The organism is Streptomyces sp. NPDC023527 (assembly GCF_055560115.1).
The window spans coordinates 1,468-55,940 of record NZ_JBVHJJ010000018.1 but is presented as its reverse complement, the minus strand read 5'-3'; the positions used below and the strand labels follow the sequence as shown (position 1 = coordinate 55,940).

Here is a 54,473-nt window from a genome sequence, read left to right as displayed (position 1 = left end):
GATCTCTCGGCATGGCGGGCCGGTGACCGCCAAGGGCGCGAGCGTCTGGCCATGGTCGTCGACCAGGCGCTCGGGCGGGCGGGCTTCCTGCTCGTGACCGGTCACGGTGTCCGGCCGGGCCTGCCCGCCGCGGTCCGCACCGCGGCCCGCGCCTTCTTCCATCAGCCCACCGACGCCAAGCTGCCGTTCCTGGCGGAGACGGGCCAGTACGGCTGGAGTGGTCCAGGAGCGGTGGCCGCCGGCCGGGCGGAAGGTCTGATGACGCCGCCCGACCTGGTGGAAACGTGGTCGGCGGCCCCTGGCCCGTACGACGCCGCTGCCGGGCACCGCGGGCCCGAACTGCTGCCGGCGGCCTGGCCTTCCCAGCCCCCGGCGCTGCGCCCCCTCCTTGCGCGGTACGTACGTTCCGTGCGGGCGCTCGCCGAGGAATTGCTGGAAATCCTGGCAGCGGCCCTGCGCCAGCCGCTCGATTTCTTCACCCGCCACTCCACCCGTCCCGACTGGACCTTGACCCTCAACTGGTACCCCGCCATCACCGTCACGGGAGTGCCGCGGCCGGGCCAGTTCCGTGTCGGTCCGCACACCGACTTCGGCACCCTCACCGTCCTCGACCGGCAGCCCGGCAAGGGCGGCCTGCAGATCCACACGGAGGAGGACGGCTGGCAGGACGCCCCGTACGATCCCCGGGCGCTCACCGTCAACATCGGGGATCTGATGGCCCGCTGGACCGGCGACCGCTGGCGCTCCGGCCGTCATCGCGTACTGGCCCCGCCCGCCGGCGCCCCGCCGGAGGAGTTGTTGTCCCTGGTCTACTTCTACGACTGCGATCCGCACACCGTCGTCCAGTCGCTCCCCGCCCCGATCGGCCGCGTGTCCTACCCTGCGGTCACGGCCCGCTCCTATGTCCGGTCCAAGGTCGCCGAGATCGCCCTGAGGTGAGGGCATCACCCGGCCGGCGTCCCGCCGGTGTTCCACCGTGGGCCGGCCCCACGGGGAGCGCACGAGGGGCGGGACTGCGCCAGGTCCCGGCGCCTCACCAGCGTAGGGCTGTGAAGTCGATCGGCTGGGGCCGGAGCAGTCGCGTGCGTTCCGCCAGTGCTGTCAGCCGCCGGGTCATCTCGTCGGCGGGCATGCGGTGGCGATCGCCGTGGCCCGGCAGGACCCATTCGCATCGCAGCTGTGGGGCCACCCGGGTCAGAGAGTTGGCCAGTTCCTCGATGGAGTACCAGATCACGCTCTGCGCGACTTCGAGGTCGCTGGTGGTGCGTGACCAGTAGAAGCTGTCCCCGCTGAAGCAGTACCGGTCATCGGCGAGGTAGAGCACACTGCCTTGGGTGTGGCCGGGCAGGGGGTGGGCGGTGACCCCCTCACCGATCCGCAGGGGTTCGAGTCCCCGGATCACCTGGTCCGCGTCCGGTGCCGCGTCGAGGTCGTCCTCGTGGATCCACAGCTGGGCGCCGAAGTGGTCCGCGTAGCGGCGGCCGTGTGCGGCGTGGTCGCGGTGGGTGAGCAGGACGTCGGTGACCGGGCCCGATGCCGCGTAACGTTCGGCGAGTTCACGGCTCCAGCGCGGTGTGTCGATCATCATGGCGGTGCCGGAGGGTCGCCGAAGCAGGTAGGAACTGGCGCCGGCGGTGTGCTGTGAGTTGTGCCCGCACATCAGTACGCGGTGGTCCAGGGCCATCGGAAACGGGTCGAGCCCTGGGTCCGGCTTCTTCCCTGATATCGGGCGGATGGAGCGTGTGGGGCAGGCGAAGACGGCCGCGTGTAAGCGCCGTGTCTCCGTCTCGTCGCGCGGCGGACGCAAAATCTGTGACTTTCCGTCGGCCTCGCCGATCAGGCCGGGTGCGAACTGCCGGGCGGCATCGCAATTGAAGCAGCGGTCGTCCACGTACCAGTCGTCCATGGCAGGGCTCCTCACCGGGGAATGGCCCTTGACCAGGGCCGCCGCTTCAGGGATATCCCACCCGCGGCCGGAATCGGTAGGTCCTGCCGATCTTGTATTTCCGAGCTCGAACCGTTCTGGCGGTCCGAGAGATGACAGCAACGTGTGACCGGTTTATACACTTTTGGCTTCTTGCTCCGCGTGCCGGGCAACCGGGCTCCTCCCCGCCCGCACGGCAGCGGGCGGCGCGACGGGGCGGGCGGCCGACGACGGCCCGGCGTCCGGGATTTCCGCGCATACCCGACCGCGGCTGTCGCCTCCCGAGGAAAGGCCGGCGGCCGGGATCCCGGCCGGCGGTCCGGGGGCCCTGGGGCGCAGGGCGGTGCGAGCTCCGGGCCCCGGGGCTGTCCGACTGCCCGAACAGGCGGTCCGCGCCGGTGGCCATGCGGTGGATGGCGCTGTGGCGGTTCGCCCGGTCACGGACAAAGGCGGCCCCGGCCGCCGCGCCGGACCGGGGCCGGCCGGCGCCCCGCGTCGGGGCCGGAGGCAATGCGGTCGATCATGCCCTCGAAGCCGGGGCCCCGCCGGTGGGCGGCAGGAGCCGGCGTCCGGCCCGCAGGGGCGGCTCGGACGCCGGTCTCCTGGTTCCCCGGGGTGTCTTTCGTGCTTGGATCACGGATGGTTCATCCGGGCGGTCAGGCGGGGAACGCCCCCGCCTCGCTGACTTCCGCGTTCGGATCGCACCAGGCGGTGGAGACGCCACCGGAACGAGCGCGGTCACCGAAGCGGACGTACAGGTAGCCGTCGGGCTGGTGGCAGACGGCGTACGCGGTGAAAGAGCGGCCGTAGCACGTGACCGATGCGCCGTGCCCCCTGCTGCCTCTCTCGTATCGCCAGGTGTCGCAGGTGAACGAGGGTGTGGCGGTGCTGCCGGAAGGCGCGGCGGAAGCGGGTGCCGCGACACTCACCGCGCCCCCGCACGCGAAGGCGAGGGATACGCTGACGGCCGCGACACGATAGCGGATTCTCATGTGCCCCCTGTCGGTGTCGTGTTCGATCGATGCGAGGGGCGACGCTACCCACGCACACGGGTGCCTGGTAGTGCCGGAGCGGAGTTGGCCGGGAACCTGCCCTCGGGCTCCGCGGGGGCCGGGGCTTCGTGCTGTGCCGCCTTTCGCCCGCCTGTCACATCCTCGCGTCCTGATCCGCCGGTGGAGCGCCGGCCCCACCACGCGGGCGCGTGTGGCTCGCACGGCTGGGCCGCTGAAACACCTTCAGCCCGACCACACGAGGCAGCGGTGGCGGGCCGGGATCTCCCTGACCTGGCCGGTGACGCGGGCGGAGCAGCGGCGGGCGCGGACCAGCAGGCTGCCGGCCCAGGCCGGCGGCGTCGGGCGGCGCGGCGCCTGGATCCGCCTGGCCGGGGCGCGGGCGCCGTAGTACGGGTGGCGGTCACAGGGCGCGAGGACGGGGTACACGGTCCTGCATGAGCATCGCATCCTGGGCCCTGATCTGCGGGGTGGTCCTCTTGCTGGTGGCGGCGGCCGGGGTCGCCGTGCTGTTGGCGGTCCGGCTCTTGCGGGCGCGGCGGCTGCTGCGGCGCGCCGGCGTGGCCGAGAGCGGCAAACTGGTCTTCTGGGGCGCTCTGCTCTATCTGCTCTCCCCCGTCGACCTCATCCCCGACCCTGTCTACTTGGACGACATCGGCGTCCTGCTCCTGGCGCTGCGCTCCCTGCGCGAGGCCGCCCGTCGTCCCCTCACCTCGACCGGGGCCGCGCCAGGCGGATGAGAGGGCCGGCTGCTCGTGACGCGTACTGAGTCGGCGGAGACGCGGGCGCCCTGCCGACGACGGCGCGCAGGCGCCGGTCGTCGGCTTGGCACAGGTCACACGGGGGTGCACAGCCCTGGGAGATGGGTCTCCCCGGCCTGTGAGCGGGCCCCCGATCGTGTTCGGGGGGCCCGCGTGGTCTCTGCTTCTGCCTGCTGTTCACGCCCGGCGCAGTGCGGAGCGGCCCGCGAAGCGTGCCGAGGCGCCCAGCTCCTCCTCGATCCGGATCAGCTGGTTGTACTTCGCCGTGCGGTCGGAGCGGGAGAGCGAGCCGGTCTTGATCTGACCGCAGCCGGTCGCCACCGCCAGATCCGCGATGGTGGTGTCCTCCGTCTCGCCCGAGCGGTGCGACATGACAGCCGTCCAGCCCGCCTGGTGGGCCGTGGCCACCGCGGCCAGCGCCTCGGTCAGGGTCCCGATCTGATTGACCTTGACCAGGACCGAGTTGCCGACGCCGGTGCGGATGCCCTCGCGCAGCAGCGTCTCGTTGGTGCAGAACACGTCGTCGCCGGTGAGCTGGCAGCGGTTGCCGACGCGGGCGGTCAGCTCGCGCCAGCCCTCCAGGTCGTTCTCCGCCATCGGGTCCTCGATGGAGACGACCGGGTAGGCGTCGATGAGCCCGGCCAGGTAGTCGGCGTGCTCGGAGGGGGTGCGGCGCACCCCCTCGCCCGCGTAGTCGTACACCCCGTCGCGGAAGAACTCCGACGACGCCGGGTCCATGACCAGGCCGATGTCCGTGCCGGGGCGGTAACCGGTGCGCTCGATGGCGGTCATCACGAAGTCGAGCGCCTCCTCGGCGGTACGCAGTGCGGGCGCGAAGCCGCCCTCGTCGCCGACGCCCGTGGAGAGCCCGGCGGCCAGCAGATGGCGGCGCAGGGTGTGGAAGACCTCGCTGCCCATGCGGACGGCTTCGGCGAAGGTGTCCGCGCCCACGGGCGCGATCATGAACTCCTGGAAGTCCAGCGGATTGTCGGCGTGGGCGCCGCCGTTGACGATGTTCATCATCGGCAGCGGCAGGAGGTGGGCGCCGGCGCCGCCGAGGTAGCGGTAGAGGGGCCGGCGGTGGGCCGCCGCGGCGGCCTTGGCGGTGGCGAGGGAGACGCCGAGGATCGCGTTGGCGCCGAGCCGGGACTTCGTGGCGGTGCCGTCGAGGGCGACCAGCGCGGCGTCGAGACCCGCCTGGTCCGCCGCGTCCCGGCCGCGCACGGACGCCGCGATCTCCCCGTTGACGTGGGCCACCGCGCGGTCGACGCCCTTGCCGTGCCAGCGCACGGAGTCCCCGTCGCGCAGTTCCACGGCCTCCCGGGCACCGGTGGAGGCGCCGGAGGGGACAGCCGCGCGCCCCAGGGACCCGTCCGCCAGGACGACGTCGACCTCGACCGTGGGGTTGCCCCGGCTGTCGATGATCCGGCGGGCGGTGACGGTCTCGATGGCGGCGGAAGTGTTTTTGGCGGGTCCGACTGCCTTTGCGGACATGGGAGTTCCTTCCCGTTGTCGTGTGCCGTGGCCCCGGCTGCGACAACGCTGGCGCTGAGCCCGACAACCCCAAACACTACAGCAATGCTGTCCAGTTTTGCTGTACAGCTTTGCTGTGCAGGTCAGGTGCACAGCTTTGCTGACCAACGGGGTAAAGTGCCCTATGCCCACCCCGGAAGCCGCCGCCATCGCCGCCGAACTGCGCACCGCGATGGGCAAGCTCACCCGACGCGTCAAACACGAGGACCGCATCCCGCTCGGCCAGGCCGCCGTGCTCGGCGCACTCGACCGCAACGGCGCCATGACCACCAGCGACCTCGCCGCCGATCAGCGCGTACGCCCCCAGTCGATGGCCCGGTCGGTGGGGCTGCTCATGGAACAGAACCTGATCACGCGCCGGGCGCACCCCACGGACGGCCGCAAGTCGCTGGTCGAGCTGTCGGACGCGGGCCGGGCCGCGCTCGAAGCGGAGCGCGGCCGCAGGGCCGGCTGGCTCGCGCAGGCCATCGAGGCCGAACTCGACGATGAGGAGCGGGCGTTGCTGGCACGGAGCGCCGCCCTGCTGGAACGGCTCGCCACACGCTAATGCCCCGGCAGGGTCCACCGGGCAGTGGCCGGGCCGTTCTCCTTCGGGTGGCCCGCCGGCCGGGCCGGTGGCCGCTGCCCGAGGCGGGTGCGGGTGGTGGTCGTCGCGCCAGGTCAACCGCACAGGACAGCCGGCAATAGCGTTGGGGATCAGCCGCCGGTGGCACTAACGTGCGGTTCCGGAAAGCTGACGGAGCGTATGAGCGGGGGATGTCGAATGGACCGGCGCGAGCGGCGGGACCTGGAACGGGCGATCACCGAGGGCATCAAACGGTCCCAGCGAGGCACCAGGAGCGAGATGAAGGAGGCCGTCGCCGAGGGCATCAGGCAGTACGAGGCCCAGCGCGAGCGGGAGCACCGGGCGGCGACACCGCCACCGCCGAGGAGACGGGACGACCCGCGGGACCGCAAGAGCGTGGCCGAACGGATCGGCGACGTCGTCATGGTCCTGTGGTTCGGGATCGTGGGCCTCGGCTACCTGCTGATGGCCGCGCCCTTCATCGCGATCGTCGTCTTCCTCGTGTACTGGCTCTTCTAGTCACCTTGCCCCGGTCCGGAAGGGCCGGGCTTGGAGGTGGAGCCCAACTGGCTGCTGGTGGGGCTCCACCGTCCGGACACCCCTATGCGGGTGGCAGGGACGCGAGTCACGGCCCGCGATCCACACAGCCTCATCCTTACGGCCGATGTTGTGGGACGCGGCATGGGCGCCGCGTCACCCACCGGGTGCCCATCAGGCACCCCAAACACCATTCGGGTAATCCATTCGGGTGAGTCCCGGTTGGTGCGGGATGTCACGGGAATTCCCTGCCCGAGGGGATTGCGGGCTGTCCGCCGGGCTCCTTCACCCGACTCCGGTGGTCCCTGTGGGGACCTTACGAGGATGAAGCCCGGGAAAGCCGTCGACGCAGCGAGGAGACAGCACCCATGCCGCAGACATCCACGAGAACCCGCCGGACGGGACTGGCTCTTGGGGCCGCACTGCTCCTGCTCGGCTCCCTGGCCTTCAGCGCGCAGGCAGCCCCGGGTGAGTTCGAGTACCTCAGGGCGGACAACAACACGCCGGACACCCTCTCCGACCCGTCAGCAGGCTGTAAGTCCATCCCCGGTGGGGCTGTCAACGCCAGCAACCGTACGGGCTTCACCGCCACCGTCTATACGTCTCTCGGCTGCGGCGCCGGGAAGATCAAGGAAATCGCGGCCAACGGCGGGGCGTGGAACGGCGCTCCTCTGACCGTCGCCGGGTCGGTGAAGTTCAGCTGAGAGACCAGAGGATCAGCGGTGCGGTGACGGCCCCCGGGGCGGATGCGCGTAACGCCACCCGGGGGGGGCCGTCCACTGCCCGCGCCGCCCACCGGGGCGGGGACCCGGCGCCCTTCGCACAGTGATCGTCGGATGTCGAGGACCCGTTTCCGGCCCGGCTGAGGGATGACAGCGAGCGGGACCGAGGGGACACCCGGGACGGCGTTGCTGTACACATGTCCGATGGCCGCTTCTCGGTTCCAGCTTCGTTGTGTCGCCGGGCAGGAGTTCGCGCCCTGGGCGCGCATGATCGCCGATACCTATGGCATGGATCGGTCGGAGGAGGAACTGGCCGATCAGCGAGCCGCGACGGATCTCGCTCGCACCCTGGCCGTCTTCGACGGGGGCGAGCCGGTCGCCGGAGCCTCCCTCTACAGCCGAACGCTGACCGTGCCCGGGGGCACCCTGCCCGTGGCGGGAGTCGCCTCCGTGGGCGTGGCCCCCACGCATCGCCGCCGCGGCATCCTCACCTCGATGATGCGCGCCCAGCTGACCGACCTGTACGAGCGGCGGCGCGAGCCGATCGCCGCGCTGCGCCCCTCCGAGTCCGGCATCTACGGACGGTACGGCTACGGCCCCGCGACAGTCGGCAACCAGATGCGCTGCGACCGGCGTGCCATGCGCTTCCGCCCCGATACCGACTTCGGCGAAGGGACCGTCCGGCTGCACCACGCCGCCCAGGCCCGTCCCCTCCTCGAGGAGATCTACGACCAGGTCCGCGCCGCCACGGTCGGCTGGCCCGACCGGCAGGCGGCCCACTGGGCGGTGCGCCTGGCCGACTATCCCCACCGCCGTGGAGCGGCGACCTCGCTGCGCTTCGCAGTGCACCGGGAGCCGGACGGCCGTGCCACCGGCTATGCGCTCTACCGGCACAGCTCCGCGCCGGACGGGCTCGGCGGCAGCGCCGGCGTGGTGGAGGCGGTGGAACTGGCGGCGTGCTCGCGCCGGTCGTATGCGGCGCTGTGGCGCTTCCTCGCCGGGATCGACCTGGTGAGCTGGATCGACTACGAGGGCGCCGTGGACGAGTCCCTGCCGCACCTGCTGGTCGGGCCGCGAGCGGTTCAGGCCGCGCCGGTGGACCGCCTGTGGCTGCGGCCGGTCGACGTCGACCGGGCCTTGGCGGGCCGGAGTTACAGCCGACCGGTGGACCTTGTCCTGGAGGTGCGGGACGACTTCTGCCCGTGGAACAGCGGGCGCCACCGGCTGCAGGCGCAGGGCGGGAACACCGTCTGCGGGCCCACGACCGCTCCGGCCGACCTGCGGCTGACGGCGGCGGAACTCGGCGCCGCGTTCCTCGGCGGTACCGCCCTGACCGCCCTCGCGGCCGCCGGCCGTGTCGAGGAACTGCGGCGTGGCGCGCTCTCCCTCGCCTCGGCGGCCTTCCGCGGCGAACGCGAACCCTGGTATCCGGGCGGCTGGGCCTTCCCGCTGTACTGAGGGCCTGTGTCTCCGGTCGCGGGCGAAGTCCCGTGCGCGGGCCGGCCGCCTCGCCGCCCGGGCCGGCCTCCCTCAGCGCGAGCCGGATCGGGCGGTGAACACGTAGCAGTGCACGTGCATGACTTCGCCGGCCGCCTTCGGTACGCGTCGCCGCGGAACCGCACCACGCGCCTGGACGCTCTCCGCCCCGACCGGGCCGACGCCGTCGCCGGGCCCGCGGGCCGGCGCACGGCCGGAGCGCTCCCCACATCCCCGCAGGTCAAGGCTCACGCTGTGCTTTCTCGGCGAGTGCTGCCGGGAGCCCGTGACCGGGCCGCGTACGGCCCGCCGACGGAGAGGCCGGCCACTCCACTCGGACCGCCTGGACGACCCCGGCGCCGGGAGGGGTGCGGCGCGGCGGGCGGGTCATGGGCCTGCCCGGGGGCGGGACACGGTTCAATGCATAAACCGCATGATACGGCTCATGAGTACATATACACCCCAGGAGTCCCAGCGCCTGGCCCCTCCTCGACCCGCCGGCAGGTGACCGTGAGCGCCGATCGCAAGAAGACCCCCAAGCCCGGGCGCGGTGCGCCCTCGCGCGGTGGCGCGGTGGCCACCGACCGTATGCTGCGCACCCTGCTGCGGCGCCGCAAGAAGTCGTTGAACATCGAGGACGTCACCGTCACCGACCGCCCCGAGGTCCGCCGTGCGGTGCTGGCCGCCGCGCTGGGGAACATGATGGAGTGGTTCGACTTCGGGGTGTACGCCTATATGGCGGTCACCCTGGGCAGGGTCTTCTTTCCCTCCAGTTCCTCCGGGGCGCAGGTCATCGCCGCGTTCGCCACGTTCGCGGCCGCCTTCGTCGTCCGGCCGCTAGGCGGGCTGGTCTTCGGTCCGCTGGGGGACCGCATCGGGCGCCAGCGGGTGCTCGCCGCCACGATGATCATGATGGCGGTGAGCACGTTCGCCGTCGGTTTCCTTCCGGCCTACGCGACGGCCGGGGTCGTCGCGCCGGTGCTGCTGCTGATCTGCCGGCTGGTGCAGGGCTTCTCCACGGGCGGGGAGTACGCCGGGGCCACCACGTACATCGCCGAGTACGCGCCCGATACGCGCCGGGGTTTCCTGGGCAGTTGGCTCGACTTCGGTACGTTCGTGGGGTACGCGCTGGGGTCGGGTCTGGTGACGGTGCTCACCGCGGTGCTGGGCACCGGGGGGATGACCGAGTGGGGGTGGCGGCTGCCCTTCCTGGTCGCCGGGCCGCTCGGGCTGATCGGCCTGTACATGCGGATGCGGCTGGAGGAGACGCCCGCCTTCCGGGCGGAGACCGAGGCGGCGCGGGCGCGGACGCCGGGGGCCACCGGCTCGGGCTCGGAGGACGACGAGATCGAGCAGGCGCGCCAGTCCGGTCACGGGCGGCTGAAGACGATCTTCACCGGGCACTGGCAGGCGGTGCTGATCTGCATGGGGCTGGTGGTCGTCTACAACGTCACCAGCTACATGGTCACCTCCTACCTGCCGACGTACATGACCGAGACGCTGGGCAAGGACGCCACGACCGCGCAGCTGCTGATCCTGGGCACCATGATCCTGGTGGCGCTGACCATCACCGTCGTGGGCCGCTCCTCCGATCTGTGGGGGCGCAGGCCGATGTTCATGGCGGGCAGCGCCGCCCTGATCGCGCTCGCCTTCCCCTCGATGCTCCTGGTCCGTGCGGAGGGGGCCCTGCTGCCGGCGTTCGGCTGTCTGATCCTGGGGCTGCTGCTGGTGTGTTTCGCGGGCACCGCCGCGGCGACGCTGCCGGCGCTCTTCCCGACCCGGCTGCGGTACGGGGCGCTGTCGGTGTCGTACAACATCTCCGTCTCCCTCTTCGGCGGCACCACCCCGCTCGCGGTCTCCGCGCTCCTTGAGTCGACCCATGACGCGATGGTCCCGGCGTACTACCTGATGGCGGCGGGGGTGATCGGGCTGGTCTCGGCGTTCTTCCTCCACGAGACGGCGGGCAGGCCGCTGCGCGGGTCGGGGCCGATGGTGGAGACGGCGGAGGAGGCCCGGCTGCTGGTCGCCGGCAGCCGGACGGAGGCCGGGCGTCGCGCCCGGGATTTGTGGGTGCGCCTTCGCCATCCGGGTCACCGGCATCACGAGGAGCGCTGACCGGCGGGCGGTGGCCTGGGCGGCGGGCGGGGCAGTGCGGCCGGTCGTGAAGTGGGGTGGGCGGTAAAGGAGATGCTGCTTCCCGCACCCGTGTCGTAATGTGCGCTCCCGGAAGGTGACTCTTACTTTGGGAGGGCTTGATGGTTTCGGACCTTGTCAGGACCTGGGCGGCCGGCTGGGCCGTGTCACGGCGGACGCCCGCACCGGTCGAGTGGCCCTGGGGGGTGTACATCGAGGTCGGCAAGGTCGACCAGGTGGGCCGTCATGTCCTGCCCGAGCCGGGCGAGTTCTCGGTGCGCGAGGCCGCCGCCTCGGTGAGCGTGCCGCACACCTGGCTCAAGCTGCCCGTGGAGTCGCAGGAGGCCGAACGGTGGCTGCCCGAAGGGTGGGTGGTGGACCGGGCCGAGGCGGGGCACCTGATGGCCGTGGACCTGCGGGCGACGGACCCGGCCGCGCCCGAGGGATACACCGTGTCCGTGGACAGCAGCGACGGCGTCACCCGCGTACGGGTGCGCGACGCGGCGGGCGCACCGGCCGCCCAGGGGCAGATGGCCCTGCTCGGGCAGGCCACGGTCATCGACCGCGTCGGGACCGAGGAGGCCCATCGCCGGCGCGGCCTGGGCGGCGTGGTGATGCGTACCCTCGCCGACCACGCCGTGGCGCGGGGCGCGGTGCTCGGCGTGCTGGGCGCGACGGACGAGGGGCGGGCCCTGTACGAGACGCTGGGCTGGAAGACGCACGCGCCGCTGGCCGCGTGCATATACAGGCCCTAGCCCCCCCTTTTGTCTCCCGCCGGCCGCTCGGGGGAACCCGGCCCGCCCGGGCTGCCCGGCGGATCAGCGGGCGCCCGCCTCACGCGATACGTCCGCCACCGCCTGCGGCGCGTCGGGGGGCGCCGGGGTGGGGGTGGGGGCCCCGCCCGGGGGCGGGGCCACCTGGTGTGTCAGGTGCGGTAGGCGAAGTAGACCGCGTCCGGGTTGGAGGCGATGATGCTGGCCACCGACTTCCGGAAGGTGTTGGTGGAGTGGTAGGTCAGGTACGGGACGCCGGCCCTGCTCCGGTAGGTGGTGATCATGGAGTGGTCCTTGGACCCGTCGTCGTCGAAGTCCATCTGCAGGATGTCGCCGACGTCCATCTGGTAGACGTTGGAGAGCATGGTCACCCGCTGGGAGTTCAGCGCCGACCACGACCACTCGTTGGCGCCGACCCAGGAGGTGGCCTGGGTGGAGGAGTTGTACCACCAGCTGCGGTAGTCCTCCGCCGGACCCGACTGGTCCTTCCAGCCGCCCGCCTTCAGGGCCTGGCTGATGAAGTTGGTGCAGTCCCCGCCGGCGCGGTTGAAGCTGCGGTAGGCGGGGTTGTAGTTCCGCCAGTACTTCTCCGCGTAGGAGGCCATGGCCGCGTAGTTGTAACCGGCGTTCGTCCGGTACTTGGGCTGGCTGCGCAGGGTCCAGGAGGTGCCGGCCGGGGTCGCGCTGGGCAGCCCGGCCACCTTGTTCGTCACCGCCTTGGCCACGGGCGCGTTGACCGGCCGGGGGCCGTCGTCGCGGAGCTTGATGCCCGTCAGCTCCCACGTGCCGCCCGGCTTCGCGGTCAAGGTCAGCTCGTGGCGGGCCTTGAAGCCGGTCGTGGTCGGCTCGTCGCCGCGGATCTTCTTGTACGTCAGCGTGGTGGTCTCGGTGACCTGGACGGTGGCGCGGCCGCCCTTGACCTCGGCCTTGTCCACGGTGACGCGGGTGTCGGCGTCGGTGTACGCCTCACCCAGCGCGGCCAGCCGCGTCTTGCGGGTGCGCAGCGAGGACACCGCGGTGCCCTCCGCCCGGGCCAGGGCGGCCGAGAGGCGTACGTTGCCGGTGGTGAGCGGTATTCGGGCCGCCGGGCGGGTGTCGATGAGTGCGGTGGTGCGCCCGCTCAGCAGGGCGTCGGCCATGCGGGCGAAGGCGGTGGCCGTGGTGCTGTCCACGGTGCGGGGCTCCCCCGCCGCGTTCGCCGCCGTGGCGGGCAGGAGTACGGCCGACACGGCCACAGTCAGTACCGCTCCGACAGCGGGTCTGAATGTCGTTGGTCTCACGATGTTTCCCCTTGTCACCCGGTCCGGACGGACCGGGGGACGGAATCTTCGCACGAACCTCCGTTTTATCTGTACGCGTGTGTTCGATTGGATAGTTATAGGACGCCGGCGGTGAAGTCCGGGTAGGGCGGGGCGGGCGCGCGGCGCGGGCGCGCGGTGCCTTGGGGCGGCGGCCGGGCGGGTTCCGTTTGAGGGCGCGCCGGGCGGCCGCGACGGCGGAGAGCGGCCTCGTGGCGGCGGTGTGCGGTGGCCGGAAAAGGGTGGTCCCTGGGGGTGGGCTAGGGGCGGTCGGCGCCCGCGGACTCGACGATCCTCCTGGCCGCTTCGCCGGCCGCGGCGGCGGGTGAGAGTTCGCTGTAGGTGTCCAGGTCGGTGTCGTCGCGCAGCTCGGCCCCGAAGGCGGCGGCGAGCTCCTCCTGCCGCTCGGGCGGCTGGCCGGTGACCCACTCGCGGTGCGCGGGGCCCAGGGCGTCAAGGAACTGCGCGAGAAGGTCAGTCGGCATGCGTTCTCCCTCGTCATCGCCGCCCGGCGTGCCCGGTGGTCGGCCCACCACCTTGCCTCCTTCCCGGCCTTGGGGACCGGCGGATCCCGCGGGTGGCGCCTGTTCACCCGAAAAGAGGCGCCGCACCGGTACCCGCGGCCGCTTGAGCGCGTCCTGGCGGGCGAACGCGGGTGGCGGAGACGGCGCCCCTGGCGTGTCACTCATACGGCATGACGTCACCGGGCATGGATCCCGGTCCCGGCCGCACCCCCGGCCTGGAGCCGGGCGGGGGGCGTGCCGCCCGGCGGGGCCCGGCAGGCCGGCTGACGGACCGACGGGGCGAGCGGGCGGGCGGGCGGGCGGGCTGCTGATGGGCTGGGCTGACGGACCGCCTGGCGGGCCGGCCCCACGGAACCCGCCCGGCCGCCTATCCGGCCGCCCGTCAGACGCCTGTCCGGTGCCTGCCCGGTGGGCCCCGAGGCCCGTTTTTCGGACGGTCCCACGGTAGGACCGCGGCGTGTCGCCCCGGCCTGCCCTCACTCGTCCGACACTCCCCGCAAAGCGCGTGTTCTGCGGCGAGAGGGGTGGAAGATGGGGCATAGCGCAAGCATGGCGACTTTTTCGTATCAGGGGCAGGACGGGAAATACTGCCCATCAGGCTCCGGGAGCGCGGCGCATGACCAACACGCATCACACCTCCGCGGCCGGGGCAGGCCCCACCGCCCCGGCATCCAGGGGTGAGAGGCTCGCGAACTGGGCCGACGGCCGCGTCGGACTGTTCTCACTCGCCAAGGCGAACCTGCGGAAGATCTTCCCCGACCACTGGTCCTTCATGCTGGGGGAGGTCGCCCTCTACTCGTTCGTCATCATCATCCTGACGGGCGTCTACCTCACCTTCTTCTTCAAGCCCAGCATGACCGAGATCGTCTACCACGGTTCGTACACGCCGCTGCACGGCATCCTGATGTCGGAGGCGTACGCCTCGACCGTCGACATCAGCTTCGACACCCGCGGCGGGCTGCTGCTGCGTCAGCTGCACCACTGGGCGGCGCTGGTGTTCATCATGGCGATGCTGGTGCACATGATGCGCGTGTTCTTCACCGGCGCGTTCCGCAAGCCCCGCGAGCTGAACTGGCTCTTCGGCGCCGGGCTGCTGTTCCTGGGCATGTTCGACGGGTTCATGGGCTACTCCCTCCCCGACGACCTGCTCTCCGGCACGGGCATCCGCTTCCTGGAAGGCGCGGTCCTGTCCGTGCCGATCGTGGGCACGTATCTGGTGATGTTCATCTTCGGCGGTGAGTTCCCCGGCCACATCTGGGTGCCGCGGCTGTTCACCGTCCACGTGCTGCTGATCCCCGGCATCATGCTGGGCCTGCTGGTGGCCCACCTGATCCTGGTCTTCTACCACAAGCACACCCAAGGGTTCGGGCCGGGCCGCACCAACAAGAACGTGGTCGGCATGCCCCTGATGCCGGTCTACATGGCGAAGGCGGGCGGCTTCTTCTTCATCGTCAGCGGGGTGCTGGCCGCCTTCTCCGCCGTCGCCCAGATCAACCCCATCTGGTCCTACGGCCCCTACCGGGCGGACCAGGTGACCACCGACGCCCAGCCGGACTGGTACATGGGCTTCTCCGAGGGCCTGATCCGCATCATGCCCGGCTGGGAGATCAACTTCCTGGGACACACCCTGGTCCTCGGGGTGTTCGTACCGCTGATGATCTTCCCGCTGATCCTGCTGGCCCTGTGGTGCTATCCCTTCGTCGAGGCGTGGGTCACCGGTGACACCGGCGAGCACCACATCGCCGAACGCCCCCGCAACAACCCCACGCGCACCGCCTTCGGCGCGGCCTGGATCTCGGAATACGCGCTGCTGCTGGTGGCGGGCGGCAACGACCTGTTCGCCACCCGGTTCCACCTCTCGCTCAACGCCATCACCTGGACCTGCCGGATCGGGTTCTTCGTGCTGCCCGTGCTCGTCTTCGTCATCACCAAGCGGTGGTGCCTGGGGCTGCAGCGCCGGGACCGGGACAAGCTCCTGCACGGCCGCGAGTCGGGGGTCATCCTGCGCAAACCCCACGGCGAGTACGTGGAGATCCACGAACCGCTGGCGCAGGCGGACCGCTACTTCCTCACCGCCCACGAGCAGTACCGCCCCTACGAGCTGGGGCCGGCGGTGGACGACAACGGCGTCCCGCGCAAGGTCTCCTGGGCGCAAAGGGTCCGCGCCCGCCTGTCGCGGGCCTACTTCGGCGAGACGGGACAGATCGCCAAGCCGAGCGCCGAGGAGTACCGCGAGGTCACCGCCGCCCACGACCACGGCGAGCACCAGCCGGTCCCCGAAGGCCGCCACTGATGCGCGGCGCGCCGCGCGCGGAGCGTCACCGCGCCCGGTGGGGTGCGCGTTGAGATACCTCTCCCGCCTGCGTCCGGGCCCGCCGGCCGCGGGCGGACGGCGCTACCCGTACGGGCTGCTGGTGCCGGTGGCGCGCGTGGCCAGCGTGAGCGCCGCCGAGGAGGTCCGCCGGTTCCTCGACACCTGCGGGATCCGCTGCACCCTCGCCCCGTGCGCCCGGCGGCGGCGCAGCCCCTGGCGGCTGCAGGTCCTGGTCTTCGCCGACGACGCCGGGCGGGCCCGGCGGCTCGTCAACGCCTGGACGCTGCCGGTCGGCGCGCCCGCGAAGGGCAGCGGTGGCGCGCCCGGGGGGCGTGCCGGAGGGTCTCCCCCCACTCCCCCGCCGTCTTCGCCGTCTTCGCCGGGTGGCGGGTAGGGGGCTCGCGGGGCGTCGCGGTCCAGGGTCCCTCGGCGGCACGGAGGGGCCGGGGCGGCGCCGGATCGGCGCCGGACGCGACCGGGCCCTGTCCACCGCCGGCGCCGCCGATCGCGGGTGGCGTCGAGGACGTACCCGCCCTCCGCGCCGGAGGGCTCACCGGTCCGAAGCGCACCACTGCGGGCCAGGACCTCCGCATACGGCTCCCTCTCTCGCCCCCGCGCCGTGCTGTGGGCCCGGACGGCCGCGAGAAGGGCTCCCCCGGGCTCGTCCACGGGAGCCGGAAAAGAATTTTCGGACGGCGATGTCGAGAACGTGTGAGTGGCTCCGTCCCCGCTATGAACGCGACCACAATGGGTCGCACCCGCACCCAGGAGAAGGACGATGGCCAAGTACTTGCTGCTCAAGCACTACCGCGGCGCCCCGGCCGCGGTCAACGACGTGCCCATGGACCAGTGGACGCCGCAGGAGATCTCGGCCCACGTGCAGTACATGCGTGACTTCGCGGCCCGGCTGGAGGGGACCGGCGAGTTCGTCGACGGCCAGGCGCTCGCCCCCGAGGGGATGTTCGTCCGGTACGACGGCGAGGGGCGCCCGCCGGTCACCGACGGCCCGTTCGCCGAGACCAAGGACCTCATCGCCGGCTGGATGGTGATCGACGTCGACAGCCACGAGCGCGCCATCGAGCTGGCCGGGGAGCTGTCGGCCGCCCCCGGGGCGGGCGGGAAACCGATCCACGAGTGGCTGGAGGTACGCCCGTTCCTGACCGCGCCGCCCACCATCACGGAATGACCCCGGGGGTGGACGAGGCCCTGCTGCGGAGCCTGACGCCGGGCGTGCTCGCCGTCCTCGTCCGCCGCGGAGCGGACTTCGCGGCGGCCGAGGACGCCGTGCAGGACGCCCTCGTCGAGGCGGTCCGCGTCTGGCCGGCCGATCCCCCGCGGGATGCGAAGGGCTGGCTGGTCACCGTGGCCTGGCGCCGGTTCCTCGACGCGATGCGGGCGGACACCGCCCGCCGCCGGCGTGAGGACCGCACGGGCGAGGAACCGGCGCCCGGACCCGCGCCCGCGGTGGACGACACGCTCCAGCTCTACTTCCTGTGCGCCCACCCCTCGCTGACGCCGTCGTCCGCCATCGCGCTCACGCTGCGCGCCGTCGGCGGGCTGACCACCCGCCAGATCGCCCGCGCCTACCTGGTGCCCGAGGCGACCATGGCGCAGCGGATCAGCCGGGCCAAGCGCACCGTCTCCGGCGTACGGTTCGACCGGCCCGGTGACGTCGCCACCGTGCTGCGCGTGCTGTATCTGGTCTTCAACGAGGGCTACTCCGGTGACGTGGACCTGGCCGCCGAGGCCATCCGGCTCACCCGGCAGCTCGCGGCCGCGATCGACCACCCCGAGGTGGCGGGGCTGCTCGCCCTGATGCTGCTCCACCACGCCCGGCGCGCGGCCCGGACCGCGCCCGACGGCAGCCTGGTGCCGCTCGCCGAGCAGGACCGCGGCCGGTGGGACACCGCGTCGATCGCCGAGGGCGTCGGGATCCTCCAGGCGGCCCTCGCCCGCGACCGGCTGGGCGAGTTCCAGGCCCAGGCCGCCATCGCGGCACTGCACGCCGACGCGCCCACCGCCCAGGAGACCGACTGGGCGCAGATCCTCGAGTGGTACGACGAGCTCGTGCGCCTGACCGACAGCCCCGTCGTCCGGCTCAACCGCGCGGTGGCCGTGGGCGAGGTGGACGGGCCGCGCGCCGGCCTGGCGGCGCTCGCGGCGCTGGAGGACTCACTGCCCCGCCACGCCGCGGTGGCGGCGTACCTCCACGAGCGCGACGGCGACCTGGCGACGGCGGCACGGCTGTACGCCGAGGCGGCCCGCAAGGCGCCCAACCTCGCCGAGCGCGACCACCTGACGCGCCAGGCCGCCCGGCTCAACGCCCACCGGTGCCGCTGACGGGGCGCGCCCGGATCTGCCCGTAGCACCTGGTGCGGCCTGGTCGCCTTGACGTGGGCAGGCGGTTCGGGACCGGCCCGCCGAAGTGCCCGGTGAAGGTGATCCGTCAGGGTGACGGGGAGAGGGGATGCCCTCGCGCCCGCCCGGGGCGGGTGGGGCCGGGCGGCGGAGCCGGCGGGTGGCGAACGGGTGGTTGTGCGGGGCGGGGGCCTTTTAGGGGGCAGGCGGATGGAAAGAGGGGGAAGGCCTTCTCAGCTGAGGATGGGTTTGGGCATGAGCGAATACGAGCGTTCCCGTACGATGCCCGCGCTGCCGGAGCATGTCTTCGACCAGGCGGCCGATGTGGGCCGGCTCGGCAGCTGGATGCCGGCGGAACTGCACGTACGGGCGCAGGACCTGCCGGCCGTCACCGTGCACGAGGACCACACCGGCCAGGACGCGCCCGCGCTGTTCCGCTCCCAGCCGGAGCAGATGCGCCTGGAGTGGGGCACCCGGGACAGCGGCAGCTACACCGGGTGGCTGCAGGTGGCCGGCATCGGCAGCGGTGCCAGTGAGGTGACGGTCCATCTGTCCTTCTTCGACGAGGGCCACGACCCCGGCGCCGAGGCGGTGCGCGCGGCGCTGGAGGGCAGCCTGGAGCGGCTGGAGGAACAGGTGCGGCTGCGCGTGGAGGACGCCGGATAGCGGGCGCGGCGGCGCCGGGGCGGTGCGGGGTTGCTCCCGGTGGGCGACTCGGGGGCCCGATCGCCGGCGTCGCCGGGGCGCCGCCAGGGAGGCGGGCCGGCTCTGTTGCATCCTGGCGGCCGGGCGCCGGAGGGCAAAAAGGGGTGCCCGGGCCGGTGACCAACGAAGAGGGATGAGTGCCATGGCGGTGTGCGAGGTCTGCGAGAACGACTACGAGATGGCCTTCGAGGTGCGTGCGGCGGGGGCCGTGCACATCTTCGACAGTTTCGAGTGTGCCGCCCATAAGCTCGCGCCGATCTGCGACACCTGCGGGTGCCGCATCCTGGGCCACGGCCTGGAGACGGACGGCATGTTCTTCTGCTGCGCCCACTGTGCGCGGGCCAGGGGCTATACGCAGCTGGCCGACCACGCCTGACTCCACTGGCCCGGCGGGCGGCGGGTGGGGTCATCTGGGGCTGGTGCAGACGACGAAGGCCCGCATGGACTCGGTGGCCGAGCTGGTGTTCGTGCCGCGGGCGACCCAGCTGGCGCCCTGGCCGAAGGAGTCGGTGAAGAAGATACGGAAGGCGGAGGTCTCGGCGCCGCCGCCGACCGGTACCCGGCCGGGCGGGCAGACCGCGGTGGCGCGCGCGTTGGCGCCGGGGGCCACCTCCACCGCGTCGCCGAAGACCTGGTCGAAGCCGCCGACGTCCAGGCCCGCCCTGGCCGATCTCTCCTTGGGATGAGGGGTGCCGTCGCCCGGGTCGCCGTGCGCGCCGGCGCTGGCCACGCCGCCCGCGAGTGCCACGACGGCCACCATGGCGAGGATGACGGTGCGCTTCATCTCGACCTCCCCGAAGGATCCGGAAGCTCCGATTCCTTGACGCTACGGAGGGAGATCGCACGGTCACAAGGCGCGACGGGGTGGTGTTCGGGGGGCGTACGGAGGTGAGAGCGCTCCCCCGCACTGAGCAACCCCCGGGGACAGCGGGGCGCGTGGTGCCACGGTGTTTACGGGGGCCGGTGGGGTCCGGGTGGGGGGCCGTGAACGCGGCGAAGGCCCGGCGGATCGCCGGGCCTTCAACCGATGAGTAGCGGGGACAGGATTTGAACCTGCGACCTCTGGGTTATGAGCCCAGCGAGCTACCGAGCTGCTCCACCCCGCGTCGGTAGACCGAACACTACGGCATGCACCGGCCCCTCTTCGACCAACGTCAGTCCGGGGGCTCCTGCGGCTCCCCCGCCCCGGTGTCCTTCCGGCCGCGCCGGCCGGACTCCCGCGTATCCCCGTCCCCGGTGTCGGCCTCGGTGCCGGTGTCGTCCGTGTCCTGGGTGTTCTCGGTGTTTTCGGTGTTCTCGGTGTTCTGGGTGTTCTCGGTGTTCTTGCCGCTCCAGTGGTCCTCCCGCCCGGGGGTGCCGCCGGCCTGCTGGTCGGGCAGGTCCCGGGGCACGGCCCGGCCCTGGCCCGCGGGCTCCTCGCCGCGTCGGTCGGTCATGGGATGCCTCCTGTCCTCGTACGCCCGGCCCCCCTTCGCCTCAGGTGCCGCTCTCGCCGGTGCGGCCCTTCTTGGCCGCCTTGCGCGGGCGGGCCCGTACGCCGTCCAGGGCCTCGCCCCCGGCCGTGCCGCCCTGGGGCCCGTAGCCCTCGCGGGCGCTCGCCGTGCCGGGGACGGTGCGCTCGCGCGCCTGGCTCTCCTGGCCCGAGTGCGCCCCTGGCTCGCTCTCGTCGCGGGCGCGCTCATACCCGCGCGCAGGGTTCTTTCCGCTCTTGTGCCGGGCCATCCCGCTCACCTCGCCATCGTGCGCCGGTCCCACCGGAGGGTGGTGGGGTGCGTCGGGTACCCGCTCACCGGCCGGGCATGCGGACCGGGTGATTCCCCGGTGGTCAGGTGATGCGGTGCAGCGTCACCTGCTCCAGGCGGCCGCCGCGGGCCCGGGCGGTCATGTAGGTGTGGTGCGGCTGGCGGCGGCGGTCGGTGGGCGAGCCGGGGTTGAGCAGGCGCAGGCCGCCGGGGGCGGTGGTGTCCCAGGGGATGTGGCTGTGGCCGAAGACCAGCACGTCGGTGTCGGGGAAGCGCTCGGCGCAGCGTTGCTCGCGGCCGCGTGCCGGGCCGGTGTCGTGGACGAGGGTGAAGCGCAGGCCGCCGAGGTGGGCGTGGGCGACCTCGGGCAGGCGCTCGCGCAGCTCGGGGCCGTCGTTGTTGCCGCAGACGCCGATGAGGTGCCGGGCGCGGGCGGTGAAGATCTCCCAGGCGGCGAGGGTGGTCCAGTCGCCGGCGTGCAGGACGGCGTCGGCGTGGCCGATGGCGGTCAGGAGCTCGGCGGGCAGCGCCCTGGCCCGGGTGGGCAGGTGGGTGTCGGAGGTCAGGAGCAGCCGCATGCCGGCACCCTAGCCCCGGGCGGGGCGGGCGGGCGGAGGTGACAGGCCGCCGCCCGCCCGCCGGGGGTCAGGAGGTGGCGGTGAGTTCTTCGATGCGCCGGGCGAAGTCGGGGGCGGGCAGGGGCAGGTCGACTTCCTCGACGTAGCCGACGGCGTCGGGGACGTAGGCGATGACGGCGGTGGCGGCGGGGGAGATCGCGCTGGCCCCCTCGCGCAGGTTGTCCAGGATCCGCAGGGCGGTGTCGAGGTCGTTGCGGGTGAGGGATTCGGGGACTTTGGGGATGTGGTCCTCAAGGCCGGCGTGGCGGTGCCACAGGTCGGCCTCGCGCCGCTCCCCCAGGGCCATGTGGTGCAGGTAGAGGCAGCAGGCGGCGCCGTTGTCGCCGGCGCCGGCGGCGAACTGCCACCAGAAGCGGGCGGAGTCCTCGCGGTCGGCCAGTTGCAGGACGCAGCCCAGGACGAGGGCGCCGTCGGGTTCCAGGATCCGGCGGGCCAGGAAGTCGCCGAGTTTGTACAGGTCCTGGGAGATGACGGTCTCGCACAGGATCCGCAGGTGGCGGTGGAAGGCGCGGTGGGGCAGCGAGTTGCGCCGCACCGCCCGCACGGCGGCGGTGCGGGCCGGTTCCATCTGGTCGTCGAAGCGCAGGGCCCCCCACCACATGCGTTCGGCGATCCGGGCGGACAGGCGGGCTTCGCTGTGTTCGGTGACGGCGCAGGGGAGGCTCCGAAGGCGGGCCCTGGCCAGCGCGTGGTCAATGGGCTCGGTCATCGGCCCTCATCTTCTCGTCGCCTTCTTCCAGCCCGAGGGCTTCCTTCAGCCGGTGCTTGGCGTAGCGGATGTTGGAGCGCACCCCGGCCTGGGTGATGCCCAGGATGTCGGCGGTCTCGCGGGTGGTGTAGCCGAGGCAGTACTGGAGGACGATCACGTCGTGCTGGCGTTCGGGGAGGGCGCGGATGGCCCCGTAGATCGCCAGGTTCTCCTCCAGTTGCCCGATCGGGTCGACGGCGTCGTGCAGGGCCGTGGTCTCGAAGGCGGCGGTGTCGATGACGACGGGGCGCCGGCCGCGGGCGCGGGCGTGGTCGATGGTGCGGTTCTTGACCACGACCCAGGCGAACGCGTTGGGGTTCTCCTGTTCCAGGACGTCGGACCAGCCGAAGTACAGCTGCTCGAAGGCGTGGTCGACGGCTTCCTCGGCGTCGGCGCGGTTGCTGAGGTAGAGCTCGGCCCAGTGCACGTAGGGGCCGCGGTAGAGCTGGTGGAAGGCGCGGAAGTCGGGGGGCAGTTCGGGGAGTTCGCGCATCGGCAGCGTGTCCGCCGGCTTGCGGCGGGAGCGCGTCACCCTTTGCCTCCCTGCCGCCGGGCCGCTCCCTGGCCGCGGTCGCGTGCGCGGCCGGACACGCCGTTGTGGTGGTCTGGAATCACGGAGTCGGAAGTCCCTCCCGCAAGGTTCGAGAGGCGGTCCCCCGCACCCCGGAGGAGCCCTGGTGCCTCCTCTGCCCCTTATAGCGACTGCCGGTGGCCAGGTGTGCAACGGCGGTGGCCAGAAATCGGTGGTGCGGGAGCGGGTGGGGTGGTGGTGTGCAGGTGGTGCACGAGGGTGTTGAGGGTGTGGGGGGTGGTGGGGCGGGTGGTGTGGTGTGCGGCGTGGTGGCGGCCCTGGGGTGAGAGGCACCAGGTGAGGAGGGCGCTCAGGTGCTGGGGTGTTGCCTGGTGGCTGGGCAGGACGGCGGGCCAGCCCAGGGCCGTGGCCTGGGCGGTGACTTTCGCGCCGCCCGCCACGGGGTCGACGGCCAGGGCGGGGACGCCGGCGCGCAGGGCGAGGACCAGGCCGTGGAGGCGGGTGGTGACAACGGCGTCGAGGCGTGCCAGGACGGTGTGGAGTTCGTCGGGGGTGGCCGGCAGGCGCCAGTCGCGATGGTCGAGGCGGGTGTCCAGGGGCAGGCGGGCGGCGTGGACGGTGGCCAGCCAGTCCTCCAGGGCGTGGGTGACGGCCGCATGGCGGCGCAGGGGCCCGTATTCGTGCTGGCCGTGGGTGAGGATGACGCCCAGCAGGGGGGTGGGGGCGGGCGGCGGGGCGTGGAGGCTGAGGTCGGCGGTGGGGGCGGGGCCGGGGGTGCTGGCGGGGCCGGTGGGTGCGGTGTCGCGGTGCAGGAGGGTGTGGAAGAGGGTGGCGGCCGGGTCGGCGGGGTCGGGTACGGAGACGCCGACGGCGATGCGGTGGCAGTGGGCGAAGCGGGCGTGCAGCTGGAGCAGGGGGCTGGTGCCGTCGGGGGCGGGGCGTGAGTGGAGGGGGCCGCAGGCGAAGACCAGGTGGGTGTAGCGGGCGGGGTCGGCCGCCTCCAGGTGCAGGGCGCGGGGGCGGAAGACGGGTGACCAGGCGGTGTCGTGGGCCAGGCGGGCCTGGCGCAGGGCGTGCTGGACGGCGTGGGCGGCGAGCATGTCGCCGGCGGTGACCTCGCCGTGCAGGAAGCTGAACCAGCCGGTGAGCAGGGTGCGGCCGGGCCTGGTGGGGGGTGGGGGGTCAGCCGACATAGCGGCGGGCGGCGGAGGTCTTCTGGGGGGTGTCCAGCAGGCGCAGCCGGTCCTCCACGGTACGCGGCAGGGGGCGGCGTTCGCGCAGGACCCAGCCGGCGCCGGCGGCGGCTTCGGCGAAGGCGCGCAGGGAGGTGGTGTCGCGCGGGACGGTGCGGGCGAGGTGGGCGGTGCGGCGCAGCGCCTGGGGGGCGGAGCGGCGCAGCCAGGTGTACCACAGGGTGTTGCGGATGCCGTGGCGGCGGCGCAGGCGGGGGTCGCGGTGGGGTGAGGGGCGGTGGTGGACGGTGAGGTGGTCGGCGTAGGTGAGCCACCAGCCGGCGGCGGCGAGGTCGGCGGCCAGGAGTTCTTCTTCGCCGCCGAGCCACAGGCGGGGGCAGAAGCCGCCGGCGGTGCGGAAGGCGTCGGTGCGCAGGACGGTCGCGGCGGCGAGGAAGGAGCCCAGGGCGGGGCCGGGCAGCCAGGCGGGGCGGGGCAGGGGGGAGTTGCGCAGTTCGGTGACGATGGGGTCCTCGTGCGGCTCGTCCCGGGGTGCCGGCCCGGGGTGGCCGTCGTGGGGGTGGGGGTGGACGAGGATGCGGGCGGTGACGGCGGCCAGGCGGGGGTGGGCGTCGAGGAGGTCGGCGGCGCCGGTGAGGGAGCCGGCTTCCCACCAGGAGTCGTCGTCGCAGAAGGCGAGGTAGTCGGTGGTGGCCAGGCGGGCGGCGAGGTTGCGGCCGGCGGCGCCGAGGTTGCGGCCGGGGGTCAGGAGGGTGACGCCGGGGTGGTGGGTGCGGACGGCCTGGGCGGTGTGGTCGCCGGAGGCGTTGTCGACGACGGTGACGGGGGGCTGTTCGGGCAGGGCGGCCAGTTGGCCGAGGGTGTGCAGGAGTTCGTCGCGGCGGTTGTGGGTGATGACGACGACGGTGGTGCGGGTCTCGCTCACGGCTGTCCTCCCTGGGGGTTACGGGGGCGGGGCGGGGGGCGTGGGGGGTGGGGCGGGGCGGGTGGTGCGTTCGAGGGTGCGCAGGGCGTGTTCGACGGTGGGGGGCAGGGGGCGGCGGCGGGCAAGGACGGCGGGCAGGCGGCGCAGGGCGTCGGCCAGGGCGGTGCGGGCCTGGGGGTCGGCGGGGCAGGTGCGGGCCAGGGCCCAGGTGCGGGCCAGGGCGTGCGGCAGGGGGCGGCGCAGCCAGGTGGTGAGCAGTTCGTTGCGCAGGATCCGGGCGGGGCGGCCGGGGCGGGGGGTGGGGTCGGGGTGGTGCCAGGCGATGACCTGGGGGCAGTGGGCCAGGCCCCAGCCGTGGGCGGCGAGTTCGAGGGCGAGGAGGGTTTCCTCGCCGCCGAAGTGCAGGAGGGTGTCGAAGCCGCCGACGGCCAGGAAGGCCTGGCGGCGTACGACGGCGGCGCAGGCGAGGAAGCCCAGGACAGAGGGGCCGGGCAGGTCGGGGGCGTGGCCGAGGGGTGAGGTGGCCAGGAGGTGGTTGAGGGGGTCGGGGTGGCCGTCGGGGCCGATGCGGGTGGCGGCGGCGATCAGGGCGAGGCGGGGGTGGGCGTCGAGGAGGTCGGCGGCGCGGGCCAGGGAGCCGGCCTGCCACCAGGAGTCGTCGTCGGCGAAGGCGATGTAGGGGGTGTTCAGGGCGGCGGCGCCGAGGTTGCGGCCGGCGGCGCCGAGGTTGCGGCCGGGGGTCAGGACGGTGATGTGGGGGTGGTGGGTGCGGACGGCCTGGGCGGTGTGGTCGCCGGAGGCGTTGTCGACGACGGTGACGGGGGGCTGTTCGGGCAGGGCGGTCAGCTGGTCGAGGGTGTGCAGCAGGCGTTCGCGGCGGTTGCGGGTGATGACGACGACGCCGACGCGGGCGGTGGTGGTGGTCATGGGGCGCTCTTCGCGGTGGGGTGGGGCAGGCGGGCGACGGCGGTAAGGACCTCGGCGGCGGTGATGCGCAGCAGCCGGGGGTCGGGGTGGTGGCCGTGGGCGTCGCCGGGGCGGGCGGCGTCGGTGGGGCCGGGGTGCCACAGGACGCGGTGGCGGGGGCTGGGCGGTGGGCCCCACAGGCGGGGGGCGACGGGGCCGAAGAGGACCACGGAGGGGGTGCCCAGGGCGGTGGCGAGGTGGGCGAGGCCGGTGTCGCCGACGATGAGGGCGCGGGCGTGGGCGATGAGGGCGGCGAGTTGGGGGAAGGGCAGGTCGGTGGTGCCGCCCAGGACGGTGGTGGCGGGCAGGCCGGCCTGGTGGGCGATCGCGTGGGCCAGGGGGCCCTCGCCGGCGCCGGCGGTCAGTACGACGCGGTGCCCTCGGTGGTGCAGGGCGCGGGCGACGGCGGCGAAGCGTTCGGCGGGCCAGCGGCGGGCGGCGGCGTCCGCGCCGGGGTGGATGACCGTCGCGCCGGGGGCGGGTGAGGGGGCGGCGGGTGGGGTGATGCGCAGGTCGGCGGGGTCTGCGGGGTGTCCGTACCAGCGCACCAGGCGGCACCAGCGCAGGCGTTCGTGTTCGTCCTCGCGCCAGGCGGGGCCGGGCAGGTGGGGGGTGGCGGGGTGGGCGTAGGCGTAGAGGCGGGCGGGGCGCAGGGTGTGCAGCAGCAGGTGGCTGGGCGGGCCGTTGCCGTGCAGGTCGACGGCGAGGTCGGGGGGCGGGCCGTGCCACGGCAGGGGGCCGGGGACGGCGCGGCCGGGTGCGTGGGCGGGCAGCAGGTGGTCGACGGCGCCGGTGGCCGCGGCGGCCTGGGCCAGGGGGGCGGGGGCGGCCAGGACGAGGGTGTGGCCGGGGTGGGCGCGGCGCAGGGCCCGCAGGGCGGGGACGGCGGTGAGGAGGTCGCCCAGGCCCAGGGCGCGCAGGACGAGCAGGCGGGGGCGGGCGGGGTGCTCCCCCGGTGGGCGCGGGCCGGCCGGCTCGGGTGGGGGGTGGGGGGCGGGTGTCATGGGCGGGTGCCGGGGTGGGACTTCGCGGCGCGGCGGGCCAGTTCGGTGGTGGAGCGGCCGGCGAGGTAGGGCAGGACGACGGCCTGGCCGCCCCATTCGCCCAGGGCCGCGGCTTCGGGGAGGGTGGCGGCGGTGTAGTCGCCGCCCTTGGCCCACACGTGGGGGCGCAGGCGGCGCAGGAGGGGTTCGGGGGTGTCGTCGGCGAAGACGGCGACGGCGTCGACGCAGCCGAGGCCGGACAGGACGCGGATGCGGTCGGCCTCGGGGGTCAGGGGGCGGGTGGGGCCTTTGAGGCGGCGGATGGAGTCGTCGGAGTTGAGGCAGACGATGAGGCAGTCGCCGATGCGGCGGGCGCTTTCCAGGAGGCCGACGTGGCCGGCGTGCAGGAGGTCGAAGCAGCCGCCGGTGGCCACGACGGTGCCGCCGCGGGCGCGGACGGAGGCGGCGAGGGCGTAGGGGTCGCCGGGGTGGTGGGGGGCGGGGGCGGTGGGGCTGTGGGGGTCCCACAGGTGGTGGTTGCCGGCGCCGCCGGCGGCCACGAACGCGGCGGCCTCGGCGACTGCCCGCTGGACGGCCTCTTCGGGCAGGGCGCCGTCGGCGAGGGCGGCGGCGCACACGGCGGCGAAGCAGTCGCCGGCGCCGCAGGGGTCGCCGGTGGCGAGGTGCGGCGCGGGGGCGAGCATGGGGCTGTCGCCGGCGCCGCGGGTGAGGAGGGCGCCGCGTTCGCCGAGGGTGACGGCGAGGGCCGCGGCGCTCCAGTGGCGGGCCAGCAGGGCGCCGCGCCGGGCGTGGGCGTGCAGGGAGTCGTCGTCGGGGGCGGGGGCGGTGCGGGGGGCGAGGGCGCGGGCCTCGGCGGCGTTGGGGGTGGCCAGGCGGACGTCGGGGACGGGCGCGTCGCCTTTGGGGTGGGGGTCCCATACCACCGGTGCGCGGCGGGCGAGGGCGGTCAGGTGGGTGCGTACGGCGCCGGCGGTGCCGCGGCCGTAGTCGGCGACCAGGACGGCCGCGGCGTCCTCGAAGGCCGCCCGGACCGCGTCGCCGGGCTCGCCGGGGGTGCCGCCGCCGTCGTCGATACGGACCAGGGGGCGGTCTCCCGCGCGCACGCGGGTCTTGACGGGCAGGGTGCCGTCCAGGGGCAGTTCGACGAGGCGGACGCGGGAGGCGAGGGCCGCTCGGACGGTGTCGCTGGCGTGGTCCTCGCCCAGGGCGGTGACGAGGGTGACGGGGCGTCCGTCGCGGGCGGCGAGGGCGGCGGCGAGGCCGGCGCCGCCGGGGTGGCTGCGGTGGTGGCGGACGTCGACGACGGGCGCGGGGGCGTCGGGGGCCAGGCGGGTGGCGTCGCCGTCGATGTCCTGGTCCAGGAGGGTGTCGCCGACGACGACGAGGGGCTGGGGGGTCTTCATGGCGCCTGCCTCTTCCTTCTGGTGCCTTACCGGTCCTTGCGGTCCGTCAGGGTTCTTACAGGGGCGTCAGGGGCGTTGTGGCTCTCGCTGTCCTTGCGGATCCTTGCGGCCCTTCCGGCTCCTTGCGTTCCTTCTGGCTCCTTGCGGTCCTTGCGGTCCTTGTGACCCGTCAGATTCCTTACGGGCCGTCAGCTTCCTTGTGTCTTCCGGTCCTTGCACCCTTCCGGTTCCTGCGGTCCTTGCGGCCGCTGCGGTCCGTCCGGTTCTTGCGGTCCTTCCGGTTCCTGTGGTCCTTCCGGTTCCTGAAGCGGTGCCGGCTTCGGGGGGCTTCTCGCTTCGGGGGCCTGGTGTCAGGTGGGGGTGGGGGTGCTCAGCGCGCCGGGAGCGCCGGAGGTGTCCGTGGTGCCCGGGGTGGCGTGGGGGGTGGTGGGGGTCTGGGCGGCGTCGAAGGACTCGCACAGCAGGTGGAGGGCGACCAGGTGGGCTTCCTGGACGGTGGCGGTGCTGTCGGTCTCGATGTGCAGGGCCTCGTCCGCGCGGGCGGCCAGCGGGTTGGGCCGGGGCCCGGTCATGGCCCACACGCGCAGGCCGGCGGCGCGGCCGGTGTCGGCGGCGGCCAGCAGGTTGGGGCTGCGTCCGGAGGTCGACATCAGCAGCAGGACGTCGCCGGGGCGGCCGTGGGCGGCGACCTGGCGTGCGTAGAGCTCCTCGAAGCCGTAGTCGTTGCCGATGGCGGTGAGGCTGGAGGTCTCCGCGTGCAGGGCGATGGCGGAGTAGGCGGGGCGTTCGGTGCGGTAGCGGCCGACGAGTTCGGCGGTCAGGTGCTGGGCCTGGGCGGCGCTGCCGCCGTTGCCGGCGGCCAGCAGGCGGCCGCCGACGCGCAGGACGGCGGCGAGGTGTTCGCCCCAGGCGGCGACCTGTCCCAGCCCCTGGCGGCGGAAGTGCGCCAGGGCGTCCAGCAGGGACTGGCAGTGCGCGTGGGCGGCGTGCAGGGGTTCGCTCATGGTGTGGTGGAGCCGCCCGGCCCTGGGTGCCCGGGGGTGGCTCGTGCCTCCTTGCCTGTGCGGGGTCGGTGCTCGGTCCCCCCCCGGGGGTCAGCTCACTCCCGTCACCGCGGCCGGGTGGCGGGCCAGGACGTCGCGGTAGACGTCCTCGGTGGCGGCCGCGACGCGGTCCCAGCCGTAGCGGGTCAGCACGCGGCGGCGGCCGGCGATGCCGCAGGCGGCGCGGCGGGCGGGGTCGGCGAGCAGGCCGGCGACGGCTTCGGCCAGGGCTGTGGGATCGCCGGGGGCGACGAGGCGGCCGGTGGCGGGGTCGGCGACGGTGTCGAGCTGGCCGCCGACGGCGGTGGCCACCACCGGGGTGCCGCAGCCCATGGCTTCGAGGGGGACGATGCCGAAGGGTTCGTAGTCCGCGGGGCACAGGACCACATCGGCGCTGCGCAGCAGGGTGGGGACGCTCTCGCGCGGTATGCCGCCGGTGAAGCGGACACGGTCGGCGACGCCGGCGCGGCGGGCCAGGGCGCGCAGCCGGCGTACTTCGGGGTCCTGGTGGAGGCGGTGTTGCGGGGGGCCGCCGGCGATGAGGAGTTCGGCGGTGGGCAGGGCGGCGAGGGCGGTGATGGACAGGGCGGCGCCTTTGCGTTTGACCAGGCGTCCGATCTGCAGGAGGCGGTGGTGGCGCCGGCGGCGGGTGGCGATGGGGCCGTAGGGGCTGAAGTGGGAGGCGTCGACGCCGCAGGGGACGATGACGGCGCGTTGGGGGGCGACGCCCATGGCGGCCAGTTCGCGTACCTCGTCGCGGCAGGTGGCGATGATGCGGTCGCATGCCCCACCGATCGCCCTCTCCAGGGCGATGCGGTCGGGGGGGCTGGTGTCCTCGTGTTGCTGGTGGCGTCTTTTGACGGTGCCCAGGGCGTGGTAGGTGTGCACCAGGGGCAGGGTGAGGTCGCGGGTGGCACCGAGGGCGGCGACGGCGGACATCCAGTAGTGGGAGTGGACGAGGTCGGGCCGCTGGTGGCGCCACTGGGCGGCCAGGTAGTGGCCGAACTCCTCCATGTGGGGCAGGAGCTGGTCCTTGGGTACGTGGCGGGGCGGGCCGGCGGGGACGTGGTGGACCTCGACGCCGGGCCGGACGGTGGTGCGTGGGGGCAGGTCGGGGGCGTCGCGGCGGGTGTAGACGGTGATGTGGTGGCCGCGGTCGGCGAGGGCTTCGGCGAGGTGGGCGACGTGGACGTTCTGGCCGCCGGCGTCGACGCCGCCCAGGACGGCCAGGGGGCTGGCGTGTTCGGAGATCAGGGCGATGGTGTGGGCGCGGTCGGTGTCGGGGCAGGTCATCGGCCGGTCACCTCCTCGATCAGCTCGTGCCACTCGTGCAGGAAGCGTTTGAGTCCGTAGCGGTTCAGGGCCGCGGTGCGGGCGCGGGCGCCGTCCTCGGCGGCGGCCTGCGCATCGGCCAGGTAGGTGCGGGCGGCGGCGGCCAGGACCTCGGGGCGGGTGGAGAGGGTGCCGGCGCCGGGGGGCACGGCTTCGACGGCTTCGGTGGTGGCCAGGGCGACGACGGGCATGCCCAGGTGCATGGCCTCCAGCAGGGACAGCCCCAGTGAGGTCCAGCGCACGGGGTGCAGGTAGAGGCGGCGGGCGGCGAGGGCGGTGTGCAGTTCGCTCTGGGGCAGGTCGGCGGTGCGGCAGCGCTCGGGGGGCAGTCCCAGGTGCCGGGCGAGTCCTTCGGTGCGCATGCCGAAGACGTCCAGGGGGGCGGCGCGGGCGAGGGCGGGCAGCAGGTCGGTGCCGGTGGTGCGGCCGCGGCGCAGGGGTTCGTTGACGACGACGGCGGCGCGGGGCAGGTGGCCGGTGTAGAGGTGGCCGGGGTCGACGACGCCGTGTTCGATGACACGGCTGGGGGTGCCGGTGTTGTCCCAGAAGAGCTGGTTGAAGTGGGTGACGTGGACCAGGGTCAGGTCCGGGCGGCCGGCGCAGGGGTGGCGGGTGGCGGGGACGTCGCCGTGGGGGGCGTTGTGTTCGAGGTAGACGGCCGGGATGTCGCGGCCGGGGCGGCGTCCGCCCAGCCAGCGGCGGGCCAGTTCCTCCTCGTGCGGGCGCTGCAGGATGATCAGGTCGATGTCGGCGTCGCGCAGTTGGGCGGGGGTGGTCTCGATCACGGATGCGGGCCAGGTGAAGGTGCGGGCCCGGCCCAGTCCGTCGGGGCCGCGGCCGGGGGTGACGGGCACGAGGTAGGTGTGCGGGCCCTGGACGAACGCGGTGGTCCAGGAGCCGTGTACGTGCCACAGCAGGATGTTCATGCGCTGACCTCCTGGCCGGGGCCGTTTCCGCGGGCGCGCGGGCGGTCGGGGGCGCCGCCGCGGCCGTGGCCCTGCTCGCGGTCCTGGCCGCGGTCCTGGTCCTGGCCGCGGTCCTGGTCGCGGTCGCGGTCCTGGTCGCGGTCGCGGTCCTGGTCGCCGTCGTGTACGCGGCTGTTGGCACCGCTGCGGCCGTCGCCGTCACCGCCGTCGTCGCCGGTGTGGCCGCCGTCACCGCCGTTGTGGCCGTGGTCGCCGGTGAGCAGCCGGTCGACAGCGGCCAGGAGTTCGGTGTCGGTCACCGAGTCCAGGCAGGGGTGGCCGGGTACCGGGCAGGTGCGGGCGCGGCTGCCGGCGCAGCGTTCGTCCTGGCGGCCCAGCAGGACGTGGGGGACGCGGTAGGGGGCCCAGCGGTGGGCGGGTACGACGGGGGCGAAGAGGCAGACGACGGGGGTGGCGAGGGCGGCGGCCAGGTGGGCGGGGCCGGTGTTGCCGGCGATGAGGGCGCGGGCTCCGGCGATGACCGCGGCGAGTTCGGGCAGGCGGGTGCGGCCGCCGAGGTCGAGGGCGTGGTGGCCGGCGACGGCGGCGGTCAGGGGGCGTTCGGCGGCGGTGCCGGTGACCACGACGCGGTGGCCGGCCGCGCTCAGGGCGGCGGCCGCGCGGGCGGCGCGGGCGGCGCTCCAGGCCCGGGCGGGCACGGCGGCGCCGGGGTGCAGGACGAGGTAGGGGCCTTCTCCGGTCAGGTGGGTGGCGGCGGGCGGGGCGGTGACGCGCAGGGCGCCGTCGTCGCCGGGGGGCAGGCGCAGGCCGGCGGCCTCGGCGAGGTCGAGCATGGCGCGGGCCTCGTGCCGGTGGGGGGTGCGGTGGTGGCGCAGGTCGAGCAGGGAGCCGGGGTAGTGCTCGCTGTCGGCGGCGATCCAGGGGATGCCGGCGGCTTTGAGGAGCAGGGCGGCCGGCAGGGGGCTCTGGTGGAAGGAGGTGAGGATCAGGGCGCGGTCGAAGCGGCGGGCGGCGAGGGTGTCGGTGAGGGTGTCGAGGTCCGCCCGGCGCAGGGGTGGTGGGTCGAATCCGACCCAGGGGGCGTCGTAGCGGAGGATCTCGTCGACGCCGGGCAGCAGGCGGGCGGCGGCTTCGCCCTGCGGTCCGCACAGGAGTGCGGTGTGGGCGGAGGATGCGGCGGTGGCGCGGACCGCCGGCCCGGCCAGGAGCACGTCGCCGGCGCTGTCGAGCCGTACCACCAGGGTGCGCGGGGGCGCCGTCATCCGGTTCCTTCCCTGCCCGGCAGCAGGCGGCGTACCGCGCTGAGCAGGTCGGGGGCCGTCTCCGGGGCGGTGGCGCTCTCCTGGGGGAGGGTGAGGGCGGTGGGGACCAGGACGCCGCGGGCGCCGGCGGCCTTCGCCGCGGCCATGTCGGAGCCGATGTCGCCGATGACGGCGGTGCGGCACGGGTCGGTGCGCAGCCGTTGGCAGGCGGCTTCGATCAGGCCGGGGGCGGGTTTGCGGCAGGCGCAGCCGTCGTCGGGGCCGTGGGGGCAGACGGCCCAGACCGCGAAGGGGCCCAGGAGTGCTTCCACGCGTTCTTGTACGGCGCGGACCTGGCGGTGGGTGAGCAGGCCGCGGGCGACGCCGGACTGGTTGCTGACCACGCCGACGGGCACGCCCCAGGAGCGGACGGTGTCGACGGCCTTGCGGGCGTGCGGGCGCAGGCGTACGTGGCGGGGGTCGCCGTTGTAGGGGACGTCCTCGATGAGCGTGCCGTCCCGGTCGAAGAGGACCGCCTGGGGCAGGCCGGGGGGCCGGGGCAGGGTGAGGGCACCGGCGGGCGGGCTGTCCGGGGGGAACAGCCAGGGACCGTCAGCCGGGGCGGGGGTGGCACGTGAGGCCGGAGTGTTGAGCACCCACCCCGAGTAACCATCTCAATGGCTACTAAAACCACGCAAATTGCTTACAGGGTGCGATGCGCCGCGGGCGGCAGTGCGGGCGGCTGCCGCCGGGGCAGGGCGGGGCGGGGCTCGGCCGGACCGGGGTGCCGGCGGGCCGGTGCCCGGGCGGGGCTCAGGAGCGGGGCTCGGCCGGGCCGGGCCAGGGGGCCACCGGGCCGGTGCTCGGCGGGCCTGGGCGGCGGCGGCCCGGGGTGTCCCTGGCTGGCGCTCAGCGGGGCCGGTGCTCGGCCGGCCTGGGGTACCGCCAGGCCAAGGCGCTTGGCGGGCCGGGGCGGCGGACCTGGGTACCTGCGGGCCGGAGTGCGGCGGGGCCGGAGTGCGGCCCCGGTGCCCGGCCGGGCCGGGTGCCACCGGGCCGGGGTGCTCGGCGGGCCAAGGCGGCCTGGGATGCCGTGGACTGGCGCTCGGCGGACCGGCGCCCGGCCCCGGTGCTCGGGCGGGGCTCGGCCGGGCCGGGTGCCACCGGGCCGGGGCTCGGCGAGCCGGGGCGGCGGGCCGGGGGTGCGGCCCCGGCCGCTCGGGCGGGGCTCGGCCGGGGCGCGGCGGGTCCGGGCGCCGGCGGGCTGGTGCCCGGCCACCGGGGCTCGGGCCGGTGCTCAAGAGCGGTGCCCGGCCGACCAGTGCTCAAGAGCGCCGCCCGGCCGGGCCGGGGCTCGGGAGCGGCGCCCGGAAGCGGGGCTGTCAGGAGGTGGCCGGCTGTTGCCCCCGGGGTGCGGGTGCGGGGGTGGGTGGGGGTGTGGGGTGGGGGGCGGCGCGGTGGTGGCGGAGCTGGGCGCGTAGCCAGTGGGCGGTGGCGGTGGGTGGGATGAGGGCGCTGGTGGCGGCCATGGTGGCCATCTCGTGTCCGGTGCGGGGGCCGGGGGCGATGCGGGTCCAGGCGAATTCGGCCGTGCCCGCCAGCCAGAGTGCGGCGCAGGTGGCGGCCGCGGTGGGCCGGCGCAGCGCGGTGGCGGTGAGGGCGGCGGCCGCGGCGGCGGTGAGGGCCAGGTGGCGGGGCAGGCGGCCGCGGGGGGCGCCGGCCCGCTGCCACCAGGTGGGTCCGTGCAGGCGGTTCATCAGGACGTCGTCGGCGTTGCCGGCCTGGGTGCGCAGGGAGATCCAGCGGTCGGCGGGGCGTACGGGGTGGGTGGTGGTGCGGGTGCCGCGGGTGATGGTCCAGCCGGCGTCGATGACGCGCAGGGCCAGGTCGGCGTCTTCGCGGAAGGCGCGGGGGAAGCGTTCGTCGAAGCCGCCGACCGCTTCGAGGGCGGTGCGCCGGTAGGCGATGTCGGCGGTGATCCAGCGGGCGGTGGCCAGGCCTGCGGTGGTGCGTTCCCAGTCGGTGGGGCGGCGGCCGTGGGGTGGGGGGACGGTGATGCGGCCCTGGACGGCGGCGGTGGTCTCCGTGGCGGCGGCGAGGTCGGCGGCGAGGTCGGCGGCCCAGGTGGGGCCGGGCAGGACGTCGTCGTCGAGGAAGGCGATCCACCTCTGGTCGGTGGCGTGCCAGCCGGTGTTGCGGGCGGCGGCGGGGCCGGCGGCGCAGCCGGGGACGACCTGGGTCAGGGGGCGCAGGGGGTCGGGGATGGTGACGGGCAGGGGGGTGCAGTCGGCCAGGGGCCGGTCGTCGACGAGGACGAGGTGGCCGGGCGGGGGGCCCTGGGCGGTGGCCAGGGCGTTCAGGCAGGCGTTCAGGCTGGGGCGGCCCAGGGTGGGGATGACGACGGCGTAGGGGGTGGGGGTCACCGGAGGGGTGGGGGTCACCGGACGCCTCCCCCCTCCGGCGGGCCGGTGGTGGTGGCGGTGGTGGCCGAGTCGTCGTGGGCGGCGAAGAACTGGCCGCGGCGGACCGTGAAGGGGCCCATGGCCAGGAGGTCGACGGGGGCGGAGCCGAAGCATTCCAGGGCGTCGCGCGGGTCGTCGACCATGGGGCGGCCGGCGGTGTTGAGGCTGGTGTTGACGACCACGGGCAGGCCGGTGAAGCGTTCGAAGGCGGTGAGCATGCGGGCGACGAGGGGTTCGGCGGCGGCGTCGACGGTCTGGATGCGGGCGGTGCCGTCCACGTGGACCACGGCCGGGATGCGCTCGCGCCAGGCGGGGGCGACGTCGTGGACGAAGAGCATGTAGGGGCTGGGCAGGACGCCGTCGAAGATCTCCCCGGCGCGGTCGGCCAGGACCATGGGGGCCACGGGGCGGAACTGTTCGCGGCCCTTGACGTCGTTGAGGCGTTCGAGGTTGCCCAGGTGGCCGGGGTGGGCGAGCAGGGAGCGGTGGCCCAGGGCGCGGGGGCCGAATTCGGCGCGGCCCTGGAACCAGGCCACGATCGCGTCGTCGGCCAGGGCCCGGGCCACTGTTTCGGCGATGTCGGGGGGCCGTTCGTAGGGCACCTGGGCCGATTTGAGCCAGGCTTCCAGTTCGGCGTCCGACCAGCCGCGGCCCAGGTCGGCACCGGGTGGTGGGAGGGGGAGGTGGCCGGCGTCGGCCGAGAGCAGCAGGGCGCCGCCCAGGGCGGTGCCGGCGTCGCCGGCGGCGGGCTGGACCCACAGGTGGTCGAAGGGGCCCTCGCGGGCGAGGCGGGAGTTGGCCACGCAGTTCAGGGCGACGCCGCCGGCCAGGGTCAGCAGGCGGTCGCCGGTGCGGCCGTGCAGCCAGCGGGCCAGGTCCAGCAGGGTTTCCTCCAGGCAGGCCTGGGTGGAGGCGGCGAGGTCGGCGTGGACCTGGGTCCAGGCCTCCCCGGGTCTGCGGGCGGTGCACAGCTGGTCCCAGGGCACGCCGGTGGCGTGGAAGCCGCCGTCGCCGGTGGGGTGCACATGGCGGCGCAGTTCGCCCAGCATGCGGGGGCGGCCGTAGGAGGCGAGCGCCATCACTTTGTATTCGTCGCTGGAGCGCAGGAAGCCCAGGTGTGCGGTGAGTTCTTCGTAGACCAGGCCCAGGGAGTGCGGCAGTTGCTGGCCGTGGAGTGGTTCGAGGTGGCCGCCTGTGCGGCGGGCGGCGAGGTGGGAGGTGGCCTCGCCGCGGCCGTCGAGGACCAGGACGGAGCAGTTCTGGGCGTGGGGGGCGGCGTAGGCGCTGGAGGCGGCGTGGGCCAGGTGGTGGGGGACGAAGCGGACGAGGGAGGCGTCCAGGCCGGGCAGGGCCTCGCGCAGGAAGGCGGGGGCCTGCTCGGCGTAGGTCAGGCGCAGGTGGTCCCAGGGGTCGTCAAGGCCCATGGTGTCGGCGGGGCGGGCGAGGCGGGGGTCGAAGGAGTAGGCGACGGCGTCGAGGTCCGCCGGGCGCAGGCCGGCCTGGCTCAGGCACCAGGCGGCGGCCTGGCCGGGGAGTTCCCAGGCGGAGAAGGGCAGGGGCCGTTTGCCGTGTTTGCGGCGGGAGAAGCGTTCCTCTTCGGCGGCGGCGACCGTGCGCCCGTCGATGACCAGGGCGGCGGCGGGGTCGTGGAAGAGGGCGTTGATTCCGAGGATGCGCATGGTCTTCAGGGGTGCCTTTCCTGGCCGGCCGTCAAAAGGGGGGATGGCGCCGAACGGCGCTCGGGCGGAAGAAGGATGAGGTCGCGGGAGGGGGGCCTCAGGTGGTGGGGTGGGTGCGGAACCAGTGGATGGCGCGGGCGAGTCCCTCGCGGGCGGGGATGCGCGGCTCCCACTGGAGCTTGCCGCGGGCCAGGGTGATGTCGGGGCAGCGCACGGCCGGATCGTCGGTGGGGCGGTCGATGAAGCGGATGGTGGAGGAGGAACGGGCCAGTTCGATGATGGTGCGGGCCAGTTCGAGCATGGTGATCTCGGTGGGGTTGCCGAGGTTGACCGGGCCGCGCAGGTCGGAGGCGGCCATGGCCAGGATGCCGGCCACGGTGTCGTCGACGTAGGCCAGCGAGCGGGTCTGGCGGCCGTCGCCGGTGACCGTCAGCGCCTGGCCCGCCAGCGCCTGGCGGATGAAGGTGGGCACCGCCCGGCCGTCGTGGCCGCGCATGCGCGGCCCGTAGGTGTTGAACAGCCGCACGATGGCGGTGTTGGTGCCGTGTCCGGCCGCCTCGGCGGTGGTCAGCGCCTCGGCGAAGCGTTTGGCCTCGTCGTAGACGCTGCGCGGGCCCACCGGGTTGACGTTGCCCCAGTAGTCCTCGCTCTGCGGGTGGCGCTGGGGGTCGCCGTAGACCTCGGAGGTGGAGGCGAGCAGGAAGCGGGCCTCGTGGCGGCGGGCGAGGGCCAGGACGTTGCGGGTGCCCAGGCTGCCGGTCTCCAGGGTGTGCAGGGGCAGCCGCAGGTAGTCGGCCGGGGAGGCGGGTGAGGCGAAGTGCAGGACGAGGTCGGCGCGGCGGGCGAGGGTGAGGGGCTCGGTGACGTCGGCCTCCAGCAGGGTGAAGCCGGGCCGGCCCTGGAGGTGGGCGACGTTGCGGGCCGAACCGGTGCACAGGTCGTCCACGCACGTGACGGCGGTTCCCTGTTCGACGAGCGCGGTGCACAGGTGGGAGCCGACGAAGCCGGCCCCGCCGGTGACCAGGGCGTGCTCCCAGCGGGGAGCGGGTGCGGTGGCCATGAGGGGGCTCCTTCCTGCGGGTTCGGTGCGGGCACGGCCGCGCCCCGGGGGCCGGTGGGCGCCGTCGGCGCGTGGCCGGGGGCAGAACCTCCCAGTACCCCTGCAAACCCGCATCATTCGGACTTCCTTTCGCGGTGGCCCCGCCCGGGCCGCCCGGTCGCCGTGTTCCGCCCGCCCCCGCGGCCGGGCGGGGCGGGCGGAAAGGGGGGTGCGGCGTTGCGGGATCACGGCGGGCGGGCGACCCTGGGGTATCCAGCGAGTGCGCTGACGTGAGGGTTGGTGTGCACGGGACGCGTCACTGGCGGTCGACGCGAGGAGCGATCCGCGCAGGCGGTCTCCTCCCGGCGAGGAGGGAGTGTCGCGGCCATGAACGCCCAAGCCGGCCACCGCTACGTCCTGCACACCGAGGCCCGCCCGGCGCGGATGCCCCAGGTACGGCGCATCGTCGCCGCGCACCTGCGCTACTGGCAACTGGAGCCGCTGCTGCGCCCGGTGGGGCTGGGGGTGGCCGAACTGCTCACCAACGTCCACCTCCACGCCGGCGCCGACAAGGCGTGCACCCTGGAACTGGCCTGGTCCGGCCGCCAGTTGACGGTCTCCCTGGCCGACCACGACCCCCGCCTGCCGCCCCTGTGCGGGGCGGTGCCGTGCGCGGCGCCGGGGCGGGGCCTGGCGATGATCGCGGCGCTCAGCGACAGCTGGGGCACCCGGCCCGCCCCCGGGGGGAAGGTCGTCTGGTTCACCGTCCGCGCCCACGACCCGGCCGGCCCCCTGCCCCGCCCGCTCACCCCCCGGCCGGGCGCCGCCGGCCTGACCCTGGTCACCGCGACATAGCACCGCGCCGCACCGCACATCGCGTGCCGGGTGTCGCGTGCGGTACGGGCACGGGGGTACGCGGCGAGGAGGCGCCCCCTCCCCGGGCGCGCCCGGAGGCTTGGGCTGTTTCGTCCGGAATGCCTGCGGGAAGTCGTACGGAAGAGCGAGACCGCCAGGTGACCGCTCGGCCGGCCCGCGGCCGGCGCCGGAGGAGGGGGCCGGAAGGCGAGGAAGGGAGCGCCCCATGTCCGATGAGGCGATGGGCGACGAGGTCTACCAGCCGGTCGGCCCCGACCCCCAGGACAACTCCGACAGCCTCGACCTGGAGAACGCCCTGGAAGGCGACGGGCTCGACGAAATCCTCGACGCGGGCTACTCCCCGCCGGAAAAGCCCCTGGCGGTGGAGCACCACGGCACCACGGCCCGCGAGCAGCACGAGGGCGAGAGCCTGGAGCAGCGCCTGGCCGAGGAGGAGCCGGACATCGCCCCGCCCGAGGGCGACGGCATCGGCGACCAGGTGGACGCCGACGGCGAACCGGTGGACGAGGAAGTGGGCGACGCACGGGCCGGCCGGGTGGTGGGGATGGACGACGGCTTCCCCCGCCGCGCCAACGACGTCGTCGCCCGCGACATCGGCATCGACGGCGGCGCCGCCTCCGCCGAGGAGGCGGCTATGCACGTGATGAGCGGCGAGGAGAGCACGGACTGATACCGGGCGGAGACGGGCCCGGGGGCGCGGGGGGCGGGGGGCGGCGCGGGGGTGGCGGCGGCTCAGGGGGGGCAGTGACGCGGGGGTGCGGGGGTGGTGCGGGCGTCCGGGACCGGGGGGCGGCCCGGCCTGTGCTTCGGGGCCCCGTGCTTCGGGGGCCGTGCTCGGCGGCCGTGCTCCAGGGCTCGTACGCGGAGGCCCGTACCCAGAGGCTCGTACCCAGAGGCTCGTACCCCGTGCCCGGGGGTCCGTGCCCGGCGGTCCGTACGCGGAGACCCGTATGCGGAGGTCTGTACCCGGCAGGCCGTACGCGGGCCCGTGCCCGTGCCCGGGGTGGTTCCCCGCTGTGGGGTCAGGGGTGGCGCCAGGTGGTGTCGGGGAGGTGGGAGCCGGCCTGGGGGCCCATGCGGAGCATGCCGCCGTCCACCGTCCATGAGGCGCCGGTGACGTAGCCGGCGTCCGGTCCGCAGAGGAAGGCGATGACCGCGGCCGCTTCCCGGGCGTCGCCCGGGCGGCCCAGCGGGATGCCGGGCCGGTGTGCGGTGCGGACGTCGGTGTCCTCTTGGCCGGTCATCGCGGTGGCGATCTCGCCGGGGGCGACGGCGTTGACGCGGATGCCGTGTTCGGCCAGTTCCAGGGCCATGACCTGGGTGAGCAGGCCGAGGCCGCCCTTGGCCGCGCAGTAGGGCGCGGCGCCCACGCGCGGGGCGTGCTCGTGGACGCTGGTGACGTTGACGATCGCGCCGCCGGCGCCCTGGTCGCGCATGTGGCGGGCGGCGCGCTGGGAGCACAGCAGCGGGCCGATGAGGTCGACGTCGATGACCTGGCGGACGGTATCGAGGGTGAGGTCGAGGAAGGGGGTGGCGGCGGAGGTGCCGGCGTTGTTGACCAGGACGTCCAGGCGGCCGAGTTCGCGGGCGAGGGTGTCGATGGCGTCGGCGGCCGCGGGCAGGCGGGTGAGGTCCATCGGCGCGAGCGCGGCGCGCGCGCCCTGGGCGCGGACCTCGGCGGCGGTGGACTGGGCGCCCACGTGGTCGCGGTGCCAGGTGATGCCGATGTCGAAGCCGTCGGCGGCCAGGCGTACGGCGGTGGCGCGGCCGATGCCGGAGTCGGCGCCGGTGATGACCGCGACGCGTGGGGGGTGCGGGTGCATGGCTGTCCTCCTGGCCCGGGCGTGCGGGCGGCCGGTGAAGCGCTCCGGCCCCCATGGTGCGCCAGGCGGGGGCCCGGTGTGTGAGGAACCCCACCCACGGGGCCCGATCCCGTGCCCCGCAAGGGGCCCGGTCCCCCGCCCGGGGTACTCCGCCGGGACGGGGGCCGCGCGGGGGGTGCGCCGTCTGTGACGATGGGACGTCGCCCGGGGAACACCCCGCCCCTCCCCCCGAGTCCTTCTCGCACGGGGGGCCTGTGCCCGCGGGCGTACAGATTTTCCGCACGGGTACCGCGCGTGTCGCGCCGGTGCCCTTCGCGTGGCCCGCATCCGCTGTCCGAGCCTGATGGGCTCTTCACGAAGTCCTCCCCGCCGTGCCTTCTTGCGCCCCTGCCCCCGCCCCTGCCCCCGCGCCGGCCCCCCGCCGGCTCGCCCTGCCGCCGCTCCCCCGCCTGCCGCGCCGCGGCAGGGGCACCGGGGGTGACCATGCCCCCTGGCGTTCCCTGCGCCACCGCTCCATGCGCTGGTGGTCGGCCGCCAACCTGGTCTCCAACGCCGGCACCTGGATGCAGCTGACCGTGCAGAACCTGCTGGTGCTGCAGATCACCGGCTCGGCGGCCGCCACCGGCCTGTCGCTGTCCGTGCAGGCCGCCCCGGGCCTGCTCATGGGCCTGCTCGGCGGCGCCGCCGTGGACCGCTGGCCCCGCAAGACGACCGCCGCCGTCAGCCAGGCCGCACTGGGCCTGGTCGCCTTCGCCACCGCCGCCCTGGTGGCCTTCGGCCAGCTCGACGTCGGCATCCTGCTGGGCCTGGCCGCCGTCACCGGCCTGATCGCCACCATCGACGGGCCGGCCTGCGCGCTGCTGGGCAACGACCTGGTCCCCGCCCCGGACGTGCCCTCCGCCATCGCGGTCGGCTCGCTCGTCCACAGCGTCGGCCGGCTCGCGGGCACCGCGCTCGCGGCGGTGGCGGTGGCGTTCTTGGGCACCGCCTCCGCCTACGTGGCCAACGGCCTGTCCTTCCTCTTCGTCGCCGCCGTCATCCCCTTCCTGCGCCCCGCCGGCCCGGCCCCCCACACCCCCGCCCCCGTCCCGGTGCAGGTGCAGGTGGCGGCCGGAGGGAAGAGCCGGGGCGGGAGCGGTACGGCCCGTGAGGGCCTGGCGTTCTTCCTGCGCCGGCCGCGCCTGGTGGCCCTGGCCGGCATCACCGGCCTGAGCGCGGTCTTCGGCCGCAACTACGGGCTGACGCTCGCCGTCCTGGTCACCGGCCCGCTGCACGCCGGCGCCGGCGCCTTCGGCACGGTCTCCACCGTGCTGGCCGTCGGCGGCATGGCCGGCGCCGTCCTCGCCGCCCGGCTGCGCAGCCCCTCGGTGCGCCTGGTCGGCGCCCTGGCCGCCGCCGGCGGCCTGCTGCAGGCGGTGGCCGGCTTCTCCCCCTCGCTGAGCGTGCTGCTGCTGATGGTTGTGCCGATGGCGGTGGTGGAGTCCGTCTCCGACACCGCGGGCACCACCGTGCTGCAGACCGACCCCCCGCCCCACATGCGCGGCCGGGTCCTGGGGGTGTGGCGCAGCGCCAGCACCACCTGGGGGCTGGCCGGCCCGCCACTGCTGGGCCTGCTGATGGAGCTGGCCGGCGCGCGCGGCACCCTGGCCGCCGGCGGCCTGATCGTCGCCGGGGCCATCGGAGCGGGCGCGCTGTGGCACCGCCGCCGCACCGCCCCCGCGGCGCTCGTACCGGAACCGGCCACGGCCCGGCCCGCCCCGGCCGGACCGGCGCAGCTGGGCACCGCCGCCTGACCCCTTGCCGGGCACGCGGGCGGGGAGGGTTCCTTGACGCGCACCCTGGGTCCGCCGGGCCCCCCTTCCCCGGGGGTTCCCTCTGCCCGTACGCGGGCGGGGGCGGCGCCTGCGGCGGCGGTGCCTGCGGCGTGCGCAGCCGGGCCGGCGGGCGGTGCACCGCACCGCCGCCTGGCCCTCCTCGCCGTACGCGGACGGGCCCGTGGCGCCTGCGGCGGCGGTGCCCGGCGTGTGCGCGGCCGGGCGGGCGGGGGCGGCAAACGGGCTGGTTTGGGTGGGAAAAGGTCGGGCACCCGATGGCCTGGCCCTCCCCCGGCGGCCCGCCGGGTGTCACGAGGGGGCGCGCGGTGATCAGGAGGATGCGTATGGACCGGGGAAGCAGCAAGCACGGAGCCCAGCGGGACGACGAGCTGAAGAAGGAAGTACGGGACCTGACCCGCTCGGGGCGGCCGACCCGGACCCAGGAATGGCGCGATACTGAGCAGCCGGCAGCCGACGAGAGCGCTGCGGAGGGCACCGCGCCGGAGCAGCCGCCGGCCCCGGGACGCGCCCCGCGCCGCTCCGGCGGCTGAACACCCGCGCCTCCGGCCGCACGCCACGCGGGCGGCGACGGCGCGGCCCCGCCACGGCCGGCCCGGCGGGGGGCTCCCACTGTGGGCCCGGACCGCCCGTAGCCCGGACCGCCCGTAGCCCGGACCGCCCGGTCGGGCGCCCTGGCGGGCACCCTTGCGGGGCCCGCCGGGCGGCCCGGGGCGGCCCGGTGGCGGGCTCGGCGGGAACCAGCCCTCCCCCGGTGCGTGGCCGCGCCCCGCGCGCCGCGCCCGGCGGCCGCCGGCGTCGCGAGGGCCCGGCCATGACACGGCCGCCCAAAGGGGGGCGGGGTAGGAAGGGGTTGCGCCGAAGACGCCCGCCCGGAAAGCGGAGTACGAGGGGGTATGCCGAAGGCGCCCGCCCGGCCTGTGCCGGGTGGGCGCCTTCGTTCATCTGCCCGGAGCGGGGCTCCGGTGGGGGGTCAGGACTGGTCGGCCGGGGCCTGGCGCAGTTCGTTCTCCCGCTGGATGCGGGCGACCCGGCCGCGGACGAGGAACCAGCCGCCGACCAGCGCCGCCGCGATCAGCGGCAGGCACAGGACGGTGGTGCGGCTGGCGCCCTCGTCGGAGGCCATGATGCCCAGCACACCGGCGAGGAAGACCAGCGTGAGGATCTGGGTGTAGGGGGCCCAGGGCAGCCGGTAGCCGGGGCGGGTGACCCGGCCGTCCTTGGAGCGCTTCCAGAAGAGCAGGGAGCAGACCATGATCATGCCCCAGGTGCCGATGATGCCGATCGCGGCGAAGTTCAGCACGATCTCGAAGGCGTCCGCCGGGACGACGAAGTTCAGGCCGACGCCCAGCACGCAGAAGAACGCGGTGAGCAGGATGCCGCCGTAGGGGACCTGGCCCTTGTTCATCAGGCCGGTGAACTTCGGCGCGGAGCCCGACATGGCCATCGAGCGCAGGATGCGGCCGGTGGAGTACAGGCCCGAGTTCAGGCTGGAGAGCGCCGCGGTGAGGACGACGAGGTTCATCACGCCGGCGGCGTAGGGAACACCGATCTTGCCCAGGACGGTGACGAAGGGGGACTCGCCCGCGTGGTAGGCGGTGTACGGGAGCAGCACCGCGAGGAGGATGACCGAGCCCACGTAGAAGAGGCCGACACGCCACATGATCGAGTTGATCGCCTTCGGCATGATCTTCTCGGGGTTCTTCGTCTCGCCCGCGGCGACGCCGCACAGCTCGACGGAGGCGTAGGCGAAGACGACGCCCTGGATGACCATCAGCATCGGCATCACGCCGGTGGGGAAGATGCCGCCGTGGTCGAGGATGTTGGACAGACCCGGGGTGGTGTCGCCGACCTTGTGGCTGCTGGAGAGCAGGAAGATACCGACGACCATGAAGGTGCTGATCGCGACGACCTTGATGATCGCGAACCAGAACTCCATCTCGCCGAAGTACTTCACCGAGATCAGGTTCACGGTGAGCACGACCGCGAGGGCGATCAGGGCGAGGATCCACTGCGGGATGTCGCTGAACATGCCCCAGTAGTGGGTGTAGGTGGCCACGGCCGTGATGTCGGCGATGCCGGTGGTGGCCCAGTTCAGGAAGTACAGCCAGCCGGCCGCGTAGGCGCCCTTCTCGCCCATGAACTCACGGGCGTAGGAGACGAAGGCGCCGGAGGAGGGGCGGTAGAGCACGAGCTCGCCGAGCGCCCGGACCACGAAGAAGGCGAAGAGGCCGCAGACCGCGTAGGCGATGAACAGGGAGGGGCCGGCGTTGGCGAGGCGGCCGCCGGCGCCGAGGAAGAGGCCGGTGCCGATCGCTCCGCCGATCGCGATCATGTTGACGTGGCGGGACTTGAGGTCCTTGCTGTAGCCCGCGTCGCCGGCGTCGACATGCGTGGATGCCGTGGCCGGGGTGGTGACGTCGGGCTGGGTGTCGGCCGCAGTGAGGGTGCGGTCACTCATGTGGGTCTTCGCCTTCTTTGGAGGGGGCAGGACCGGGCCGGGTGATGCCAGGGGGGGTGGCCCGGTGCTCGGGATCCGGCTGGCGATGCCGTATCTCCCGGGGTCTTTCACCAGGGGTGGCCGCTGGTGGGCCGTGGGACACCTGGCTCCCGCCGCCGTGGCGGGTGGGGGCCGGGGTGTCCCGTACGCCCGGGGGTGCCGGGCGGGTTCGGTGGGGCGGACACGGGAAGGGCCGTAGCGCCACCCGCCGGTGGGGGTGGGCCGGTCCGGCTTCCTTGGCCGTCCGTCTCGCTCCTCGCGGGGAGGCGAGGGGCGTGGGGGTGCCCGCTGCGGGGCGGGCGCCGCACGCGGGACGGGTGTCCTGGCGCGGCCGGGGTCTGCGAAAGGGGAATCGCAGGGGGTCTGGCAAGGGGGGGCTTGGTGTGAGCCGGGCCCGGGGGCGGGCCGCTCAGCGGGGCGATAAGCGCCCCCGCCGGCCCGGGCGGGCGGCGTCTGCCGGGCGGCGGGCCGGCACGCCGTGCGGGAGCGGTGCCCCGGGGCGTGGCCGGGCGCCGCCGGCGTGCGGTGCGCGCGCCGCGGCGGCGCACCGGCTGTCTGACAAGTCCATGCGGTGAATGGTGTGAGGCGTGTGATGGCGTCGTCAAGAGTTCACAGAGATTTGATTTTCCCCCGCACTCGCGCTACGTCTGCGCTGGTCAGGAGCGTTGAGGCGGGGATTTGCCGCGCGGGGGAGGGATTCGCCGACCCTCGCGGGCCCCCGGGCTCAGGAGTGTCGGGGAGCCATGGTCGTGACAGATGTGGCGAAGGACACATGGAAGTGATCTTGCGATGCCGGGGGTAACACCGCCCCTCCCCCGCCCTCTTTTTTCACACCGGGCGGGGGGCTTCCGCAACGGCGGGGGGCGGCTGGTCCGCGGCCGGGGCGGAGGCGGGGGGCGGCGGGGTCCGGCGGCGGGCAGGGTGCGCGGGGCCCGGTGGCGGACACGGGCGGCGGGCGGGGTGCGCGGGGCGGCGGCCGGGGTGCGGGGCGCGGGGGCGGCGGCCGGGGGTGCGGGCGGTGCCCGGATGCGGGTCCGGCGGCGCGGGGGCGGCGAGATGCCGGGGGTGGGGCCGGGAGTGGGGCCGGGAGTGGGGTTTGTAGGGACCGCACAGCGGCGGTGGCGGTGGTGCTGGTGCGGGGCCCCGGCATGGAAGGGCGGGGCGGCTGTGAGGATGAGCGGGTGCCCGAACTCCTTGATCCCGCGGACCCCGACTTCGCGCGCGACCCCTACCCCTACTACGCGCGACTGCGCGCCACCGCTCCCGCGACGCGGGTGGCGCTGGCCAACGGCACCCACGCCTGGCTGGTCACCGGATACCGCCAGGCCCGCCAGGTGCTGGCCGACCCGCGGTTCTCCAACGTGCCCGCGCCCGCCGCGGGCCGCCCCCGGCCCGCCTCCCCGGCCGAGCGCGCCCGCCAGTGCCTGGCCCGGCACATGCTCAACTCCGACGCCCCCGACCACACCCGGCTGCGGCGCCTGGCCACGGCGGCGTTCACCCCGCGCGCCGTGGACGCGCTGCGGCCGCGGATCGAGGAGCTGACCGGACACCTGGCGGAGCAGGTGGCCGGGCGCCTCGAGCGGGAGGGCAGCGTGGACCTGGTGGACGCCTTCGCCTTCCCGCTGCCCGTCCTGGTCATCGGCGAGGTACTGGGCGTGCCGGAGGCCGACCGGGCGGACCTGCGGGAGTGGACCTACCGGGTGGGCTCACCGGCCGGCGCCCAGGGGGTGGAGGCGGTGCAGGAGGCATGGACGGCGCTGCACGGCTACTTCACCGCGCTGATCGCCGCCAAGCGGCGCGCGCCCGGCGCGGACCTCTTCAGCACCCTGGTCCGCGAGAGCGGCGAAGGGGGCCTGGACGACGGGGAACTGCTCGCCATGGCCTTCCTGCTGCTGTTCGCCGGCTACGAGACGACCATGAACCTGCTCGCCTCCGCCTGCCTGCTGCTGCTGACCCACCCCCGCGAGCTCGCCGCCGCCCACCGGGGCGGGGCGCGGCGGTGGGAGGCGGTGACGGAGGAGGTGCTGCGCCACGCCAGCCCGCTGGAGGGCACCACCTGGCGGCGCACGAGCGAGGCGGTGGACCTGGGCGGGGGCACGGTCATACCGGCCGGCTCCTCGGTCCTGGTGGTCCTGGCGGCCGCCGGCCGCGACCCGGCGCTCTTCACCGACCCCGACACCTTCCTCCCCGGCCGCCACCTGCCCGCCCCCGGCACCCAACGGCCCCCCGCCCACCTGGCGTTCGGCCACGGCCCGCACTTCTGCCTCGGCTCACGCCTGGCCCGCCTGGAAGCGGCGATCGCCCTGCCCCGCCTGTTCACAACCCTGCCCCCACTGCGCCTGGCAACAGCACACAACACCCTCCCCTACCGTCCCGGCCTGCTCGTACGCGGCCCGCGCCACCTTCCCGTACGGGCCGGCTGAAACCGCCCCATGCCGGCGGCAGCCGGCGCGGGTGGCGGGTGGCGAGTGGCGGGTGGCGGGGCGGGGCCGGCGGCAGGTGACGGATGGCGGGTCGGGGGCCCCGGCGGGAGAGGGCACCGTCCTGACCGGGCCATCCCTCGCCGGGCCTGCTGAGCCTGCCCGCAGCGGCGGCAGCCGGCGGCGGGGCAGGGGCCCGGCGGGAGGGGCCAATCCTGGCCGGACCATCCCCTGCCGGGGCCGGCTGAGCCCGCCCGCAGCGGCGGCAGCCGGCGGCGGATGCCGGGCGGCGGGTCAGTCGCCCGGCTGGAGCGGCCAATCCTGGCCGGGGCATCTCCCACCCCGGAGCCGGCTGAGCCCGCCCGCAGCAGCGCGGCGGGTGGCACGTCAGGGCCCGGTGGGAGGGGCCGGTCCTGGCCCGGTCCGTCCGTCCCCCGCCGGGCCGCCCGAGGCCGCCCGCAGCGGCGGGTGCTGGTGGCGGGTCAGGGTCCGGGCGGGAGGGGGCCGTCCTGGTCGGGCCATCCCTCGCGGGGGTCGACGTCCTGGTCGGCCTTGCGCCGTACCTCCTGGGCGCGCCCGTCCACCTCCGCCCGGCGCGCCGGGCCCGCCTCCCGCGTCCGGGCGCCGGCCTGACGGGCGCCGGGTCCGGCGCTGTCGCGGCCGTGATGGCCGGTGAGCGCGTTCTTGATCCTGCCGCGGATCGACATCACTCGCCCCTTTCCTGTATCCCCCCGGTCGCCTGCCCCGCCCTCTTTCCGCCCCCTTTTTCCAGTGTTCTCCCGCCGGCCCGTCAGCCGAAGGGCACGGTGACGCAGGCCAGGCGCGCTCCGGCCATTCCCGCGTGGCCGGGCCCGGTAGCGGTGGCGTGTTCGTGGACCACCACGGAGCGGGCCTGGCCGGCGCGGACCTGCCAGGCCACGACCGTGTGGGAACGCCCCTCGCCGCGGGCGTCGGTGATCAGGTCCAGCCACGCCTCGTTACGGGGGTTGGCATAGGCGGGGTCGAGGGAGGGCTGCACCGGGTCCCTGACGTCCTGGTAGTGCCCACCGGAGCTGTCAGGGTCCCTCCCGCACGCCTTTTGGTGCACGTGGGCGCCGAACGCCCGCCCGGCCTGGACGCCGTGCAGCCGCAGCTCGAACCAGGTGCCGTGATCACCGCGGTGCGCGGTGACACGCACCCGCCCGCCGGCGGGCACCGCCTTGTCATACGTCAGCGCCGGCTGCGCCCCGCCCCCGGCCGGACGGAAGAGCGCGGCCACCATCACCGTCCCGTCCCGGGCGCCGTGCCAGGCACCCCCCGCCTGCGGGACGCCCACCGCCTGCGGGGCGCTCACTGCCCCGCCCGCTGCCAGGGACGCGGCGAGCAGCACGGTCACGGTCGGGTGCGGGATCGAAACCGGCACGGGGCGGCCCTCCTCGGTCGGGATACAGGCCGTACCAGCCCATGCTGCCCCGCCCGGCCCCGCCCGACGACCGGCACGCGGCCGATCGTGCCGGGCCGTGGGGGCGCACAGGCGCACAGGCACACGGGCAGGCGGACGTGAGCGGACGGGCAGGCAGGCAGACGGGCGGGCAGACGTGGGCGGGCGGACGCCGGGCGGACGTGGACGGCGGACACAGGCGGGCGGCCGCCGAGCGGGCGGACGGGCAGACGGGCAGACGCCGGGCGGACGGGCGGACGGGCAGACGCCGGGCGGGCGGACGCCGGGCGGGCGGACGGGCAGACGCCGGGCGGGCGGACGGGCGGCTCAAAGGAACAGGGGCGAGAAGACGTGGGCGGGGGCGGAGACCCGGGGGGGGCGGGCGGCTGGCGGCCGGAAGCCGGACTTTGCAGAGACCGGAAGCCGACTGCGGCGACCGGGGCGCGAGGCCGGGCGGCGGGGACCGGCCCCTGGGACCGGACCCCTGGAACCGGGCCGCGGGGGCCGGGGGCGGCTGGGCGGCCGGAAAGCCGCACAGGGGCCGCAAGCCGGACCGCGGCGACCGGGACGGGAGGCCGGGTGGCTGAGGGCCGGACCCCAAGGGCCGGGCCGCGGGGACCCGGGGCGGAAAGACCCGGGGACGGGGCGCGGGAGCCGGGCGGCGGGGTGGCCGGGGCGGGAAGCCGGGCGGCCGGGGCCGGGCCCCAGGGGCCGGGCCGACGGGGACCCAGAGGGCCAAGGCCGGGCCCAAGGCCGGGGCCAGGGCCGCTGGGCAGCCGGGCCGGCCCGCAAGGGGCCAGGGCGAAGAGGCCGGGCGCCGGGCAGCCGGGAGCCGGGCCGCGGGAACCCGGGCCGCAGCCCCCCGGGGGGAGGGGGGGCCAGGGCCGGGAGGCTGGGCAGCCGCGGGCCGGCCCGCAGGGGTCGGGTCGGGGCGAAGGGACCGGGCGCCGGCCCGGTCAGGGCGCCCGGTCGGGAGGCGAGCCGCGGGAACCCGGAGGGCCAAGCCCGGGGCCAGGGACGGAAGGCTGGACGGGCCGGCGGCCCGGAGCCGGCGGCCCGCAGGGCCGGGCGCCCCGGGAGCCGGGCGGCAGGCAGAGGGCGGCTCAGGCGGCCGGCTGCGGCTTGGCCTCGCTGGGCCGTACGATCACAAAACCCTGCCCCTCCAGCTTGAGCTGGACCGCCTCGCCGGAGCCGCCGCGCAGCATCGAGCCCACGCTCTGCGAACGGTGCAGGGAGGTGTGCAGGGAAGCGGACCAGCCCACGACGGCGTCGGTATCGGCGAAGACGGGCTCCTGCGGGGAGACGGGAATGACGATGGGGTTGCCCTCGCATATCACCGCGAGCTTGCCCTGGCCGGTGAAGACGCTGTTGAACAGGCCACCGCCGGTGATGCCCGCACCCTTGACGACCTTGATCTCGTAACTGAGGGACGGATCGAAGCACAAGACGTTACGGCCGTTGACGCTCAGCGCGTCACCGGCGGTGATCTCGACGACGAAACAGTTGGCGGCCTCATGCGCGAACCACACCTCGCCCCGGCCACGGACCGCCATCAGCGCCAGCCCCTCACCGGTCACCGCGCGCTTGAGGAACGTACCCACACCCTGGCCCAGTTTCTCGAACCGCAGATCACCGCGGTAGGCGACCATCGCCCCCTGGCGGGCGTAACACTCACCGTCGACGGCGTAGCGGATGGACTTGGCGTTGTGGACGCTCATGCCGGGCGCGGTGGCGGGCGTGGCCATGTTCTCGTGTGCGAAGAGGTCACTGTGCATGACACATGATCACCCAGGGCGCGGGCACGCGACAACACCGGGCCGGGGGCAGGACTTACAGGACTTACCGGCCCGGGCCCCCGGCACACAAGGGGGGCCCGGGGGCGCCTAAACTGGGGCGGACCGGCCGGCCGCCCGCGCACCGGCCGCGACCTTGGACCACAAAGCACGCCGGACCGGGCGTGCTTGACCACCCGCCCCCCCTTTTTCAGAGGAACCACTTCACCGTGACCGACATACACCCCGACGCCGGGCCGGACCCTGCCACCGCCCTGCGGGGGGACTGCGCCAGCTGCTTCGGGCTGTGCTGTGTGGCACTGCCCTTCGCGGCGTCGGCCGGCTTCGCGGTGAACAAGGACGCCGGCACCCCGTGCGGCAACCTGCGCAAGGACTTCAACTGCGGCATCCATACCCGCCTGCGCCCCGAAGGTTTCTCCGGCTGCACCGTCTATGACTGCTTCGGCGCCGGACAGAAGGTCTCCCAGGTCACCTTCGGCGGACGCAGCTGGCGCCAGGACCCCCACAGCGCACAGCAGATGTTCACGGTATTCCCGCTGGTGCGGCAGCTGCACGAGTTGCTGTGGTACCTGGACCAGGCACTGACACTGGAGCCGGCCCGCCCGCTGCGCGCCGAGCTGCGCCAGGCACACGACCAGACCCAGGCCCTGACCCTGCTCGAGGCCGGGGCACTGGAAAAAGTAGACGTGGCCGCACAGCGCGGCGAGGTCAACACACTGCTGCTGCGCACCAGCGAGCTGGTCCGCGCGCAGGTGAAGGGAAAGAAGAAAGACCGCCGGGGAGCGGACCTGATCGGGGCCGCACTGCGCGGAGCCGACCTGCGGGGCGCGAGCCTGCGCGGCGCCTACCTGATCGCAGCCGACCTGCAGGGGGCGGACCTGCGGCTGGCGGACCTGATCGGCGCGGACCTGCGCGACGCCAACCTGGCAGGCGCCGACCTGCGCGGCGCCATCTTCCTCACCCAGCCCCAGCTCAACGCCGCCCGCGGAGACCACCACACCCAACTCCCCCCGGCACTCACCCGCCCCACCCACTGGACCACGCAGAAACCACACAACACATAACCCCCCACACCAGCCCCCCCCAGACCGAAGGGACCAGGCCCAAGGGACCAGACCGGAAGCCCAGACCGAAGACCGGTCCACACGAGGCGCGGACCTGGACAGCCAGGCCGGGAGGGCGGTCCGCACCGGACGCGGAGGCCGGCCCACACCAGGCGCAAGGGGCCGGTGCACGCGCGGAGCGGGGGCCGGCCACACAGACCGGCCGGCCGGAGCCGCGCGAGGGCATGGGAGCCACGAGGCCAGGGGCGCACGGGACGGCCGCATGGAACGCCAGGGGCCAGGGCGCGAAGGGCACAGAGACCAGGGCGCGCAGCACGCGGGGACTACGAGGCCGCAGGGCCGCACGGGACGCAGAGGCCAGGGCGCGAAGGGTGCAGAGACCGGGGCACACAGCACGCGGAGGCCGGCCACACAGGAGGCGGGGACCGCACAGGGCGCGGGAGCCAGTGTGCGGGACCCCGCCCGGCGGGCATCCGCCATTTCCTTTCAGGGCGCTCAGCACGCGGGGGCCAAGAGGGCGCGAGGGCCGCACGGGGAGCGAGGATCGGGGCGCGCAGCACGCAGGGGCGGGGACTATGAGGGCCGCAGGGGCGCACGGGACGGCCGCACGGGACGCGAGGACCGTACGGGATGCAGGGACCGGGGCACACAGCACCGCCACGAGGACGCACGGGCCGCACGGGCCACACAGGGGCGCGGAAGCCAGCGTGGAGGTATCCGTGCCGGGCGGGCGTCCGCCGTTTCCTTTCAGGAGACGGACAACGGCACGGCATGCACCTCGCTCACCGGATGGCCGGCGCGGGCGTGAACCCGCATGACCGCCTCCGGTGAGGGCGCCTGGGACAAGCAGTAAACAGTGCCCGAGTCCGGATCCGCCCAGGCCCGCTCGAAACGCACACCCTCCTCACCCTCGATGGCCTGGTCCGCCCGGTGCGCCGCCGAAAGCTGCTCAGCGGTAATGCCTTCCATCCCGTGATGGACATCCATGAACGTGGCCATCGCCCTCCACCTCCGCCAACCACCAGCTGCTTCCCGGAGCCCCAGCCCACACCACCGACCGCAGACCCCCTTACACCGCTATCCTCCGCCCACCACCACCCCCACGCATCCCTGACCCACAAACCCACCCCCACAAACCCACCCAGCAACCCACACCCCGACAGCCCCCGCAGCCGGCAGCCCGGTCACCCGGCAGCCCCGTACCCGGCAGCCCGGAAGCCGACGGCTTCTACCTGACGGCCCGTACCTGGCAGGGCGTACCGGCATCCCGTACCCGAGAGCCCGGTACCCGGCAGCTCCGCAACCGGCGGCCCGGAAACCGACCGCCCGTACCCAACAACCCGGAAACCGACCGCCCGTACCGTGGCGGCTCCGTGCCCGACAGCCCCGTACCCGGGAGTCCGGTACCGGCAGCCCGGAAGTCGGCAGCTCCGGAAGCCGACCGCCCGATACCCAGCGACCCGGAAACCGACCGCCCGTACCAACAACCCGGTAACGACCGCCCGGAAGCCGACCGCCCGGTAACCGGCGGCCCGGAAGCCAGCAGCCCGTACCCAACAACCCGGTAACCGGCGGCCTGGAAGCCGACCGCCCGTACCGTGGCGGCTCCGTGCCCGACAGCCCGGTACCCGGGAGTCCGGTGCCCGGCAGCCCGGGAGTCGGCAGCTCCAGAAGCCGACCGCCCGATACCCGGCACCCCGGAAACCGACGGCCCGTACCCAACAACCCTGAAGCCGACGGCCCGGAAGCCAGCAAGCCCGTACCCGGCGGCCCGGTACCCGGCAGCCCGGAGTCGAAGTCCGGTACCCGGCACCCCCGAAGCCGACGGCTTCTACCTGATGGCCCGTACCTGGCAGGGGCGTGCCCGGCAGCCCGTACCCAACAGCCCGGTACCCGGCAGCTCCGGAAGCCGACCGCCCGGTACCCGGCGGCCCGGACGCCGGCAGCCCGTATCCCGGGCAGCCCCGGGCCAGAACCCGGGCGGGTCCGGGCGTGCCGGCACCGGTCCCGCGAGGGTGCGGGGCCCGGCAGGCGTCACGGGGGTGCCGGGTGCGCGGGGCGGCACCACAAGAGGCCCACAAGAACACCCACACAGGCCCACCGGGGGGCGGTGAGGCGGCGGCAGGGCGGCGGTAGGGAGGGGAAATTTCACCCGATCGCGGGAATGCACGCAAAGTAATTGCAATATTACGCTTGGTCCATGTCTGAGTGGGGTCATGGCCGTGCGCGGGGCGGTACGCCGACGCGGGCCCTCCCGCGCGCCGCGACCGCCATCCTGATCACCCTGCTGCTGCTCCTGGCAGGCGGAGAACCAGCAGCAGCCGTATACGGCGCCGAGGCGGAACGCACCTCCCCCGCCCTGGAATACACCTCCCCCGACGCATACGCCCCCGACACCGACCCCCTCACCACCCGCACCACCCGCGGAAACCGCCGCCCCCACACAACCGGCAGACCCGGCAGGCACCCCCGCCCCCTGCCCCCCACAGCCCACCCGACCGCCGCCCAGCGGCCCCTGGGCGGTCCCGGCACACCACCGGCCCCGGGCCTCCACACGCGCACCACCGTCCTGCGCTGCTGACAACACCCAGCCCCCCACCCCACCCCTGCCCATCCGACCGCAGGCCCCCGGGGGGCTACCGCACCCACGCAGCAGCCACGACAGCGAAGAGAGCCCTCATGCCGCTCGACCCCGCGCGCGCCCTGGACGCCTACCTCCGCGCCCAGACCTACCACCCCAACACACCACCACCACCACCCGGCACAGCCGACACCGCACACCCGAACACCACCACCACCAACCCCACCCACCCAGACACCAGCCCCACCACCACCACCGCCACCGACCCCACCCACACCCCGGCCCCGGCCCCGGCCCCGGCCCCAGCCACCACCCACCACCAACCCGGCCCCCTCACCCGACTCCTACGACTCCTACACCGCCACACCACCACCCCCACGAGCACAGCGCCCACCAGCACGACCACCCCCACCACCAACCCCGAAACCAGCTGAAAACCAACACACCCCCAAGGAGGAAAGGAAGGAAGAGGGAACAGCAACACCAGACACGGCAGCGATACAGCCACGACTACGACCACGGATGCGAGTGCGACTGCGACTACGGCTACGGCTACGGCTACAGCTACAGCTACAGCTACAGCTACGGCTACGGCTACGGCTACGGCTACAGCCAACGCCCCCCGGGGAGAGGGGACAGCGGCACCGGACGCGGACAA

At 74.6% G+C, this 54,473-nt stretch carries 52 protein-coding genes, 1 tRNA gene and 1 pseudogene (1 of these 54 running past the window's edge); 22 read left to right on the top strand and 32 right to left on the bottom strand.

Annotation, left to right across the window (positions count from 1 at the left end):
• Positions 1-939, top strand: partial view of an isopenicillin N synthase family dioxygenase gene (locus ACZ303_RS29515; protein WP_467343535.1) — the 3' portion only. It extends 27 nt beyond the left edge of the window; the window shows 939 of its 966 coding nt (coding positions 28-966); the start codon falls outside the window, past its left edge; its stop codon occupies positions 937-939.
• Positions 940-1,033: 94 nt separating this feature from the next.
• Here the strand turns inward: ACZ303_RS29515 and ACZ303_RS29510 are convergent, their stop codons facing one another.
• The 3 genes from ACZ303_RS29510 to ACZ303_RS29500 form a co-directional block, all read right to left on the bottom strand.
• Positions 1,034-1,906, bottom strand: a complete 873-nt coding sequence (locus ACZ303_RS29510; RefSeq protein WP_467343534.1) for an MBL fold metallo-hydrolase — start codon at positions 1,904-1,906, stop codon at positions 1,034-1,036.
• Between the two features lie 674 nt (positions 1,907-2,580).
• Positions 2,581-2,916 carry a hypothetical protein gene (locus tag ACZ303_RS29505; RefSeq protein WP_467343533.1) on the bottom strand — a complete coding sequence of 112 codons (336 nt, stop codon included), beginning with the start codon at positions 2,914-2,916 and terminating at the stop codon, positions 2,581-2,583.
• Positions 2,917-3,159: 243 nt separating this feature from the next.
• Positions 3,160-3,363: a hypothetical protein gene (locus ACZ303_RS29500; RefSeq protein WP_467343532.1), complete on the bottom strand. Its 204-nt coding sequence runs from the start codon at positions 3,361-3,363 to the stop codon at positions 3,160-3,162.
• Between the two features lie 8 nt (positions 3,364-3,371).
• Here ACZ303_RS29500 and ACZ303_RS29495 point away from each other — a divergent pair, with 8 nt between their 5' ends.
• Positions 3,372-3,674 (top strand): YkvA family protein, encoded by a 303-nt coding sequence (locus ACZ303_RS29495; RefSeq protein WP_467343531.1) that lies wholly within the window; start codon positions 3,372-3,374, stop codon positions 3,672-3,674.
• Between the two features lie 198 nt (positions 3,675-3,872).
• Here ACZ303_RS29495 and eno read toward each other — a convergent pair whose 3' ends face one another.
• Positions 3,873-5,189 (bottom strand): phosphopyruvate hydratase, encoded by a 1,317-nt coding sequence (gene eno / locus ACZ303_RS29490; RefSeq protein ID WP_467343530.1) that lies wholly within the window; start codon positions 5,187-5,189, stop codon positions 3,873-3,875.
• Positions 5,190-5,352: 163 nt separating this feature from the next.
• Between eno and ACZ303_RS29485 the strand changes: the two genes are divergently transcribed.
• The 6 genes from ACZ303_RS29485 to ACZ303_RS29460 all read left to right on the top strand — a co-directional run bounded on the left by ACZ303_RS29485 (position 5,353) and on the right by ACZ303_RS29460 (position 11,416).
• Positions 5,353-5,775 (top strand): MarR family winged helix-turn-helix transcriptional regulator, encoded by a 423-nt coding sequence (locus ACZ303_RS29485; RefSeq protein WP_467343529.1) that lies wholly within the window; start codon positions 5,353-5,355, stop codon positions 5,773-5,775.
• Positions 5,776-5,991: 216 nt separating this feature from the next.
• Positions 5,992-6,312, top strand: coding sequence for a hypothetical protein (locus ACZ303_RS29480; protein ID WP_467343528.1), 321 nt, complete (start codon positions 5,992-5,994; stop codon positions 6,310-6,312).
• 386 nt (positions 6,313-6,698) lie between these two features.
• A complete protein-coding gene (locus ACZ303_RS29475) occupies positions 6,699-7,034 on the top strand; it encodes a hypothetical protein (RefSeq protein ID WP_467343527.1) in 336 nt (111 codons plus the stop codon).
• Between the two features lie 222 nt (positions 7,035-7,256).
• Positions 7,257-8,510 (top strand): GNAT family N-acetyltransferase, encoded by a 1,254-nt coding sequence (locus ACZ303_RS29470; protein ID WP_467343526.1) that lies wholly within the window; start codon positions 7,257-7,259, stop codon positions 8,508-8,510.
• A gap of 606 nt (positions 8,511-9,116) precedes the next feature.
• Positions 9,117-10,643, top strand: a complete 1,527-nt coding sequence (gene proP / locus ACZ303_RS29465; RefSeq protein ID WP_467343620.1) for a glycine betaine/L-proline transporter ProP — start codon at positions 9,117-9,119, stop codon at positions 10,641-10,643.
• 140 nt (positions 10,644-10,783) lie between these two features.
• Positions 10,784-11,416 (top strand): GNAT family N-acetyltransferase, encoded by a 633-nt coding sequence (locus ACZ303_RS29460; protein ID WP_467343525.1) that lies wholly within the window; start codon positions 10,784-10,786, stop codon positions 11,414-11,416.
• A 170-nt stretch (positions 11,417-11,586) separates the two neighbouring features.
• Here ACZ303_RS29460 and ACZ303_RS29455 read toward each other — a convergent pair whose 3' ends face one another.
• The gene (locus ACZ303_RS29455) at positions 11,587-12,663 is read right to left on the bottom strand and encodes an amidase domain-containing protein (protein ID WP_467343524.1); all 1,077 of its coding nucleotides are present in this window, start codon (positions 12,661-12,663) and stop codon (positions 11,587-11,589) included.
• 329 nt (positions 12,664-12,992) lie between these two features.
• Positions 12,993-13,217, bottom strand: coding sequence for a hypothetical protein (locus ACZ303_RS29450; protein WP_467343523.1), 225 nt, complete (start codon positions 13,215-13,217; stop codon positions 12,993-12,995).
• 655 nt (positions 13,218-13,872) lie between these two features.
• On the opposite strand from ACZ303_RS29450, the gene qcrB reads away from it, so the two are divergent.
• The 6 genes from qcrB to ACZ303_RS29420 all read left to right on the top strand — a co-directional run bounded on the left by qcrB (position 13,873) and on the right by ACZ303_RS29420 (position 19,009).
• Complete coding sequence (gene qcrB / locus ACZ303_RS29445) at positions 13,873-15,549, top strand: cytochrome bc1 complex cytochrome b subunit (protein WP_467343522.1); 1,677 nt, start codon at positions 13,873-13,875, stop codon at positions 15,547-15,549.
• Positions 15,550-15,598: 49 nt separating this feature from the next.
• Positions 15,599-15,964 (top strand): hypothetical protein, encoded by a 366-nt coding sequence (locus ACZ303_RS29440; protein WP_467343521.1) that lies wholly within the window; start codon positions 15,599-15,601, stop codon positions 15,962-15,964.
• A 384-nt stretch (positions 15,965-16,348) separates the two neighbouring features.
• Complete coding sequence (locus ACZ303_RS29435; RefSeq protein WP_467343520.1) at positions 16,349-16,756, top strand: YciI family protein; 408 nt, start codon at positions 16,349-16,351, stop codon at positions 16,754-16,756.
• Positions 16,753-17,910, top strand: a complete 1,158-nt coding sequence (locus ACZ303_RS29430; protein WP_467343519.1) for an RNA polymerase sigma factor — start codon at positions 16,753-16,755, stop codon at positions 17,908-17,910. Before ACZ303_RS29435 ends, ACZ303_RS29430 begins: the two co-directional genes overlap by 4 nt.
• A gap of 273 nt (positions 17,911-18,183) precedes the next feature.
• Positions 18,184-18,594 (top strand): SRPBCC family protein, encoded by a 411-nt coding sequence (locus ACZ303_RS29425; protein ID WP_467343518.1) that lies wholly within the window; start codon positions 18,184-18,186, stop codon positions 18,592-18,594.
• A 181-nt stretch (positions 18,595-18,775) separates the two neighbouring features.
• On the top strand, positions 18,776-19,009 hold the full coding sequence (locus ACZ303_RS29420; protein WP_467343619.1) for a hypothetical protein: 234 nt from the start codon (positions 18,776-18,778) through the stop codon (positions 19,007-19,009).
• Positions 19,010-19,039: 30 nt separating this feature from the next.
• On the opposite strand, the gene ACZ303_RS29415 is transcribed toward ACZ303_RS29420, so the two are convergent.
• The 20 genes and pseudogenes from ACZ303_RS29415 to ACZ303_RS29320 form a co-directional block, all read right to left on the bottom strand.
• Positions 19,040-19,417 (bottom strand): hypothetical protein, encoded by a 378-nt coding sequence (locus ACZ303_RS29415; protein WP_467343517.1) that lies wholly within the window; start codon positions 19,415-19,417, stop codon positions 19,040-19,042.
• Positions 19,418-19,665: 248 nt separating this feature from the next.
• Positions 19,666-19,739: transfer RNA gene (locus tag ACZ303_RS29410), tRNA-Met, on the bottom strand.
• Between the two features lie 48 nt (positions 19,740-19,787).
• Positions 19,788-20,069 (bottom strand): hypothetical protein, encoded by a 282-nt coding sequence (locus tag ACZ303_RS29405; RefSeq protein WP_467343516.1) that lies wholly within the window; start codon positions 20,067-20,069, stop codon positions 19,788-19,790.
• 40 nt (positions 20,070-20,109) lie between these two features.
• A complete protein-coding gene (locus ACZ303_RS29400; protein WP_467343515.1) occupies positions 20,110-20,355 on the bottom strand; it encodes a hypothetical protein in 246 nt (81 codons plus the stop codon).
• Between the two features lie 103 nt (positions 20,356-20,458).
• Positions 20,459-20,953 carry a metallophosphoesterase family protein gene (locus ACZ303_RS29395; protein ID WP_467343514.1) on the bottom strand — a complete coding sequence of 165 codons (495 nt, stop codon included), beginning with the start codon at positions 20,951-20,953 and terminating at the stop codon, positions 20,459-20,461.
• A 67-nt stretch (positions 20,954-21,020) separates the two neighbouring features.
• On the bottom strand, positions 21,021-21,722 hold the full coding sequence (locus ACZ303_RS29390; protein ID WP_467343513.1) for a hypothetical protein: 702 nt from the start codon (positions 21,720-21,722) through the stop codon (positions 21,021-21,023).
• Complete coding sequence (locus tag ACZ303_RS29385; RefSeq protein ID WP_467343512.1) at positions 21,706-22,293, bottom strand: RNA polymerase sigma factor; 588 nt, start codon at positions 22,291-22,293, stop codon at positions 21,706-21,708. The genes ACZ303_RS29390 and ACZ303_RS29385 overlap by 17 nt, the downstream gene beginning before the upstream one ends.
• 161 nt (positions 22,294-22,454) lie before the next feature.
• Positions 22,455-23,486, bottom strand: coding sequence for a polysaccharide pyruvyl transferase family protein (locus tag ACZ303_RS29380; RefSeq protein WP_467343511.1), 1,032 nt, complete (start codon positions 23,484-23,486; stop codon positions 22,455-22,457).
• Positions 23,476-24,411, bottom strand: coding sequence for a glycosyltransferase family 2 protein (locus ACZ303_RS29375; RefSeq protein WP_467343510.1), 936 nt, complete (start codon positions 24,409-24,411; stop codon positions 23,476-23,478). Before ACZ303_RS29375 ends, ACZ303_RS29380 begins: the two co-directional genes overlap by 11 nt.
• 18 nt (positions 24,412-24,429) lie before the next feature.
• The gene (locus tag ACZ303_RS29370; RefSeq protein WP_467343509.1) at positions 24,430-25,338 is read right to left on the bottom strand and encodes a glycosyltransferase family 2 protein; all 909 of its coding nucleotides are present in this window, start codon (positions 25,336-25,338) and stop codon (positions 24,430-24,432) included.
• On the bottom strand, positions 25,335-26,381 hold the full coding sequence (locus ACZ303_RS29365; protein ID WP_467343508.1) for a glycosyltransferase family 9 protein: 1,047 nt from the start codon (positions 26,379-26,381) through the stop codon (positions 25,335-25,337). The genes ACZ303_RS29370 and ACZ303_RS29365 overlap by 4 nt, the downstream gene beginning before the upstream one ends.
• Complete coding sequence (locus ACZ303_RS29360) at positions 26,378-27,784, bottom strand: PfkB family carbohydrate kinase (RefSeq protein WP_467343507.1); 1,407 nt, start codon at positions 27,782-27,784, stop codon at positions 26,378-26,380. The genes ACZ303_RS29365 and ACZ303_RS29360 overlap by 4 nt, the downstream gene beginning before the upstream one ends.
• A gap of 350 nt (positions 27,785-28,134) precedes the next feature.
• A complete protein-coding gene (locus tag ACZ303_RS29355; RefSeq protein ID WP_467343506.1) occupies positions 28,135-28,788 on the bottom strand; it encodes a D-sedoheptulose-7-phosphate isomerase in 654 nt (217 codons plus the stop codon).
• A 90-nt stretch (positions 28,789-28,878) separates the two neighbouring features.
• Positions 28,879-30,120, bottom strand: coding sequence for a glycosyltransferase (locus tag ACZ303_RS29350; protein ID WP_467343505.1), 1,242 nt, complete (start codon positions 30,118-30,120; stop codon positions 28,879-28,881).
• Complete coding sequence (locus tag ACZ303_RS29345; protein ID WP_467343504.1) at positions 30,117-31,085, bottom strand: glycosyltransferase; 969 nt, start codon at positions 31,083-31,085, stop codon at positions 30,117-30,119. The genes ACZ303_RS29350 and ACZ303_RS29345 overlap by 4 nt, the downstream gene beginning before the upstream one ends.
• 257 nt (positions 31,086-31,342) lie before the next feature.
• Positions 31,343-32,347 (bottom strand): annotated as a pseudogene (locus tag ACZ303_RS29340) (glycosyltransferase family 9 protein); the annotation flags it as partial.
• A complete protein-coding gene (locus ACZ303_RS29335) occupies positions 32,344-32,982 on the bottom strand; it encodes a D-glycero-alpha-D-manno-heptose-1,7-bisphosphate 7-phosphatase (protein WP_467343503.1) in 639 nt (212 codons plus the stop codon). The pseudogene ACZ303_RS29340 and the gene ACZ303_RS29335, both read right to left, overlap by 4 nt.
• Before the next feature lie 726 nt (positions 32,983-33,708).
• The gene (locus ACZ303_RS29330; protein ID WP_467343502.1) at positions 33,709-34,767 is read right to left on the bottom strand and encodes a glycosyltransferase family 2 protein; all 1,059 of its coding nucleotides are present in this window, start codon (positions 34,765-34,767) and stop codon (positions 33,709-33,711) included.
• A complete protein-coding gene (locus ACZ303_RS29325) occupies positions 34,764-36,467 on the bottom strand; it encodes a carbamoyltransferase family protein (RefSeq protein ID WP_467343501.1) in 1,704 nt (567 codons plus the stop codon). The genes ACZ303_RS29330 and ACZ303_RS29325 overlap by 4 nt, the downstream gene beginning before the upstream one ends.
• Before the next feature lie 97 nt (positions 36,468-36,564).
• On the bottom strand, positions 36,565-37,527 hold the full coding sequence (locus ACZ303_RS29320; protein ID WP_467343500.1) for an NAD-dependent epimerase/dehydratase family protein: 963 nt from the start codon (positions 37,525-37,527) through the stop codon (positions 36,565-36,567).
• Positions 37,528-37,893: 366 nt separating this feature from the next.
• On the opposite strand from ACZ303_RS29320, the gene ACZ303_RS29315 reads away from it, so the two are divergent.
• Together ACZ303_RS29315 and ACZ303_RS29310 are read left to right on the top strand one after the other, a co-directional pair.
• On the top strand, positions 37,894-38,361 hold the full coding sequence (locus ACZ303_RS29315; RefSeq protein WP_467343499.1) for an ATP-binding protein: 468 nt from the start codon (positions 37,894-37,896) through the stop codon (positions 38,359-38,361).
• A gap of 226 nt (positions 38,362-38,587) precedes the next feature.
• A complete protein-coding gene (locus ACZ303_RS29310) occupies positions 38,588-39,052 on the top strand; it encodes a DUF5709 domain-containing protein (RefSeq protein ID WP_467343498.1) in 465 nt (154 codons plus the stop codon).
• A 352-nt stretch (positions 39,053-39,404) separates the two neighbouring features.
• Here the strand turns inward: ACZ303_RS29310 and ACZ303_RS29305 are convergent, their stop codons facing one another.
• Complete coding sequence (locus tag ACZ303_RS29305) at positions 39,405-40,205, bottom strand: SDR family oxidoreductase (RefSeq protein ID WP_467343497.1); 801 nt, start codon at positions 40,203-40,205, stop codon at positions 39,405-39,407.
• Between the two features lie 515 nt (positions 40,206-40,720).
• Here ACZ303_RS29305 and ACZ303_RS29300 point away from each other — a divergent pair.
• Both ACZ303_RS29300 and ACZ303_RS29295 read left to right on the top strand, forming a co-directional pair.
• Positions 40,721-41,998 (top strand): MFS transporter, encoded by a 1,278-nt coding sequence (locus tag ACZ303_RS29300; protein ID WP_467343496.1) that lies wholly within the window; start codon positions 40,721-40,723, stop codon positions 41,996-41,998.
• A gap of 365 nt (positions 41,999-42,363) precedes the next feature.
• Entirely contained in the window at positions 42,364-42,570 is a 207-nt protein-coding gene (locus ACZ303_RS29295) for a hypothetical protein (RefSeq protein WP_467343495.1), read from the top strand.
• A gap of 440 nt (positions 42,571-43,010) precedes the next feature.
• Here the strand turns inward: ACZ303_RS29295 and ACZ303_RS29290 are convergent, their stop codons facing one another.
• On the bottom strand, positions 43,011-44,498 hold the full coding sequence (locus ACZ303_RS29290) for an amino acid permease (RefSeq protein WP_467343494.1): 1,488 nt from the start codon (positions 44,496-44,498) through the stop codon (positions 43,011-43,013).
• 1,220 nt (positions 44,499-45,718) lie between these two features.
• Between ACZ303_RS29290 and ACZ303_RS29285 the strand changes: the two genes are divergently transcribed.
• Positions 45,719-46,960, top strand: a complete 1,242-nt coding sequence (locus ACZ303_RS29285) for a cytochrome P450 family protein (RefSeq protein WP_467343493.1) — start codon at positions 45,719-45,721, stop codon at positions 46,958-46,960.
• A 479-nt stretch (positions 46,961-47,439) separates the two neighbouring features.
• Here the strand turns inward: ACZ303_RS29285 and ACZ303_RS29280 are convergent, their stop codons facing one another.
• The 3 genes from ACZ303_RS29280 to ACZ303_RS29270 form a co-directional block, all read right to left on the bottom strand.
• Entirely contained in the window at positions 47,440-47,664 is a 225-nt protein-coding gene (locus ACZ303_RS29280; RefSeq protein ID WP_467343492.1) for a hypothetical protein, read from the bottom strand.
• A gap of 83 nt (positions 47,665-47,747) precedes the next feature.
• Positions 47,748-48,359, bottom strand: a complete 612-nt coding sequence (locus ACZ303_RS29275) for a superoxide dismutase family protein (protein ID WP_467343491.1) — start codon at positions 48,357-48,359, stop codon at positions 47,748-47,750.
• Positions 48,360-49,480: 1,121 nt separating this feature from the next.
• Complete coding sequence (locus ACZ303_RS29270) at positions 49,481-50,152, bottom strand: AIM24 family protein (RefSeq protein WP_467343490.1); 672 nt, start codon at positions 50,150-50,152, stop codon at positions 49,481-49,483.
• 227 nt (positions 50,153-50,379) lie between these two features.
• On the opposite strand from ACZ303_RS29270, the gene ACZ303_RS29265 reads away from it, so the two are divergent.
• A complete protein-coding gene (locus ACZ303_RS29265) occupies positions 50,380-51,234 on the top strand; it encodes a pentapeptide repeat-containing protein (protein ID WP_467343489.1) in 855 nt (284 codons plus the stop codon).
• 747 nt (positions 51,235-51,981) lie between these two features.
• Here the strand turns inward: ACZ303_RS29265 and ACZ303_RS29260 are convergent.
• Entirely contained in the window at positions 51,982-52,233 is a 252-nt protein-coding gene (locus ACZ303_RS29260; RefSeq protein ID WP_467343488.1) for an SCO4226 family nickel-binding protein, read from the bottom strand.
• Positions 52,234-53,434: 1,201 nt separating this feature from the next.
• Between ACZ303_RS29260 and ACZ303_RS29255 the strand changes: the two genes are divergently transcribed.
• Together ACZ303_RS29255 and ACZ303_RS29250 are read left to right on the top strand one after the other, a co-directional pair.
• Complete coding sequence (locus ACZ303_RS29255; protein WP_467343487.1) at positions 53,435-53,815, top strand: hypothetical protein; 381 nt, start codon at positions 53,435-53,437, stop codon at positions 53,813-53,815.
• 98 nt (positions 53,816-53,913) lie between these two features.
• On the top strand, positions 53,914-54,249 hold the full coding sequence (locus ACZ303_RS29250) for a hypothetical protein (RefSeq protein WP_467343486.1): 336 nt from the start codon (positions 53,914-53,916) through the stop codon (positions 54,247-54,249).
• Positions 54,250-54,473: the final 224 nt, after the last annotated feature.

What these genes read in the sequence shown, in the direction of transcription:
- ACZ303_RS29510 (WP_467343534.1), bottom strand. Translation starts at nt 1,906, where the DNA reads ATGGACGACTGGTACGTGGACGACCGCTGCTTCAATTGCGATGCCGCC.
- ACZ303_RS29505 (WP_467343533.1), bottom strand. Translation starts at nt 2,916, where the DNA reads ATGAGAATCCGCTATCGTGTCGCGGCCGTCAGCGTATCCCTCGCCTTC.
- ACZ303_RS29495 (WP_467343531.1), top strand. Translation starts at nt 3,372, where the DNA reads ATGAGCATCGCATCCTGGGCCCTGATCTGCGGGGTGGTCCTCTTGCTG.
- eno (WP_467343530.1), bottom strand. Translation starts at nt 5,189, where the DNA reads ATGTCCGCAAAGGCAGTCGGACCCGCCAAAAACACTTCCGCCGCCATC.
- ACZ303_RS29485 (WP_467343529.1), top strand. Translation starts at nt 5,353, where the DNA reads ATGCCCACCCCGGAAGCCGCCGCCATCGCCGCCGAACTGCGCACCGCG.
- ACZ303_RS29480 (WP_467343528.1), top strand. Translation starts at nt 5,992, where the DNA reads ATGGACCGGCGCGAGCGGCGGGACCTGGAACGGGCGATCACCGAGGGC.
- ACZ303_RS29475 (WP_467343527.1), top strand. Translation starts at nt 6,699, where the DNA reads ATGCCGCAGACATCCACGAGAACCCGCCGGACGGGACTGGCTCTTGGG.
- ACZ303_RS29470 (WP_467343526.1), top strand. Translation starts at nt 7,257, where the DNA reads ATGGCCGCTTCTCGGTTCCAGCTTCGTTGTGTCGCCGGGCAGGAGTTC.
- proP (WP_467343620.1), top strand. Translation starts at nt 9,117, where the DNA reads ATGCTGCGCACCCTGCTGCGGCGCCGCAAGAAGTCGTTGAACATCGAG.
- ACZ303_RS29460 (WP_467343525.1), top strand. Translation starts at nt 10,784, where the DNA reads ATGGTTTCGGACCTTGTCAGGACCTGGGCGGCCGGCTGGGCCGTGTCA.
- ACZ303_RS29450 (WP_467343523.1), bottom strand. Translation starts at nt 13,217, where the DNA reads ATGCCGACTGACCTTCTCGCGCAGTTCCTTGACGCCCTGGGCCCCGCG.
- qcrB (WP_467343522.1), top strand. Translation starts at nt 13,873, where the DNA reads ATGACCAACACGCATCACACCTCCGCGGCCGGGGCAGGCCCCACCGCC.
- ACZ303_RS29435 (WP_467343520.1), top strand. Translation starts at nt 16,349, where the DNA reads ATGGCCAAGTACTTGCTGCTCAAGCACTACCGCGGCGCCCCGGCCGCG.
- ACZ303_RS29430 (WP_467343519.1), top strand. Translation starts at nt 16,753, where the DNA reads ATGACCCCGGGGGTGGACGAGGCCCTGCTGCGGAGCCTGACGCCGGGC.
- ACZ303_RS29425 (WP_467343518.1), top strand. Translation starts at nt 18,184, where the DNA reads ATGAGCGAATACGAGCGTTCCCGTACGATGCCCGCGCTGCCGGAGCAT.
- ACZ303_RS29420 (WP_467343619.1), top strand. Translation starts at nt 18,776, where the DNA reads ATGGCGGTGTGCGAGGTCTGCGAGAACGACTACGAGATGGCCTTCGAG.
- ACZ303_RS29415 (WP_467343517.1), bottom strand. Translation starts at nt 19,417, where the DNA reads ATGAAGCGCACCGTCATCCTCGCCATGGTGGCCGTCGTGGCACTCGCG.
- ACZ303_RS29405 (WP_467343516.1), bottom strand. Translation starts at nt 20,069, where the DNA reads ATGACCGACCGACGCGGCGAGGAGCCCGCGGGCCAGGGCCGGGCCGTG.
- ACZ303_RS29400 (WP_467343515.1), bottom strand. Translation starts at nt 20,355, where the DNA reads ATGGCCCGGCACAAGAGCGGAAAGAACCCTGCGCGCGGGTATGAGCGC.
- ACZ303_RS29395 (WP_467343514.1), bottom strand. Translation starts at nt 20,953, where the DNA reads ATGCGGCTGCTCCTGACCTCCGACACCCACCTGCCCACCCGGGCCAGG.
- ACZ303_RS29390 (WP_467343513.1), bottom strand. Translation starts at nt 21,722, where the DNA reads ATGACCGAGCCCATTGACCACGCGCTGGCCAGGGCCCGCCTTCGGAGC.
- ACZ303_RS29380 (WP_467343511.1), bottom strand. Translation starts at nt 23,486, where the DNA reads ATGTCGGCTGACCCCCCACCCCCCACCAGGCCCGGCCGCACCCTGCTC.
- ACZ303_RS29370 (WP_467343509.1), bottom strand. Translation starts at nt 25,338, where the DNA reads ATGACCACCACCACCGCCCGCGTCGGCGTCGTCGTCATCACCCGCAAC.
- ACZ303_RS29365 (WP_467343508.1), bottom strand. Translation starts at nt 26,381, where the DNA reads ATGACACCCGCCCCCCACCCCCCACCCGAGCCGGCCGGCCCGCGCCCA.
- ACZ303_RS29360 (WP_467343507.1), bottom strand. Translation starts at nt 27,784, where the DNA reads ATGAAGACCCCCCAGCCCCTCGTCGTCGTCGGCGACACCCTCCTGGAC.
- ACZ303_RS29355 (WP_467343506.1), bottom strand. Translation starts at nt 28,788, where the DNA reads ATGAGCGAACCCCTGCACGCCGCCCACGCGCACTGCCAGTCCCTGCTG.
- ACZ303_RS29350 (WP_467343505.1), bottom strand. Translation starts at nt 30,120, where the DNA reads ATGACCTGCCCCGACACCGACCGCGCCCACACCATCGCCCTGATCTCC.
- ACZ303_RS29345 (WP_467343504.1), bottom strand. Translation starts at nt 31,085, where the DNA reads ATGAACATCCTGCTGTGGCACGTACACGGCTCCTGGACCACCGCGTTC.
- ACZ303_RS29325 (WP_467343501.1), bottom strand. Translation starts at nt 36,467, where the DNA reads ATGCGCATCCTCGGAATCAACGCCCTCTTCCACGACCCCGCCGCCGCC.
- ACZ303_RS29320 (WP_467343500.1), bottom strand. Translation starts at nt 37,527, where the DNA reads ATGGCCACCGCACCCGCTCCCCGCTGGGAGCACGCCCTGGTCACCGGC.
- ACZ303_RS29315 (WP_467343499.1), top strand. Translation starts at nt 37,894, where the DNA reads ATGAACGCCCAAGCCGGCCACCGCTACGTCCTGCACACCGAGGCCCGC.
- ACZ303_RS29310 (WP_467343498.1), top strand. Translation starts at nt 38,588, where the DNA reads ATGTCCGATGAGGCGATGGGCGACGAGGTCTACCAGCCGGTCGGCCCC.
- ACZ303_RS29305 (WP_467343497.1), bottom strand. Translation starts at nt 40,205, where the DNA reads ATGCACCCGCACCCCCCACGCGTCGCGGTCATCACCGGCGCCGACTCC.
- ACZ303_RS29300 (WP_467343496.1), top strand. Translation starts at nt 40,721, where the DNA reads ATGCGCTGGTGGTCGGCCGCCAACCTGGTCTCCAACGCCGGCACCTGG.
- ACZ303_RS29295 (WP_467343495.1), top strand. Translation starts at nt 42,364, where the DNA reads ATGGACCGGGGAAGCAGCAAGCACGGAGCCCAGCGGGACGACGAGCTG.
- ACZ303_RS29290 (WP_467343494.1), bottom strand. Translation starts at nt 44,498, where the DNA reads ATGAGTGACCGCACCCTCACTGCGGCCGACACCCAGCCCGACGTCACC.
- ACZ303_RS29280 (WP_467343492.1), bottom strand. Translation starts at nt 47,664, where the DNA reads ATGTCGATCCGCGGCAGGATCAAGAACGCGCTCACCGGCCATCACGGC.
- ACZ303_RS29270 (WP_467343490.1), bottom strand. Translation starts at nt 50,152, where the DNA reads ATGCACAGTGACCTCTTCGCACACGAGAACATGGCCACGCCCGCCACC.
- ACZ303_RS29260 (WP_467343488.1), bottom strand. Translation starts at nt 52,233, where the DNA reads ATGGCCACGTTCATGGATGTCCATCACGGGATGGAAGGCATTACCGCT.
- ACZ303_RS29255 (WP_467343487.1), top strand. Translation starts at nt 53,435, where the DNA reads ATGTCTGAGTGGGGTCATGGCCGTGCGCGGGGCGGTACGCCGACGCGG.
- ACZ303_RS29250 (WP_467343486.1), top strand. Translation starts at nt 53,914, where the DNA reads ATGCCGCTCGACCCCGCGCGCGCCCTGGACGCCTACCTCCGCGCCCAG.